We start from the raw sequence: 57,671 nt of genomic DNA on the forward strand, positions 1-57,671 counted from the left end.
AGAATTTCCAACTCAGTTGAATCATCATTTTCATCTTTTGGTTTTGATTCTTTTAATGATGTCAATAAGTGTATGTGTGAGTTGGATTTAATTTCGTCGAAAGCATGAATTAGTATATCCCAACCTACTGTTTTTATAATGTATTCTTCTAATTCATAAACACCTAACCTCCTAAATATGTATTCGGTAAATAAACAGAGTCCGCATAAATCTAATGGGTTGTCTTTATCTATTTGTTTACTTTTCTTAAAATAATCTCCAAAGTAAAACTGAAGATGATTCGTGATAATGTTTGCTCTTGTGTTGTGCATTATAGTGGTTCTTCTTTCTTAGTATGTTATATTTAGTTTATCATTACAGATAACGTTCGATGTATGGGAAGTGCAGTTTTGTGAGCTATGATTTTCCTGCGGAAAATCATAAGCAATCAAATAAGGACTTACCATTAGATTAAGCACTAAAATAAGTATTTTCTATACATATTGTTACCAACCGTTATTTAAATTTTAAAGGTCTTAGTTAAAGTTCTTAGTAAGAGTTGTGCAAGTTTTTGGTGGTCAGTTTTTTAAGTGTTTATATGTCAATCCACCATAAAGTTAGCGTATTGCTTTGGTCAGTCAGATTTTAGATTTCGTTTTTGTCAGATACCCATAAAACTCACGAAGTATTTTTAGGTTGGTTTACCAAAAAAAGTAAGGTTTTATTAAGTTGAATTTTGTAGCTTAATGCCAAGACACATCAACGCTGTAAGCACTGATGGATTTATTATAAAACTAATACTCTTTGTTATGGCTTTTCAAATCAAACAGATAATCTAAAACTGGAAACTCGAGTTAATTAATTAGTCATGCCTTTTTATTTTTTTTAAATGCTCCAACAACAACCGTGGATAATCTGTCTGTATAATGGCTGGTTGTAACGCAATAACACTATCAACAGGTAACGTATTACCTTCTGCCAATGCTACATCTTCATCCCATAACGTATTTATAAATACCAATTGTTTATTTGCTTTTGCTAATGCCATATTGGACTTATTAAAGCTTTCATCTGTAAAGTGTTGTAAAGACGATATGGTGTGGTTGCTATAAAACGTTATGTCCTGAGCATTTTTTGATAGAGGCAAAACAGCATAAGTTGAGTCAATGTCAGTCATTTTAAACACGTTTTGCTTTTTGCCTATAAATGAAATAACATCATCTGTCATATCAAATTTCACCAACAATTCATATAATTGATTATAATCCACAGCCTTTAAATCTAGGTTTAGAATGAGCTTACCTTTGGCTTCACTTAAGACCTCTTCGAGTTTTGGTATTTTTTGCCCCGTAATTGAATCATAATGCAACAAGTTAAACTCTAATAACTCAGGCCAGCTGTAATCACTTAAATTTCCATGACCAGTAGTTGTTCTATCAATATCTTCATCATGCATTAAAACGAGTACGTTATCTTTTGTTGTTCTCACATCTATCTCAACCATATCAACTCCTAAATGGATAGCTTCTTTTATAGACTTTATTGAATTTTCTGGTTGGTTCGCATGATATGACCTATGGGCACACACTAATATTTGATTTTTGGACTGTTTCTTAATGTATTCAATCGCATAATTAATCGGTTGTGTATTTTGATTATTTTCTTTAAACCTCTTATTGCATGATATGCTAAGGATAAAGAGGCCTGTTAAAAAGAACAACGTATTACTAACTATGCGATTGAAAAACATTTTAATCATCTTAATATATTAATTTACAACTACAGAATTTTCAAAATAATAATCTATACTTAATACTATTAGCGTCCAGTATGTTTAGCATTCTTAGAACGCATTGGCCAACCACCATCTGCCAAACCTGTTGCATTAGTAGCTAATGCATAAAGTATGGCTGTATCATTGTCTTGGTCGGCAGCTATATAAATTTTGCCATTACTACCTATAGCAGGCGAATTCCAGATTTTTACGCCTAATTTTGTTTCTTTCCATTTTCTATTTCCTTCAGGATCTACCACATAAAAGTAGCCCTCGTCATCACCAAGATAAATGTTGCCATCATTATCGATTGCAGGAGTAGACAGTATGTTTCCGTTTGTTGGATAAGACCACAATAAGCTACCACTTTGTGAAAATGCCATGAGTTCATTACCATGACCACCAACATATATCTTTCCATCGGGAGCAACGCATGGCCCTCCCTGGTTTACCTTATCTGTAAGGCCTACGCGCCATTGTTCTGTACCGTCGGGGTTATAAGCAATTAATACTCCTCCAAAAGAGGCATCTGTATTATTACCTTCACCAGCAAAATAAATGGTCCCATCAGGTGCTATTGCAGTAGCAGTAGCTGTCCAGGAACCAAACTCTGAGCTCCAATTTTCTGTCCCATCTGTATTAAAGGCATAGAAAAAATCGCCTGTCGAGCCTACATATATGCGTCCATCCGATCCAATTGCAGGAGTGCTATTAACGTCTCCTCCTGTATCAAAACGCCAAAGTTCATTACCACCTTCATCTACTGCGATAAGCTCGTCTGTTTGAGAACCTATATAAATTTCGCCATTCAACCCAAAAACAGGGCCACTATATTTAGCGTTATTACCGATATCTAATTGCATGGCTATATTACCTGCTGGTGTAAAACCGTAAAGATTATCATCATACGACCCTAAATAGATATTCCCATTAGAGTGGATAGCAGGTGCCGAGCGTACAATATCTCCTGTCTCATAACTCCAAAGTACTTGTCCATTATTGTCAATAGCAAAAACATTAGGTACCCCTTCTTTGGTACTCGTACCTATATAAACATTACCATTATCATCTACAGCTGGCGATGAATCTTCAACTTTCCCAGGTAAAGCAAATGTCCATGCTATGGGCGGGTTTTTCGTTTCTGTAGACGGTTCTAATACACTAATTATCTTAGAGAAATTATTCGTATTGGTATTACCATTATTATCAGTAACAGTAAGTGTTACCGAATACTCTCCTATAGTGTTAAATGTAAATGTTGGCGATGGTTCTGAAGCGGTTTCTCCATTACCAAAATTCCAGTTCCAGACTTCTATATCACCATTCAAATCAAAAGAGGCATCTGTAAATATAAGTGTAGTACCTAATTCTATTTCGGCTGTCTCTACAGAAAATGCTGCAACTGGTTTTGTGTCTACTAAATTGTTGTCATCAGAACAGGACCATACAGAGAAAAGACCTGCTATAAAGACATATAGTTTGTAAATAAATTTTGTTTTCATATCAATTTAAATTTTGACTGTTTAAATAATTTTTGACTTGTGTCGGGTAATCGGTTTGTATGATATCTGCTTCTAAATCGATAGCCTTTTTAATTTGCCCACTAGCATCGGTTGTTGGACTTTCATTGGAATTCACATAGGCATTTTTAAATATGAACCAACCTTTTTGCTTAGCTGTACTTACCAATTCATTATTAAATGATGCATTGGTATAGTGCACTATGTTGAGATTCTGAAATGCATTGTAATAAAAACTAAAATCTTCTTGATTTCTGATTATTGGCATTGCATACGCATTTGAGTCTACCTTAAATATGCCACTGATATCTGAATATTCGGATGAATAAAATATGACCTGATTTAACATGCCATATTGTTTTACCAATTGGTATACCTTACTATATGGCACTTTGTTATCAATATCTAAGTCGAGATAAATTTTACCGCGTGCTAGTGATAACACTTCTTTAAGTGATGGGATTTTTTGAGTTGTTAACGTACCATCTTCTTTAAATAAATTAAACTGTTGTAACGCTTCAAATGTCATCTTATCGATTTCGCCAATTCCATTAGTAGTCCTGTTAATGGTGGCATCATGCATTAGTACTAAGGCACCGTCTTGCGTTTGTCTTACATCTAGCTCAACCATTCTCAAACTTTGATTTATTGCATTTGAAATGGACAATAATGAGTTTTCCGGCGCGTCCTCGTGCTGTCCACGATGTGCACATATTAAAATTTTATTACTCAGTTCTGATAATGCTTCTATTAAAGTATTCCTGTTAATAATATTGCTTGTTAGCAATATTGGTAGTTCTTTTGAAAAAGAGCTTTTAGAATCGTCAATAGATACTGTAAGTGTAACAATATAGTCTCCAGGTTCTGTATAAGTATGGGATGGATTTTTTTGAGAAGATGTTTGACCATCTCCAAAATCCCAGCTATAGTTTACTATGGCATTATTAACAGTAACTGTATTATTAAATCTAACTATATCTCCAACCAATAAATCTTGTTCGCTGTCATTAGTATAAAATGAGGCTTTTACTAGTGTGTTATTATTTGGAATCGCATCATCACTTTTAGAGCAGCCTATAAGAAAGCATACCATTATGAATTGCGATAATAAGGCACTTATGCTAAAACGTGTTTTAATCATTTACCAGTTAGGATTTTGTTTAAGCTTCGGGTTCAATTGAATGTCTCCAAAAGGAATTGGGTATAAGTAATCCCTGCTTTCATCAAATGCCTTAACACGATCTGGAAAAGGTACTAAATTCCCACTGGTTCCGTTAGAAAGGGATATAATACCTCCTATTTCTACACTTTGCGGTGCTCCAGTTGATGTGGCACTCAGAAATATCTCTACATCCTCTATACTGTCTCCATTAATATCAAATGCACCTAGGCCAGAAAAATACATGCCTTTAAAATGTGCTTCTAATAATATCCCATTTCGCCATCTCATTAAATCGTCGTATCTAAACCCTTCAAGTACTAATTCTACTCTTCGTTCTCTTCTTATTTCCAGAATAACGCCCTGGTTTGAACCAACTACGTTAGGGTATGTGTTCGCCAAAATCGGATCTGGATTACTGTTTGCATTATTTAGGTTTAATGCAGGCATTCCTACTCTATTTCTTAGCAAAGAAACGGATGCATCTAGGTCTGTCTGAGTAAGTGTTCCCAGTTCTGCTTTAGCTTCGGCAAAGTTTAACAGCACTTCTGCATAACGCAAAATGGGGATATCCTGAAATCCTGCCTGGAAACCGTCCTGACTTTCATCGGCAACATACTTTGCTATCTGATAACCACTAATAGATGCTGAAAAATCCAGCAAAGCTTCTGTACTATTCCCAATCCTTGTATATCCGGGTGTCCTGATGGTTTGTGCCAAGCGTGGATCTCTATTTTTTGATTCTTGAACCAAATCGAAAAATTCATATCCGGCTTGCGAGGTAAATGGGGTACCATCTACCATTAAATAAGTGTCTACAATAGATTTTGTAAGCCCGATATCTTCTTGGGTTGGTGATGTAAAATAATAATTTATGTTATTAATTACGTTTAAATCCAAGCTGTAACGTCTGGCTAACATAACTTCATCTTCTATCGCTGCATCTGATGCAAATAAATCTCTGTAATCTGTTGATGTGTTTCCTGCTGTATAAATAACGTATGGGCTTTCGTCCATCACTCTTTTAGCTGCTTCTGCTGCTAAATTTAACAAACCATCAGCTCCAGGAAGTTTTAAGTTGGTGTGATACTTTCTAAACGTTCCCTCAAATAAGCAGATTCTGGACTTAAGCCCTAAAGCTATCCACCTGTTTACTCTATCTGAAGATTGATCAACATTAAGGTTTTCAATAGCTTTATCAATGTCCTTGAGTATTTTATCAACTACAAAAACTCTTGAATCTCTTGGCTTGAATAACAAATCGGTATCTGTGCTACCAATAACTTGATCGTACCAGGGTACGTCTCCAAACCTTTTTAATTTGTTATAATAAAACAGGGCTCTAAAAAAGTGTGCAACTCCACTATATTCTATACGTGCTGCTTCATCTGGGCATCTTTCAAAATTTTCAAAGAAAATATTAATCTTACGTAAATCGTCCCAGTCCCATCCACCGCTTCCGGCTTCAGAAGGCACAAGACGCATGCCTGTTTGCTCGTTAGGCATCCCATTAAAGAGCACATTATCTGATAGGTTGTCGCTTTCTATAACATCGCCAAAATTGGGCAAATCATTATAAAAGCTATTGGTAAATAATTCTAAATCTTCTGCTGTGTTAAATGAATTCTCAGGAGATAATTCAGATAACGGAAAACGTTCAAGAAAATCGTCATTACAACTTGTAATAACTAAACTCAGTACTAAAATTAATGCTATTTTTTTCATGATATTCTATAAATTGATATCGATACCAAATACGTATGTTTTTGTAAACGGATACGCATTACCATTGCCTAGTTGTTCTGGGTCTATGGTTCGGTCTGGGTTATTTTTATATATGGGTGAAAATGTGAACAGGTTCATACCTGTGCCATACAGCCTAACTTTGTCTAATCTTAATTTGTTTACTAACACTTGGGGAATTGTATAGCCAACAGTTAAGTTTTTAACTCTAAGATAGGCTGCATTTTGCAGGTATTTATTGGAATTTACGCCAAGCTGTGCACCTTCATAAGGCCCGCCTCTTTCGGCATATACAGCTAACCTAGGGAAATAGGCATTCGGGTTTTCTGGTGTCCAGGAGTTGTCAACTATACTCTTAGGATAAAAATTCTGGTATTGTCTTGCAAAAGGGCCCCAGAAAAATCCATTATCTGTTCCAGGATTCCAATCTCGTTTCATAATACCCTGGGCAAAAACACTTACATCAAACCCTTTATATTCTGCACCAAGCGTAATACCATAATTATATCTTGGGTTTGTGTTTCCTATTCTTTGTAAGTCACCTGGGTCTTCTACTGTTAAGTCGCCAGGGCTTATAACACCATCTCCATTTAAATCTGTAAATTTTATATCTCCGGCTACCGGATGATTAATCAAATAATTATTCACAATTCTTTCATTAACTAAAGTCTGATCGGCATGGCTCAAATATTCGTCATCGGATTGAAAAAAGCCTTCTACAGTATACCCCCATATTTCTCCAACTTCCTTACCAACATAGAACTGTTCTATATCACCATTTGGATTATCAAATATTGTAATATGAGTACGGCTGTCACCCAATACAAATGATGCATGGTACTTAAAATCTGAATTCCCTAATTTGAATTGATCCCGCCATGCAAGGGTTAATTCAAATCCTTTAGTTCGTAAATCTGCTGCATTCTCATCCGGTTCTGTTGCTCCGAACACCGACGGTAACTGTGTACCTTGCGTTAACATGTCTACAACATCTCTTTGAAACCAATCGAAAGTGACATTGAATCGGTTATTAAAAGCTCCTAAGTCTACCCCTAGGTTTAATGTTTTTGTACGCTCCCAGGTATAGTTTGATGATATGGGTTGAGGTGTTGTTAAATAATCGATTTGAGCGTCTTCTACGATATAATTACTTTGATCTATTGAAAATGTAGAAATATAATCATAAGCTCCTACATTTTGATTCCCCAGTTCGCCATAAGATCCTCTAAGTTTAAAGGTGTTGATTGGGAGATTGAGTTGCTTCCAAAAATCTTCTTTACTCAATATCCAACCTGCCGATGCCGATGGAAACATTCCTAACCTGTCTTCTTTGGGAAACCTTGAAGACAAATCGAAACGTCCGTTCATTTCAAACAAATACTTTTCAAACAAATCAAAAGACAACCTGTAAAAGCCCGCTCTAATAGCCCATTCTTCTTCGGTAGATGTTAGAAATATATTATCTCCGTTTGCTAGTCCAAATGAGTTTAAATTCTCGGATATATTCCCATTTCTGTTAGCTATATTCCTTTTAAAAGAATTCCATTCTTGATTAAAACCAATTAAAGTTGTAATATCTAAAAAGTCTATAGGTTTAATGTTATATGCAGCATAAGCATTTACAGCTTGATATAACGTTTTTCTTTCCAGTTCTTTATACGTTTGTGTATTTGTTTTATATAGTGCTACGCCCTCTCCATTTGGTTGGTTGGTAAACGGAGTCGATATGATACGAACCCACTCGCTCTGGTTACGCCATCTAAAACTATAATCTGCATTAACTTTTAAGCCTTTTAATATGTTTAACTGAACGGTAGAGGTATTAAATATCTCAAAGTCTTTTTCGACGCCTTTACTTTTACCATACAATAAATCTGCAAAGGTACCATCTGCTATATCTCTATTATTGGTATATGCACCACGAATTATAATTGAGCCATCCGGGTTTGTTGGCATGTATAATGGCGCAGCATGAAAAGTGTATTTCCTCCAGTCTTCGTTATTATCTGTACCATCTATAAACCTTGTATTTGTTGCCGGGTGTGTATATTTTTTGCTAAAAACATTAATACTATTACCTATTTCTACCCAATCTGCTGGTTTTATATTTACTCTGTTTCTTAAGGTGTAAACATCTAAATTATCCGGATTGATTTTGTATATACCCTTTCTTGTTAGATACCTGCCCGATAGATAGAATTTCATTTTCTCTGTGCCTCCAGAAAGGTTTAGGTTATGTTCTGATTGGGGTTGCTGGTTTTCAAAAATGGTATCCCACCAATCGGTATTTCCATAATGTACATACCGTTCGACTCCATTAACTGTTTTTATTAAAACACTTGGTAGGCTTGGATCTTGTTGTCTGGCCTCTAAATAGGCATAGTCTTCATTGGTATACCCCAGATAGGTACTCGTATTTTCCAGTAAGCTCAATTGGTCGCTTAGTCGTGCCCATTCTAAACCATCTGTAATAAAATTATCTGTTCTAATGGTAGGGGTACTCCATCCATAATTACTGGTATAATTAATCTTTACATCTCCCTCTCGGGCTTTTTTAGTTGTAATTAGGATAACACCGAATGAAGCTCTTGCTCCATATATTGAAGCGGAAGCTGCATCTTTTAAAACGGATATGGATGCTATATCTCTGGGATTTATTCTATTAAGGTTTCCTTGTACACCGTCTATGAGTATTAATGGGTTACCGCCATTAATGGATCCGATACCTCTAATATCAATATCTGCTTCGTTATTTATATCGCCATCACTAAGTGTAACATTTAAATTAGGAGAAATACCCTGTAATAGTTGCCCGGTATTGGATGCTATATTATTCTGAAAATCGTTTGGTTGAATAGTTGCTACTGCTCCTGTAACGTTTATTTTTTTTTGTGTGCCATAACCTATAACAACAATTTCATTAAGAGTAGCTCTATTCTCTTTTAGCTTAACTGCTACCGTAGTTTGTCCGTTAAGTGCTAATTCAAGTGTTGTAAACCCAACATAAGATATTACCAATACAGCGTCTGGGTTAGTTACTTGTATAGAAAACCGACCATCAAAATCTGCTTGTACACCATTAATGGTTCCTTTTACGCTAATATTTGCTCCGGGCAGCGGCTGCCCGTTTTGATCGGCAACTATACCCGAAATTTGTGTTTGTTGCTTCTTGTTATGTTCTCGATTAACTACAATGTTTTTTTGTTCTATTACTATAGTATTATCTTTTGATATTTCGTATTTAACATTGATGCCTGACAGGCTTTGCTCTAACAATTCTGATAAGGTTATAATACCTTTTTTTAATGCTACTTTAGGCGCATTGACAAATAAGCTTTCGGGATATAAAAACCGATACTTTGTTTGTTTCTTGATTATATTAAAAACCTCATATACAGAGACTTTTTTATCTTTATCGATTGAAACATTTTCCTGTGAAAAACTGTTTACCGAAGTAAAACTAAAAACGGTTGTGCATAGTAAGAAGATAAATATTCTCATAATATAAATCTGGAGCCGTTTCGGAATGAGAGAACGGACATTAATACATTTAATTTCCATAAATTTGTATGGTGTTGATTATATATAATTAATACTCAATTGAAGGAGCGAAGTTTACGACACCGCTAAATGTTTGACTTCGCTCTATTTTTTATTTTAAAATTATTATCCTGTCTTTTATTTCATAGCTTTTAATGATTTTGAATTTTTTAATTGTTTCCAGTATGTCGTCCATTTTTTGTGTTTTATCAAGAACACCAAAGAACTTAACATCTTCTAACGATTTGTCATTAAAGATAACTTCCACATCATACCATTTACATAGTATAGCCATTATCTCTTTTAATGATTTTCTTTCAAAGCTAAAAAAACCATCTTTCCATGATACTTCATTGTAAACATCTACTTCTTTTATCTGAAAATCTATAGTCTTAAGATTAAAACTTGATTGCTGATTGGGCTTTAAATTTTGTTTTTTGTTTTTGTAGTTCACTGCTACTTTTCCTTCTACTAATGTTGTATAAACACTAGTATCGTCTTTATAAGCTTTAATATTAAATTCGGTACCAATAACGTCAACTTCATGAGCGTTATGCAATACTTTAAATCTTGAACCTCCGTTGTCTGAACTTGGAGATACATCAAAATAAGCTTCGCCATAAACTAGATCTACCTGCCTGCCTTGTCCTCCTGTAAATGCTACCGGGTATTTTAACTGTGATTCTGAATTTAACCAAACCTGAGTACCATCAGACAATTTTATATTGAATTGACCACCTCTAGGTACTGTTAAATAATGGTATGCTCGTTTTTTTGGTGTTTTTTCTTCTGTATTATATATCAATTTCTCTCCATTACTACTGGCATTTGGTATTTGAAATGATTCTCCTTTATTTAAAGTCACCTGAATGCCATCTTCTAAAGTCAGTATTGCTTTATATGTTCCGGGTTCAATACTGCTGGTCTTTGTTATTACTGGAGTGCCACTTACATCACTATTAAAGAGGCTATCTCTAAAAAAATAAGTTGTTGTTATAATCCCAATAAGAACGGCTGCAACTGCATAACTTATCTTTTTACGTATGCTTTTAAGCTTAATCACTTGCTTTTCCTTAGCCATTTCTTTATTTAGCATGGCCTGGGTTTTACCTGTATTAAATTTTCTCATCCTATAATCCATGGCATAATTTAGCCTAAGGTAATCATGGAATAACACTTTGTTATTGTCATCCTCAATCCATTTTGTTAATTCTTCTACCTCTAAAGTAGTTGCTTGGTTTGTAAGGTATTTCGTGATAATATGTTCTATTTTTTTCGTCGCCATTCGCTTCATTATATTTATATATTACCATAACGTTATAATTTTATACAACCCTAATATAGAGGTGCTTTTTTTTATATTTTAGCACCAAGCCATACATAATACTATTCATGCTAACCCCATCTCTTAATAAAGTGCTCCATAAATTTGCTAACGATATCGTTTTAATACAGGCCTTGAAAAAAGGAGATTCTGACGCTTATACCTTTTTGGTGAACAGTTTCCACCAAAAACTTTGTATTTATGCTTATAACCTGACTAATAATTATGACTTAACCGAAGATATAGTTCAAAATGTTTTTATAAGCTTTTGGAAGAATAAACATAGATTAAAAGATGATTTTGTTATTAAAAGCTATTTATACAGATCTGTTTATAACGAATTTATAAACCAGTACCGAAAACAAAAACCAATATCCCCACTTGAACAGGAACATATTGAAGGTTTAAACGCCATCGTTGAAAATGAAGATGGGGAATCTTTAGAAATACTTATTAAGCTGGTTAAACAAGAAATTGAAAACCTGCCACCTAAATGCAAACAAACATTTATTTTAAGCAAGCAGGAAGGGCTTAGCAATATTGAAATTGCGGAGTACATGAACATTTCATTAAAATCTGTCGAGGCACATATAACGCAGGCTTTTAAATTAATACGAAAAAAAGTCGGGGAGAAAGCCCATTGTATTTTGTTTTTGTTGTTTGGTACTCCTAAAAACGTTTTAACGTTTTAACTAAAATTCGATTCTCGGTACAAATTTTACTCATTTCAGTCGTGAAATCCACTCGAATGGACAAATTCTTTTCATAATATGCTTAAATCAAAATAAAATATCATAATACAATTAGACCCGACAGGTTTTTTAAACCTGTCGGGTCTCTCAAAATACAAACATATTTTATGCCAAATAGTTTTGATTCAGCTATATCTAATAGGTTACATTTAGCCAAAAAGTTGTTTCGTCATTCTGAGGAGTCTCGCCCGGGGGCGGAACGACGTGAGAATCTGTTTATTCTTAACTTCGGTTCATACTTTGAACTCAAATTAAACAGATTGCCACAGTCTTAACCCGATCTCGATCCGATAGCTTATCGGGATCGGGACTCCTTCGCAATGACAAAACAACTTTTTAGACCTTCATTTTTAGCTTTAAAATAAGAAATAACAGTTTTCGATACGTCTCCTAAAGTCGACACTCGAACTAAAAATACTACTTAACAACCAGTTTTAAAGACTCTGTAAACTCCTGAGATTTTACTTGAAGCATATAAATACCTGCTGGCAATTTACCTAGGCTGTTGATAGTATGCTTATGATGTCCTTTATTAAATAATTGTTCTTTTTCTTCGTAAACCAATTGCCCTTTTAAATTAAATAATCTAAAACTGACAGCACTGTTTGCTTCCAGTCCAAAATCCAGATAAAGGGTTTCTTCCAATGGATTAGGGTATAGCTTTAAATCTTTAAAAATAGTATCATCTGTTAAGCCTTCTTCTATTGCTTCAGGCTGCACAGCAACTTTCGTACCTGCACTTTTATTTTGAATATTACTAAGGTGATGTCTTAATGCCGAACGAAGTGTCGTAAATTGAGCATCACCATGCATTTTCCATACTTTAGAAGTATTTCGTATAAAAATAGCAAGGTCGTAATCCAGACTTGTTTCACCGGTAAGCTCACCTATGTGGCTACTCAATGTGCCTAAATTAGAGTCCATACCAAAGAAAACCGGGGCGAACTTATAATTGCTGGTTCCTTCATCTACGCCTATACCTGTAAAATGATGTCCTAAAATAAAAGTAAATGTACCGTCTACACCCAAATCGTCGTATATTATGTAATCTAAATTGACACTTTTTCCAATTCCGGATATACTGGTAGGGCGCCGAACATACCATCTTAAATTCCCTTCATCATTTATAACTCCAATTTCATAAACCAAATAACCACTCAATGTAAATGAGTAAACAATAGCTGTATTTCCACTTGGCACTGGTGGAAAATCCTCTGGTGAAAAGTCTGCTGTTATTAAAAAACAATCTGCACCTGCTGTTTGTAGTTTTCCTCTGGCTGTTGTAAAAGGTACTGTTCGTCCTCCATCAACACTTATAATCCAGTCATTGGGATCGGTAATCCCTAATGCATTGGTTAAGTTGCTCTGGGCACAAACTGTAGCTAAAAAAGCTGTAAATACAAATGCTGTTAGCGTCAGGTTTCTTTTTATGTTTTGTTGTATCTTTTTCATGTTCTAATCGTTTAATTGGTTCCATATATCCGGACGGTCGGTTGTAATTACGGCATGTTTAAAAAATGGCTGTTGTAGTAACCATAAATGATCTCCCCTCCTGTCAGTTCCTGGGTCTTTAATATTCCAGCTGCTCCACCTGTTTACGGTTCCTTTACCACCTACAGGCTCTTCTGAGAAAATACCTGCTCTACGACCCGTCATGTCATAAATATATTCCATTACGTTACCGCTTGTTACAGTAGAACCATTAGAATCGGTAAAACTAAATTCTCCGGTTAGCATCACTGAGGTTTGGTTATCATAATCGTTAAAGAAATTGGTTTCATAGTACAGTACCGATTCGTTATGAGCAAACCAGTCGTCTAAAAACTTTTGGATTTTTTTGGGATCATACGCTTCACTACCCGCTACTTTCCATTGGTCATTCTTTGCTATTAAAGGTGCCCAAAGGACTTTATTAAACTTATCTTCACTAACAGGATTTGTACCAGTTGTTAAAGCTGCTTTTATATCTTCATAATTTGCATAGGTTTTTATGGCCAAATGCTTAAGATCGTCCGAATCTGTATTATTAATTGCAAACTTAAGGTTGTTATACAAGGACATATTTTTGCGTTCCTGAGTTTGCCAGTCGCAGAGCTGTGTACAGGAAGTGTCTTGCCCATGCGATTCTAAATTTTTCATATCGACACAAACAATTAAATTATTGGCTACAGCATAATCGACCAACTCATCAAAAAACATAATTTTTTCATTGCCAACCTCTTCACTCCTAGGCTTTTTAAGAGATAGTGTTTTTAAATGTGCTCGGGTACTATTAAAAATATAACCTGAAGAAGCATTTGTGTACCTAGTAAGTACAAAATCATGAAAACATGCTAAATCGGCTGGTACTCCAAAGGTACTTGCATTAGTTGGATCTGTATAGTTTGTTACCCCTATTGGCATAATATCGCTTTCTACCATTAGATACTTAGTCCCGGCTGCTGTTATGGCCCCAATTGTATTCTCCTGATTTGTATCCGGTTTTCCCCAAACACCCCGATGTGCCTGAACCTTAACGTCGATTGCACTTAAACTAGGGATAGATCTTACCGCATCAAGCTTAGCACAAACACCTGTCCTAGTTATATGACAACCATGATCAATTCTATACTCTTGTTGCTTGATAAAATCTTTTGGATACAACGTTCCTACTCCTGGAACAACCACTTTTTTAATATCAGAAAGTTTTACCTCACTTGGTAGCTTTAATTCAATTCTTACTTGAAAATGTCTATTCACAAAAAAACCAGTGCCATTAACATGATCATTAGCAAACTTGCTCATTTTTGAAAAATAGGTATAACCGGAAGTGCTTCTTTTGTCTCTTTTACAATAATAATCATACCATCCCTTATAAATGTATTCCTTCTCTTCTCCCACTGACTGTAATTCAGTTTCGGAACTCCCCTCGGCAGTGGCTCTATATAACAACAAGTCATTAAATGGCGTATTGCTACCAGTACATGGGTTGTCAATATATCCTCGTGAGGCAACAGCAAAAATTACTTCAGGATACATACTTAATTCGACCTTACCATTCCAGGACGCATTGGAACTCACAACCAGAATACCATGATTCCTGTTAGTAAGCGGTTCATAAGGACTTTCATAAAAGGCGCCATCTATATTTCTGGTATTAAGGCTTTTAAGTACTGTGTATGTAGGAGAGCTTTGTGCTAAACTGGCATTAAAGCATAGAACCCCAAGAAACAGGGTTAGTACATGTTTAATTATATAATTTTTCATAATATTTTTATTTTAGTTTTGCTTCTAATGCCGCTAAACGAGCCATAAGCATATCAATTTGCTTTTTCTGGTTAATGGTATGAAGGGTTAATTCTTCGATCGTTTTTACCATACGCTTAGTCATGTCTGAAACTTCAAAACCACTTTTTTCTACTACTTCTGCCGATGGCATAGTGTGTAAATGCCCCGTTTTTTTAATGTTATTTTCAACCTCTTCCAGACTGGGTAAGTTATAATCCTTATCAAAAACATAATCTGGCCAGTCTTCTAAATCTGCCAAGGCCAAGTCGCTGGTTACAATACCTTCTTCTACCCATAATAAAAAGTCTTTGTATTTATCATCGGTATGGTCATCAAAACCTTCATGTACCCCGTCATTTTCAGAGATGTAAACACGACCGTCAAAGTGCGCTATGGTACCGGGTATTGCTTCATCTGTACCTACTGTAAGAGCTTTGGGTATTTTTACGACCCCACCATTTTCAAGTATAAGATGTGATACAAATGCCGCATTTTGTGTACCTGGCGGATCTATTATTCTTCCTATACCTAGTCCATCAAGAATATCGGTATTATAAATTGACCATACTTCATCGCCATTTAATCTCAAAGAAGAAACTCCAATTGAAGTATTGGCATTAACAGTAAAAGATGAATATGTAGTCCCCTCTTCATCAATAAATTGAGCTTTTGCAGATAATGTGAAGCCTATTAACAATAAAACTAAAACGTAATGTGTTGTTTTTGTAATGTTTTGTTTTGTTTTCATGATTTTTAATATTTATTCGGGTTATTATTCTATTTAGTTATTTAAATATGTACATATACCCATAAAACGTTATGGCTTTTTTAAACCCTAACCTTTTTAATTTAACAAGTGTTTACTTAAGCTTTATTTCTAATGCCTCTAAGCGAGCCATAAGCATCTCAATTTGTTTCTCCTGATTGATTATTTGCTTCTCCTGATTAATGGTATAAAGGGTTAATTCTTCAATGGTTTTTACCATACGCTTGGTCATGTCTGATACTTCAAAACCATTTTTTTCCACAACTTCTGCCGATGGCATAGTGTGTAAATGGCCTGTTTTTTTTATGTTATTTTCTACTTCTTCCAGACTGGGTAAGTTGTAACCTTCTCCAAAAACATAATCTGGCCAGTCTTCTAAATCAGCAATAGCAAAATCGTTGCTTACTATACCTTCTTCTACCCAAAGTAGGTAATCTAGGTATCTATTATCGGTATGGTCATCAAAACCTTCATGGGTCCCGTCATTTTCAGAGATGTATACACGGCCGTCAAAGTGTGCTATGGTACCGGGTATTGCTTCATTTGTACCTACCGTAAGGCCTTCGGATATTTGTACGATCCCGTCATTGTCAATGAGTAATCTAACTTCACTCGCACCACGAACGTTAGTACCATAGTCTCCAATAAAAAATTCTCCGGAATTTTCGTCAGAGCCGTTTACTCCAATAAAGTAATTTTTTAATACCTGGCTATAATCAGTATTCATGCGTGTTAGCATTAATCCTGCTGAGCCATTATTGCGGTCTACTCGAATCACTCCATCCGAGCCACGAATATGTAATCCTCTTTCTGGGTGTAAATCGGTAAGGCCGATGCCAACTCTGCCACCATAAGATTTATGCATTCTAACAACATCCTGAAAACCAATATCAGTCTGGAGTCTAAAAACGAATGAAGAAGGGTCTCCTATTAGCTCCCAATATCCATGACCAGAAGCGGTATTATTATTTTGCATCCGTAACAAAGAATAATCATTGTCTCTATCATTGTCAATAGTAAAAATTTCTGAATTAGTAGCATTGGCATCAATAACCTGTGCTTTTACTGTTAATGTAAAACCTATTAGTAATAAAATTAGGGCGTAATTTTTTGACCTTGTTATTTTTTGTTTTGTTTCCATAATTTTTTAATGTTTATTCGGGTTAAACTTTACTTAATTGTTTAAATATGTACATATACCCGTAAAACGTTCTGTTTTTTTTAAACCCTAACCTTTTTAATGTTACCAAAATGCTAACATTTTTTATAGCTTAATATAAACCTGAAAACTAAAACGATATAACGTTTTAGTTTTCAGGTTTTCACACAAAATGAGTTTGTAATACTTTTTATGATATGAAGTGAATGACTTTGTAGATCTACTTTAAGCCTATGCTTCTGATTTTTCTTTAGGAAAACCCTAGCTCTTTTGCTATCTTCATTTACTTAGAAAAAGGGTTCAACTCTTACAAATTCAAGCCAGCTTGATTTGACGTGCAGGTTTTTTCTTTTATTCGTGAACCGTATAGATTCGGTGTGCACTAATTATATGTGTTTTGTACATACCGAATTGCACCCGATTTAGATGATATTATATGCTATTATCTGATGTGGTATAAAATTCAAAACCCTGTAAATCATAAATTTACAAGGTTTTTAATGAGTTTTGATACCCAATAAGTGGAGTCGGAGAGTATTGCACCTTCTGTATTTTAATAACTATTTTTATAATTCAATTCAAGTTTAATCCCTTTATTTATGGGCTTTTTTTATATTTGTTATGTTATTGAGATATATTAAACTATAATAAAATTATCCACGATATTATCCACTAAACTATCAACTGGTTATTATGGAGCATACTTTCTTTTTAAAAGAACCTAAGAGTGATAAAGATACATTGATTATGTTTTCATGTTATTTTAAACATGAGAGTAAACAATTTAAATATTCAACTGGAGAGAAAATAAAACCTTTACATTGGAATTTTGAAGAAAACAGACCTAAGCTAAAAGGTGCCATGAAAGATAAAAATTCCATGACTATCAAAAACCAATTGGGTAGGTATTCAGATGCATTTGAAAATATCGAAGCTGAATGTAAAAAAATGAATGAAGAGTTTACTTCATCAATTTTAAAAGATTCATTTAATAAGGTATTTAAAAAAAGTGCTGCAGGAAAAAATTTATTCTTTGATGCTTATAAAGAATTTATGACTGAAAAGCAAAAACGAAAAGAATGGAAGTCAGCAACGGTTAAAAGATATACTAATATAGAAAATCATTTAAAGGAGTTTGAGGTAAATAAAAAATATAAGTTGACTTTTAGTAAGATTAACGACAAGTTCTTAACTGAATTCACGGATTATTGCTATACAACATTAGACCATAATACAAATACGTATGCTAGAAACTTGGGGCTTTTTAAAACTTTCATGTATTGGACATTAAAAAAACGCTATACTTACAATGAATCTTTTAAGGACTTTGAGAAACCTGAAAGGGTGGTTACAGAAGAAATTGCTTTAACCTTGAACCAGGTTCAAACTATCTTTGAACATAAGACAAAAAGTAAAAGTTTGGAACGAATTAAAGACGTGTTTGTTTTTCAATGTTTAACGGGGTTGCGCTATGGTGAGCTTGCATTAATCAATGAACACAACGTTAAAAATAATGTTCTTTTCTTGAAAGAGGATAAGGATGTTACTAAAGATATTAGAGAGATTCCGCTTTTTGAAATTTCTAATTACATTCTAAAAAAATATGATTATAAACTTCCGTTAATCACTAATCAAAAGCAAAATGAGTTTATAAAAGACATATTTGAAGACGCTGGATTTAACGAGATCGTGGAATATACAAGGACTCAGAATAAAGAGAAAACCACGAAAGAAAAAGCATTTAAAGACCGTGTTTCAACTCATACAGCGCGTAGAACATTCATAACCATAATGAAGAAAAAAGGCATTGCAGATAAAACCATTATGAGCATGACAGGCCATAAGGACCTAAAAACATTCAACACTTATTATAAGGTTGATAATATTGCACGTAAAGATGCCATATCAGAAGCATTTGGTTCAATGGAATTACCAAAACTTAAAAAAGCTTGAAATAAATTATAAACTATGAACCATATTAATGTTAGTCATTTTATTTTCCCCTTAGCAATTGTGAATTTTGATTCTAAAAAAGGTGAGGGAAGTTATAAACGTTTTTTGGGAACAGGATTTTTAATAGGTAACGAGGGCTTTTTTTTAAGCGCAAAACATGTATTAAATGAAAATATTTTCAACGAATTAAATGAAAATGAATATGTCGTAGGGCTTTTTCATTCTCATAATCCAAATGCTTTTAAAGTATTAGAAGTTGAAGATTATTCTAACTCAAAAACAGATTTGATGATTGGGAAAATGCCTGATATTCCTCAAATTGAAGATAATATATTTAAAATTAATAAATATAGTAAAGCACATGGATGGGTTGATGTTCATTCTTATGGATTTCCTAATTCATTGGTTGATGTTATTCCAGAAAAGGGGCAATTCCTAAAAGGTTATATTTCAAGAATTACTGATGAAAATGAAAATATTGGCACTTTTGAAGAAGCTCCATCATCATATTTGTTAAGTTCTCCAATTCCAAGTGGAATGAGTGGAAGTCCACTTTTTGTTAGGAATAATGGTTTTGTTTTAGCGGGTATTTGCTTAGGTACAGTAGAAAGCACTACAACTTTATGGGAAAATAATTTTATCGAAGATGATGGAACTAAGATAAAAGAACAAAAAGATAGGGTTTTAGAAAATGGGATTGCTCTAATAATTGCTAATTATCTAGAATGGGAAATTAGTATTGCAAATGATAGATTGCTTAAAGATTTATTTTAGTTTATAAACTTAATGATTGCAGAAACAATGCAGCCCTATAAAAGAGTTGTCTATTAAGGAAAAAAAGGAATCAAAAAAAAAGCTTAGAGATCGGTTAATTAAACTCATTGATAAAGATGAATCAAAAAGATCTTATTGGTAAATTAAATAGACTTGAAGATGAAGCACGCCGTATGTTAGATACTATTGTTGTGCTGAAAGAAGAGCTATCTGGTGGTTCGGATAGCTCTAATTTAAAATCGCCTGTGTTCTTACAAAAACATAAAGAAGAACTTATTAAATCAAGTAAGAATAGAAGAGGTATTCCAGATAAATAATGAGGATAATTTATCAACTCATAATTTAATATTGGAATATTTATCCAATTGTTTACCTCCAGCAAAGCTTCTAAAAGCCTGAATCCCTGTAAATGATTCGTTAAATAGCACCTCAACAAAGAATGTATCTACCGAATAACACGCTAAATATTCGTCTTCTGTTATAAGCTTATCTATAAAAACACCTATTTTTCTGAGAGTATGAAGAGGGCCTCGCCAAAATCTAGTTTATTGAATTCATATACTGTCAGGTTGAATTATTTACTGTTTTTGTTCATTTTTAACAAAATTTCATTTCTTATTTGCCGAATTATTATTGAAAACTCTTCTTTAGAATACGAATATTTAAATTCTATGAGAGTTTCAAGTTGATTATCTAAATGCTGTAGTTCTGGATTCATAAACTATAAATTTATAACGTTAAAATATTTTATTTTTTCAACCAAGGGCTTAAAACTTCCTTTTCTAATTCATTAAGTATTATTAATTTTTCTTCATCAGTATAACTGTCCCTGTTTTCCATGTATGTTTTGATTTTATCTATGTAATTTTGGTTCTTAATACCCATTATTTAAAAATTTTATTATTGTTTATATTTCTATTGAAGTAAACCCTCTAAATGTATCGTCTATATCTTTCCTTAGGGATGCTTTTATTATTTGCTTTTCTTCATGAGTATAAAAGACTTTGTATTCTTTGTAAATTAATGTCTGTTTTAATAAGTGAGGTTTTGTCTTCATGATTATTTGATTTAGTAAATCTATAATTTTTTTACAGTAAATGTAATCATTACTATAATACAATACAAATTAAACTGTAATTATTTTTAATATTATTTAGTGTTACTATAATTTCACTATATTTGTGATAGTGTAAATAAAAGAATTATGAGTATTTTAAAATTAAAAGAGTTATTAAAGGAAAAAGGCATATCTGGTAAAGATTTATCTGAAAAAGTTGGTGTTACTCCAGCAAGTATCTCAAATATTGTTCAAGGAAATAGTTTTCCTAAACCTGAATTATTAAAACAAATAGCTAAAGCTTTAGAGGTTGATATCAGAGAACTGTTTATTCCGACTATACCAACGAATACTGAAACAATCTATGTAAATCGAAACGGTAGTTTTGTGCCAATTGGAGAAATAAAAAAGTGATATGAGTGTTTTTAAAAAAGATGATAAGCTCACTATAGATCTATTACAAGCAGAATTACTATCTACGATATTTAACCTTAAAACAGGAGATATATCATTTGAAAAAGCAGAATCAATTGCAAAACTTGCTGACGATCTAAATGCGAGTAACATAGAATTTATTGATAAAATTTCAACTCTAGACCCTAAATATCAATACCCAAACATCAATTATTTTCTAACGGATAATATAGATACTATTAAAGTTAAAATTAATCAGAATATAGAACACGTTAAAAAAATACGTGAGCTTATAAAAAAATGAGGTAGCAGAACGCATCGAACTACCTCAGGTATATGACATAATGTATTTAAATGGCTGCTGATGCAAATATAGCAATCATTTGTTCTTTGGATATTTTTTAGTAATGTTACCTTTTTTAACATAGAAATATTCAGGAGTCTCCCAAGTTTTAGGCTCATTTTCCCTTTCATTTTTATAACCTTCAAACTCCTTATCAAACTTTTCATTAAGCTTTCTTAATTCATTAACAGTTTCATTACTTTTTTTAGAAGCTTCTTCTTTAGCCTGTTCTGATTTTATAGTAACATGATTTACACGTCTTATCACTTGCATAGTTTGCTCTCCTACATTTGGATGTCCATATTTTTGAGATAGATAATGCTCCAAACTCATACCTCCCTGAGTATCGTTAATCATGGCATCTAAAATATGACTGTATTTTCGTTGTTGTTGTTTGTTGACAACATAGACCTTCTCACTATCTTCAAACTCTGCAACACGCTCTCCTGTTTTTGAGTTGTACAACCCAAATCCGCTCTCCTCATGTCGTGGACCATGTAAATCTAATGCCCCTTCTTTTAGTCCACGTCTGAAATTCTGACCACTTCCAATCGCTTGAAAAGCTTTGGTTTTAGCAATAGCAAATGCTCCAAACATAGTGGCAATGGCCGCCACTGCAATAGGTATTGCAAATGGCCCACCTATCTTTGTTGCAACTCTGAATATATTGGTTGCAGACGTAACTAAATTCCCTAACTGTATACCAGTTTGAATTAGAAACTCAGTCTTAGCAAATGCTGCTCTTTTCTTTTGAGCCTTTTTAAGTTCTTCCTCTTCTTTTGCTTTTTGGGCTTTGAGTGATTCTAAATCTTTTTGTCTATTATCGTAGTTATTGGCATAACCATCTTCGTAAAGTTGCTTTTCTCGCTCTACTTCTTCTTCGATTTTGTCAATGCTCTCTTGTGTGGCTTCAACTTTTTTCTTTCTCTCTTCAACTTCTAATGTTGCAATTTCCTTAAGAGAACTATAAACCGAATCAATAGCACCACCTAAAGCTTCTGCAAACTCATTCAATAATGCTCCACTTAAACCAAATAATTTACCAATACCTTTAGCAAAACCTTCTGTAGATGAAAACAGACCGCTTATTTTTGAGCCAAGATCACTATCCTCGGTTTTATTACTTACTCCTTCAATTTCGGTTTGCACTTCTTTTAAAGCTTCAACCGTTTTCAAAATCTCCTTCGCTGTCTTATCTCCTAATCCTTCTCGTAATTTTTCACCCAAGACTATTGCTTCTTCTTTCGATTTAGCGTTTTTAATAGCTTCTAAAGTGTTTTTTACTAATAATTGTTGCTCAGCATCAAGATCTTTCTCAAGACGCTGTAGTTTAGCTTCTAATCCCGCTTCTTGGATTTTTAACAACTGCAACTGTTTAAGCTTTTCGTTATCGATTAAATCTTTGGCATTGGCTTGATATATTTTTAAAATGGATTCTGCTATTTCTTGATCTTTATCAATTTTTTCTAAGTCAGTATCCTTATCAAATTCCTTTAATTCGTCTTTTTCAGCTCCAACTGTTGTGTTGATACTAATTTGTAAGTCGTATTTTTCAAATTCATCGTCAGTTTGTGCAATCTGTTTTTGAAGTTCTTCACGGATATTTTTCCATTTCTCCTGAATATTTTGACGTTCTATGACAGCGGATGCATCATACACACTTGCAACTGCGCCTAGCGCTTTGAATTTTACTTTTTCACGTTCAGCATCATATTTCGCATCAATTTCGTTGAGTTGCTTTCTTAATTCCTCGTAAGCTATCCCGTTTTCTTTATTGTAAAGCTTGTTAAACTCAGCTTGAATTTTGATTTTTTCAGATTCACTAGCTTTCAATGCAGTAATACGCTCTTCAAAAGCCTTTTTTTCTTCCTCAAGTCTTTGAGTTACTAAAGTTTTATCTTTTTCCCTGTCATTGTCGATGAGGTTAGTCTGTATCTGCTCTTGCATTTTAACTAATTCCCGCAGCAATGAGGAAACTTTCTTTGAAGTTTTATCTGAAGAATCTCCCAGGATATTATATTGTTTACCTAAATCTGCAAATTTTGATTCTAGATCACTTGCAGAACCCAACGTGGTATTAATTACACCGTTTTGTTCTCTAAGGTTTGATAGACCACTTTGAATGAATTGCGAATATTTCGAAATAGCATTTTTGAATTCCCTTTCATCTGGCAAACCAATAATTGATAATATTTCTTCCTGAGATATTTCATTTTGATTGATCGTTTCAATACCGAATAATTCCCAGAATGAATTTGAAGCATTGTCAGAGTATTTCGTAACCTCATCGAAAAACCCTAAACCCTCTCCCTGCTCAAGTCTCAAAATATCCTGTCTTAAACTTTTAGTTTTCTCCAGAGCAATTTGATAAGTAGCTTCAGCTTGTGCTTTTAAGCTTAAATATTGAATGTACTTATCTCCGTTATTTATTAGCCTATTTTCTAATTCTTCATAACTTTTAGCAGATCCTAAAGTATCTCCAAAGGCGTCATTAAAATCTTTGACAGCCTTTTCTTTTTGATTGAAAGACAAACCTCCATCTTTAACTTTTTTATTTAATAGAGTTAATTGAGCGATTTGGTCACCATAAATTTCATTAGCTTTTTCATTAACCTCCTTCATGCGTTCACTCTCATCGCTAGTAATACCAATGAATTTTGCAACATCTTTCCAATACACCACTAGAGCAGCTACAAGTCCAACAATAAGACCAATGCCTAATAATTTAAGCGCAGCACCTAAGCGTAAAGTTGATTTTGCACTTGCATCTGTGGCTTTAGCATATAGACCCTGCACAACAGCTAATGCTTTATTAGAGGCAGTTCCTTTTTTAGCGACTTCAGCTTGTATTGCCTGTAAACCGTTTAATAATGCCAATGCACCGTTAAGCTTCACTAATGTTTTTTGTAAATCTTCGCTTCCAGCACCAAATAAAGCCTGCGCCCCCTCTGCTACAGCAAACACCCCTATAACACCGTTAACTGCACTAATTAGATTATCTAAACCTTGAGTAGATGAAGATGCCTTTTTTAGCTGAGCATTTGTATCTTCTAAGGCAGTAGTGTATTCGATAGCTTTTTCTTTTAATTCATTCCATCTAGCACTTCCTCGCTCTCCTTCTAATTCTAATTTTACAAGCTCGTCTTTTACTTTTCTCAAATCAGTAGCTAAAGACACGTTTTCTGTACGCACTTCTTTTAATTGGAGTTTGTAATCTTCAAGAGCTACTTTCTCTTCATTTAAAGCTTTCTTTGCCGCTTCGCGTTCACTTATTAAATTAGCTTGATCTTGCCCTGGAGCTGTTGATTTTATCCTCTTGTCGGAATCTTTAATAAAATCCTCGGTACTTTTTATATTCAGCTGCGTTTCTTTTATCTTTTCCTTAATGTCATCTAAGGATCCTACAACTCCAATCGAAGCCTGCTTCATTTTATCTTCAAAGAAATCAACCAGTACGTTAAGTGTGCCAAAATCGTCCTCTACGTTGGTTAATTTTGATATAAGACTGTCTATATCATCAACAGATAAATTTAAGCTCTCTATAGATCCCATGTCTTTTGAAAGCGATTTAATAAGGCTGTCAAAGTCTTTCAACTCCTTACTATCAAAAGCATCTTTATTATTCTTGGAAAGATTCTGAAATTTTTTATCTAATTCGACTATAACTTTACCCTCTGCAGCTACTTGGCTAATTTGAGTTTTAACCGCTTTATTGATTTTATCGTAATCTTTTACGGTGTTGTTGGCATAGTCTTGCATAGCCTTTTCCCCTTTGGCTATATCTTGGGTATGTTTTTCCCAAAGTATAGAATGGTCTTTAAACTGACTATCGACTTTACTTAAATCTAAGGCTACTTTAAAAAGGACTTCATCACTGGCCATGGCATAATGGTTTTAAATTAATAAAATATTTGCCATGTTGTTGAGCCTGACTGAAGCTCCTGTAGTATGTTAATTTAATGAATGATTTTACCAATCATCATCATTAGAACCTTTGAGCATATCGCTCAGAGTTTTATTGATTGATTTTTCAATAGCTTCTTTATAGGGTTGAGCAGATAACCATTTTCTAGGTTTTCCATTCTTTTTAAAAAAGTGTGCTGGTGTTATATTAAAACCTTTATTACTAATCACTTCGTTTTTTGTAAGACCTAGTAACCCAAACTCATAATTAACTCCAAATTCTGATATAAATAGAGTTTTTACTCTAGCTCTATTGTCTTTAAAATCAATTTCTATCTCAGGTACTATTATCATTTCTTCTGACCAGGTACCCATATTTTTCCAGCTATACTTTATTCTATCTCGGTATTGAAACTTAAGATATTTGTTTTCGATTTCTGATATGATGCAATTTCCAATATCAGCACAATTCTTAATTATGTATTCTTTGGCAATAGTAAAAGTTAAATCTGCTTTCTTATTGGTTACAATGAAAGCTGAGGTAAATCCGTCTTTGGTAATCTCAAATTTATCTTGAGTATAAGCCAGTATAGGGAAAAGTATAATTATTAAGTATTTCATATTTTAAATTTAACTATTTAGATTTGAATCTATTCCTCTAATTTTCTTTCCTTGATAATCAGTGTAACCTTTTGCATTTTTGACTGTGTTGGAGGCGTTGTAACATGCATATTCTGATTCGCTTTTCCATCAATTTGTTCGAGAATAATTTGCAAAGCCTTTATGCTATCGGTGCCACGCTTTGACATAGCCCATTGCTTTAATTTAATGGCCAGTTGCATTTCTGTTGGCAGTTTAAGTTTCACATTACCATTCTTGTAAACCCTAATCACATCCTTTTTTTCTATCAAAATTTCCCCATCTGCTTCTAAAAGCTCAATTAACTGTCTTTTTATAGATGGTTTTCTACCTCCTTTAATTGTGTCTTCTGGTCTTTTGTCGAAGCCGTTCGTGTTTTTCTTATCTCCAAAATTCTCTATCATTCCGAGTGTTTTTTGAGTGGTTTAGTAAATTTATTTAAAATCATCTAGTTATTTTATATTTTGATTAATCATTTGCTTTTTACTAGTGAAAAAATCTTTAATTTCCCAAAAAAGAAAACTATGTATTCTTTTAATTAAAATCCTTCATCATCATGGTTAAATTCGTTGGAGATGCTCTTTTCCTGCAGCTGATTTGTTATTTTTTTGTAATGTCCTTTTTTTATTCTCTCGATACTTCCTATTAATAAGCCGTATTCAATTATTCTATCTCCAGTTTGAATGCTATAGCCATTTTTAACTACTACTGCTAATAAGTCTTTCCGAGTAAACTCTTTCTGTATTTTTTTAATAAATAAATCGTGTGAAAACATATTTTTAAATTTTATTGGGTTAAATATTGTTATAGTCTTTTAACAACTATAATTAGTTTCTTCTTGGTAATTTTCCTGATTCCCACGAATCTGGTTCTGGTGTTTTATCAAATCTAGCTTTTGATTCTTTTGTATTTGCTCCCCATTGAATTACATAACCTTTAAATCGTGGCATGAGTTCATTAGCATCAAAAGTCATCTTTCCTTGAGCAACTTCAAGTTCCATTTTTGCGTTAAAAGATTCAATCAGTTTTTTGCTATCTGGAATTTGGTTTTTGTTTTGCATCCAAAGCACATTTAGTTCAGATTGTTTTTCTTTTTTTAAAATATCAATAGCGCGCGGGCTTTTATCACTATCTTTTTTATTGTCATCTTCTTTTTTACTATCACTATCATTTTCATTATCGGCTTTTTTGGGTAAGTCTTGGTTCGCAATTAACCCATTGGGTTCTTTGGGTTTTTTAGGTCTGCCACCTTTACTTCCATTTATGCGATTTCTTTCGCATATTATGCCATATTTTGAGTCATCCCTAACAAACTGATTTTTAAAAGGTATGAATATGGCTTTCATAAGGCCGCTTAACTTTAGATCCCTACCTTTGTGGTAATCTCTCATTGCGTCAATCAATTCTCCTTTTTGTTCTAGTGATAGTTCGTCTAATACATCGAGACTATCTAAATGGATTATAAATGATTTTTTATCCTGTGTCATTAAAATTTATTGTTAAATTCATTAAACCAATTATAGAAATCCTGAAACGTTCTAACAATGATATAAACACCTCCAGCTCGCTCAATTTTCTTCTGATAGTCCTTTTGTGCTTTGCTTTGGCGATTGTCATTTGTAGACTTACACTTGATCTCTATCTTAATGGACCTCCCCATTATTGTAGAAGAGATATCTGCCGTTCCAACCTGACCGCTCCCTTTTATCCAGGTTACACTTCCTACAGTTCGTTGACGTCCAATAACATCTGTAACCGTTTTACGGTTATCTAATTGCTTGCCCATAGAGTTGATTCTTTCAGCTTGAAAACCGTTTAGTTCTATCAAATCTATTATACATTTTGTTAATCCGTTAGAAGTTCTATCTGAATACTTTGGTTTTGGAATTGCGTATTCTGGTACCGTTGGATGATCGGCTTTGAGTTTCTCAAGTCTTAACTCAATTAATTTCTTTATGGCCATGTTACTCACTGTCAAAAAGATTTAATTGGTTATTGCTAGGAAGTAAATTCGAATTATTCCAGTTCTTGGGATTAGAGAATAGATATTGTAAGTTGAAACTAGCACATATAATTGGCTGTTCAAGCACATCTACATAAGGACTATCTGAGATATGATTCCTTAACTGATTGACTTTTTCTGTATATTTGCTCTGTTCTTCTCCAAAAGAATTAAAGCTATTATTTGAATTTTTCATTTAGTAGCTTTTTATCTTTTATACTTGAGTGATTTTACTTCTTTTAAAGAATTATCTAGATCAGTTCTCTTAATAAAAACTCTACGACCAATTTTAAAAGCTTTGATATAACCTTTCTTAATATAATTGTGAACTGAAAGCTCAGAAACATCTAATTCTTCAGCTACTTCTTTTATAGATAATTTTAAGTTTTGGCTATTTGAAAAGCCTTCTTTGATAATAGCTTTCATCTCACTTATGTCATTAGTGAGCTTTTGATATTCTTCTACAGAAACATAATGAAGTACAACACTTTCTATTTTTACTTGATTACCCATTGTTCGCCTCCTTTCTTTGGTTAGCGATTTTATTAACGTAATCTTCCGCGAATAAATATCCTTTTGTATGTTTCGGATTTATTGGTAATAATTTGTTTTCCTTTACAAGTCTTTGAATTGTTCTTTGTGAGTAATTTAAGAGGTCAGCAACCTCTTTTGTATTTAAATAGCTCATGATTTTCTAGGCATAAAGCCATGATTTATATTATAGAAAAGATGAAATGCTATTGTTGAACCGCAAATGGCTCCAGTAAAACTGATTTTTTGAGTTTCAGTATACTCCTGTGTAGAATGTCGTTTAATTTGAACTTCGACAGAGTTCCTATTTCGCTATTATTGAGACGCGATATCTCCTCTTAAGTTTTTACAAAGTTAAAAAAATAATTCATTTATCGTTTATGTGATAGCATTTAAAGGACATAATTATTAACTCCTTTTTTTTAGTTCAATTAACAAACAGAAATAAAGGCCTAAATGCTATTGAAAAAGTAGATATGACTTATACTGTAAATGAAAAGCAAAACGAAGTTTATGAGCTTGCATTAAAGATTACAGAAAATCTGAACACAGCTTTTGATAATGGGTACCTGGATAAATCAGATTTTTACTCTATGCAAAATGGATTAAAGTTAGCTAAATTACCGCGATCAGATGGTAATAAATCAATGCCTAATATCAGCCTTATTTCAAGAATTCGAAAAGACGGAGGAGTGTCCTCAATGTATTAATTTTTTTCTTTTTTTATGTGGTTTGAGAGCCGTTGAAATTGACATGTCAACGGCTCTCTTTTTTAATTCAAAATTATTTTAATCATATAAATAGTTGTTGGAAACCTAAAGATATTTATTTTTATGATATGTAATCAATTTTATACAATACTTGTATGAAACTATTTAATGAAAAAGATAAACGTTATAATAACCATATAGATAACTATCATGAGTAAACATGAAAAGTAACAGAGAGTTGCTAGGAGTGAAGGTGTCTTTTAGATAATTACTGAAGTTAGAAGTTTTAAAACAGGTGTAAGTTTAGATAAGTATTCAATAATAAATTGTAAAAATGAATTCAGGAGAACTTGAACTATATTTCAAAAGTGATAAATCGACTTGGTTTACAATTGATGAAAATGGTAATAAAAGATGGGATAATGATAAAGTTGAAGAATTTTGGCAAAGAATAAGGGAACATAAGTCTAGCGATAAAAATTTATATTTTACTGAATTTGTATTCCCTGAGTTTGAACATGAAGCTCGTTTAAATAATGGTGCGTTTCATTATGGTAATTTTTGGAGTGGAAAAAAATCTTTTAATACTTATGTGTCGTTTAGCAAGGCTAAATTTTTAGGGAAAGCAAACTTTCATAATGTAGAATTTTCTGAAGATGTCTTTTTTGGTGATGCGGAATTTTATGAAGAAGCACGTTTTGAGAAGTCGATATTTCTTAATTCATTATCCTTTGGAGACTCTGTTTTTCATAAACAAGTTAAATTTAACTTAGCTCAATTTCACAAACAAACTCTTTTTGGTAATTGTGATTTTTTATCAAAAACCTTTTTTATAAAAGCTAATTTCAAATCAAGCGTAACATTTGTAGACACTAAATTTATTGCTTTTGTAGATTTTGTTCAATCTACTTTTTCAGGAGACGTTTTTTTCTATAGGACACTTTTTTCTCACTTATCGAATTTTTCAATGGTTAAATTTGATAGAGAAACAACTTTTCGTGAAGTTGAATTTAGATCTAAAGTGTTTTTGTCAAAAGTGATTTTCAATTCAGACACTTTGTTTTCAGACATCAAGATTAATAAAGATTCTACATTAGTTATTCGAGAATGCATCTTAAACAACAATGTTGTATTTAGAAGATGTAACATGAAGAATTTTGTTTTTCATTTGAGTGATATTAGCAATACTTCTTTTTTGAGTTGTAATTGGAATGTGGACGTAAGAATTACATTAAAGGATGAGGAATATTTGTTAAATAAAGAGATTTTTGAATTTCCAAGCCAAGAAAGGTTTAAGGCACTGGAGAATACTTATAGACTTCTTAAAAGGAACTTTGATTCTAATAAAAATTGGGAGCTTTCTGGGTATGCGTATGTAAGCGAAATGGAAATGAGAAAGAAAAGACTTTTAGTAGAAAAAAAATACTATCAATGGTTTGTTTATTGTTTTTATGATTTTTTTGGTGGTTACACTCAGGATTTTAAACGCCCTATTGTTAGTTTAATTGGGCTTATTGGTTTGTTCTCGGTAGTTTATTATTTTATCGATTATAATGTCTTAAAAGCTATTCAAAGAGGGATCAAAGGTGCATTGCCTTATATTTATATAGATACCGAAAATCCATTTACTGGATACTGGCTTATAGCCAGAAATATTGAGTTTTTATTAGGTGGTATATTTTTAACATTCTTTATTCTAGCATTACGAAAACGTTTCAAACAATAATATAAGTTTATAAATAAAAATATGAATAGAATAATATTAATTGGAAATGGTTTTGACTTAGCCCATGGTATGTCCACTCGTTATAATGATTTTATAAAAGATTATTGGAAAAAACATGCGAAAACATCAAAAACACAAATCCAAGTGTGCGATTTGAAAATGAAGAAATCGCAATTGATAGATCTCCAGGGAGCTTCTTATTAAAAGGAGAATCCTTTGGTGACTTAAAAAATAGTCTTATAGGTTCTACTAGTGAAGGAATTAAAATATTGGTTTTATTATTTATAAATAGTGATATAATATCCTTTGTTTGACTTAATTTGTATTTTTTCTTTTCTTAAAAGATCGCTTACCATCTCTGCGTCTTCACTAGCATACATGTACTTAGTTCCTATTTTAAAAAAGGCCACTAGATCAGCTCTCTTAAACTCTTCAGGGTTGTAGAATGATATGCTAAACCTATCCTCTTGCAGAAATCTTCTCCTTTTAAGTTTAATGGGATAACTTGTTTTTCCATAAGCTCTATATTTCAATTTGTTTTAGAGAGATTATATAATATATTTTATTATAGTCATAATTTAATTAATGATAAAAAAACTGTACTAAAAATGAGTTACGAATTATTAAACTTCGTTGTTTTATATGGAGCTGCACCCATAGCTACCATTAATATTATGATAGGCATAATGTCTTTCCAGTCGAAGTATAAACAAAATGATATGATTATTAGATTAATCACAGGTAAAATCACTTGTCTTTTAAATATAACCTTAAAAAAAGGAAAACTAGGAAGGCCTGGAGGATTGTCATGTGTCATATAGCTAATTAATACATAACCAACAGCAAATAAAATAATAGTAAAATTCATATGAAAAATTTTAATAAAAATATCAAAAATAATATTAACACCAATAACTGTAGTTACGGTATAACAAGACAAAACACTCTTAAATATAATTTGCTATCGGCATAATCACGATAAAGCCAAAGAGACTATAAAGTGTATGTGCGATTACTGCAATGACACAAATAACGAAAACCTGTAGCTATCGTGCTACGCAAAATAAGACCAAAAAGATGAAAACAGTTGTAATCCGAACCCCATTATTAAAAGCACTAACCCCCATTCTTGTTTGGAAGTTACTGGAGCAAAACCGCTAACTCTCATTTCACCAGGATTATAAAACATCATTATAACACCAATGATATCCATAAGGAGACCTAAGACTGATAAAAATTGGTAAGAAATAAGAAAATCGCACATAATTAAAATTTTAACAAAGATGGAAGAAGCAAGCATTTAGAAGTAGTAAAAACAATTTTTGGAATAGTAAAATTGGGAATTGAAATAATAATAATCCTGTGGTTATAACTTTTTTTTTTGAATCCCATCTACTCCACAAAAATAAAACAATGAAAACTAAAATCAAAAACCCAATAATAATTGAAGATCCAGAAAAATCAATTGGACCAGATGAAGGTACTCTGTGAGATTGAATCATGTACATGATTTATTTATATGTATGTATGGAAAACAACTAATTAGTTACAAGGAAAAACCTGTAGAATATCTACCCTTAATTATTACTGTATGATTTGGTAGTAAATCAATCTAAATTATCAACTCATTTATCAACTAAAAAAACAAACCCAGTAATATCAATGCATACTGGGTTTATTTGTGGAGTCGGAGAGAATCGAACTCTCGTCCAAACAAGTAATCAAAGAGCTTTCTACACGTTTATTCTTTTCTTGGTTTTTCGATTATAAGCTGGTTAAAGACAACCCACTTATAACTTATCTTTTTAGTTTCAAAAGGGCATCAAAGCACTACCCAATCTATATTGACATTTACGATGTCTCAAAATAGAACGCCGTCAATCAAGGCTTTCTGGAGACATAAAGCTTGTACACCTTGTGTACCTAGGCCAATCTTACTATAATTCAGATTATGCAGCTAAAGCGTAGTTATTCTCGCCGTTTAAAAGTTGATCTAGCCTTTAACGTGTTTCAATATCATTACACGACGTGCTTACCGTTCAATTAATCTCGCTGTCAAAACCAGTCGACCCCGTATTAATTTGCCATTCATCGGAATTATATCGATAAATGAGCGTTCCCTTTCAGGTCAGGCTTTCCGCTATATTTTTTGCAAAAAAGCAAAAGGATATCACTTCAATTCTTAACCTAGGCAGTAAAGGTATTAAAAAGTTTGTATAACCATGCAATTCCTCTTATTTTCGTGCAAAAATAATTTCAGTATTCAGTCTGCAATTTACAGTAGCTGTTATTAATATTTATGGTATAGAAAAACAACTAAATAAACAAACAAATGAATATCAAGTTTGCTATTATAAAAGAACGCAAAAACCCACCAGATAGGCGTGTGGTGTTTTCTCCATTAAAGTTAATCGAAGCACAAAGCGAATTTTCTGAAGCGACTTTTAAAGTAGAATCTAGTGATATTCGTGTGTTTTCTGATGCGCAATATATGGAGGAAAGCATTGAAGTTGTAAATAATGTAGACGACTGTGATGTGATGATTGGTGTAAAAGAAGTGCCAGTAGAAAATTTAATTCCAAACAAAAAATATTTTTTCTTTTCTCATACCATAAAAAAGCAATCCTATAATAGAAAGCTTTTAAAAGCTGTTTTAGAAAAGAATATAGAATTATACGATCATGAAACCATTGTGGGAAGTCATGGATTCCGTTTAATAGGTTTTGGTTATTATGCAGGATTGGTAGGGGCTTATAATGGTTTTAGAGCTTTAGGAATAAGAGATGGAGGCTTTAATTTACCAAAAGTAGAAAGTCTTGCAGATTTGAATGCAGTAAAAGCAGCACTAGATAAAATACAATTACCAAATATTAAGATATTATTATCTGGCACAGGAAAAGTAGCACGCGGGGCAAAAGAGATTCTGGATCATTTAAAAATAAAACAAGTTAGTGATGCTTTGTATTTAACGTCTAAATTTACCGAACCCGTTTATTGCTTAGTAGATGTTATGGAATATAGCAAACGTAAAGATGGTAAGGTAGGGAATACGGATGAATTTTATAAAGATGCAACGGGTTACGAAAGTAACTTTATGCCTTATGCTAAAGAAACCGATTTTTTTATAGCAGGTCATTTTTATGGAACAGGAGCTCCTTATTTGTTTACAAGGGAGGATGCTAAATCTCCAGATTTTAATATAAATTTGGTGGCAGATATTAGTTGCGACGTAGATGGTCCAGTGGCTTCTACATTAAGAGCCTCAACCATTGAAAGCCCTTTATATGGTTACGATCCGCAATCTGAAAGCGAAGTTGCTTTTAATGCAAAAAATGCGATTACAGTTATGGCAGTCGATAATTTACCGTGCGAACTTCCAAAAGATGCCAGTGAAGGGTTTGGTGAACAATTTCTTGAACATGTTATTCCAGCATTTTTTAATAATGATGCAGATGGTATTTTAGAGCGTGCCAGAATAACAAAAAACGGAAAACTAACAGAACGATTCTCTTTTTTACAAGATTATGTAGACGGTAAAGAGTAATTATGTAGATGTTAAAGAGTAGATTTTGAATTATTAATAAAAATATATGAAGACAAAGACAGCGTTAATAACAGGGGCTGCTTCGGGACTAGGATATGAATTGGCTTTTTTACTAATAAAAGATGGTTACAATCTGGTTTTAGTTGATATTGATGCATCCAGGCTAAAAGAAGTAAAGAAACTTTTTAATGAAAAGTTTAAAAGTGAGGTTAATTTATTGGTTAAAGATCTAAGCCAGCCAGACATTGCACAAGATATTTATAATGAAGTTAAGCGCTTACCCAAAATAGATGTCTTAGTAAATAATGCGGGTTTTGGATTATTTGGCACCTTTGCAAATACAGATTGGAAACGCGAATCTGATATGCTTCATCTTCATATTTTAACAACAACACATTTAACAAAATTAATTTTACCAGCAATGATTTCTAGAAAATCTGGTAAGATTTTAAATATTTCATCGTTAGCTGCATTTCAGCCAGGACCATTAATGTCTCTGTATTATGCCTCAAAATCGTATATTTTATCTTTTTCTGAGGCCATAGCCAATGAGCTAAAAGGCACAGGAGTAACCGTTACAGCCTTGTGCCCAGGACCAACAAAAACGTTGTTTCAGGAAACAGTTTCCAACGATTGTTCGGAAAACAAAATTAGCTTTAACATGGCATGTCCAGTTGATGTTGCATTGTATGGTTATAATGCTATGAAAAAAGGGAAAACAATTGCAATTCCTGGTGCTTTTAATAAAATTTTATCCTCAATACCTCGTTTTATTCCTAGAAATATGACAACAAGAATTGTTAGAAATATTCAAGAAAAGAATAGAGAAACCTAATATGTGTTATGGATTTTAAGGCTTATGTAATACTTTAAACATCCAAAACCCAATACTTAAAAAAACTCCGAATAGAAAAGTAAACAGCCAAGCTTCTAAGTGTAGATTTGGATGCAAAATAATATTGAAAATATCGTTAAATAAGTTAGAAGGGGTTTGAATAATTTCCCAGGAATTATAACGTAAAAAGCGTCCTAAATAAACACCAAATCCGCTAAGAAAAAGTATCAATACAATAATAACAAAGGTTGTTTTTTTATTTTTTAAATATTGATTTAATAATGTTTCCATATCTAACAGAGATAATGAAAACAGTAACAACCCATTTAACGCAAACGAGCAAACAACAAGCACATCTAGCCATAATAAATGACTCGAACTTATTTTTAAATGCAGTAAATCTGTAATAATATAAGGAGCATTAGGTAAAAAAAGTAGCCACACGCTAAACCATACTGCAAAGCCTATTTTATTAAGTTTTGGGATACTTACTAAATAGGTTGTAACGGTATAAGGGATAATGGCTAAAAACAAATTCCAAACTAAAAATAAGTAGAAAAAAGAGTGCGTTAATTTTATTCTAACCATAAGTAATACAATACTTAAAGTGATTGAAATACTTAATAGAAAAAAGATTTTATATCGGCGGAATATGAGTGTTTTTATGGTATTCATGCTTTATTTTTTTTAATGCTTGATGTCGTTAAAGTGTATTCAATAATTAAAACAGTAATAATTCCTAAGGTATAAGCTATGAGGTCTGAAATTTGAAATGTACTTCCAAAAATAAGTTTGAGTAAGTTATTGTTGTTTAATCCTAATATCTCTAAAATGTTTATTAGTTGTAATAACTCAATGATATAAGAAAATATTAGAACAGGAATAGCAAGGCTAATAGGGTTTATATTAATAAAACTTTTACCAAAACAATAAAGGAGTATAACCACTAAATAATCACCAAGTGTGTAGCGTATAAAGCCGTATTTTAAATAAGTAGCTATTAAAATTTCAATTGCGAATATGATTAAAGCAATTATTAAATATGTTTTGTTGAATTGTAATTTCATTTTATGTCTATTTTTTCACCTAAAAATTTGGGTTGTATATTAAAAAGTATATCGATTGATGCTTTTGTTCTGGCTATATATTCTCTTAATTTGGTTTTTATGCCGCTCCGACCTTTTACATCTTTTGCATTAAAACCAACAGCATTAATTTTAAAGTTTTCAGCTAGATATATAGCGCGTTCATTGTGGAATTTTTGAGATATAATCGTTATGGAATTCAATCCAAAGATTTCTTTTGCTCTTACTACAGAATCTAATGTTCTAAACCCAGCATAATCTAGAAATATTTTATTTTCAGGAATACCTTTTTTTATTAGATCGTTTTTAAAATCTGTAGGTTCATCGTAACGTTTATTCCCGTTATCGCCACTAATTAAAATAAACTCTATTTTTCTTGATTTGTAAAGTTGATAAGCAGCTTCCAATCTGTATTTATAATATAAATTTATAGATCCGTTTGATAGTAGTTTACTTGTTCCCAAAACAAGACCAACTTTATTTTTTGGAATATGCGATATATTGTTATAAACGCCATCTTTTGCTTGATGTGATATCCAAATATTTATAATAATTGTATAAATGATTAGTAATATAATTAAGAGAGTAATTCTTTTTAAATATTTCATATTAATTGTTTTATTTTTAATTGTCTTTTACTATCCAAACCCAGGATTGCATTGTTGTAAAGAATGCTGAAACAAAAAAGCTTATAGCAAACGTTAACTCGAACACCCCATATAGACATAAACAAAAACTTACTATAGTATAAAAAGGAAAGTACTTTTTAAAAACGGTTTCATTTCTTAATCCATCACTTTTAAACCAAAAGAAAGGCATCACTGTAAATAGAATGGTGATAGTGCAACAAATTGAAATTGGGATGATAGATAGAAAAATAAATGGAATCATACCACTTTGAAAATTTTCAGAAATTATAATGATCCAAAATATGCAAGTTGCTAAAACAGTAGATTTTAAAATAACAGAAGGCATGTTCATTAATCTTTATTTAATTTTAAATTATCGTATTGTATTTCTTGCCATTTTTTACTTTTTAACTCAATGAGATAGGTCTTGTGTTTTTTTTCAATTAAAGATTTTTTTCCCTCTGTTAAGTTGTTTTCATCTGCATAGTTTTTAAGAATAAAGGTGTTATTATTTGATAAATTTAATAGATAATTAAAATCCATGGATTGTGCATAATTAAGGTTATAATAGGTGATGTAATTATCCCAATTAATGGTACTTGAAATAATTAAAATAGTAAAGGCAGTTAAAGTATTTACTCTAAATAAATACCAAAAGTTTTTTATTTGTTTTACTTTAATTGAAGTAGTAAGTAAACCTATAATTGTTAGTAATAAGTAAATTAAAACGCCTATTCGCTTATATGTGAAACCAAAATAATAGATGTATTGACAATCTTTTATTACTATGTTTATTATTAGCATTAGATTGAGTGTTATCCATGCATATGTTACAATTCTGAGGTTTTTATTGTCTTTATAAAAGTTTAAATTCCCTCTAAAAAAATATAGGATAATTATAATAGCAATAATTATAGAAGCAATTAAGGTATTAATACCATTATGAACTTGATTTGAAATAGCAGAAGCTCTAAAATCATTGGTTGAAATTAAATAAGTAATATCTGTAATGAGAAAAAAGACAATAAGTATATTTAAAAGTAAAATTAAAGTGAAACCTAATTGGTTTTCTTTTCTAAGACGATCAACAACAAGGTCTCCTTTTACCTTTAATGAATTTCCTGTATTTAAATCGTAAATAGTAGCCGAATCAATTTGTATTGGTTTAGAAATATTACTTAATAAATAATAACCAAGAAAAGAGACCAACAACCATTGAATATTAATAAAACTAAAATCAATTTTAGTAATTAATTCGTTAAACATGGGGTTGCCTTTTTTATATAAGCTTATAAAAATTATAACCGTTATTAAAGGAATGCCTATTATTTTTATTAAATGGAGGTAATCAGTTTTTTGTTTAGGTTGAACGTTTTTGCCTTTCTCGATACTATTAAACTTTCGATGAAAAAATGCTGCTATAGATGTATATAATCCGTTTAGCCAATTTACATACAAAGATGAATTTTGCTCAGATACATTTCCTATTAATGTTAAAAAAGCTACTAGATATGCAATTATTGATAGATTAGATTTATATATAAATACTGAGGTAGCAGTTATTACAAATACAACGCTAAATATGATATTGCTTTTTTTCTTAAATAAATTCTTATTATAAATTATAAGTATAACAATTGTTAGCAAACAAAATAAGCTTAGGTTTAGACCAATACTATATTGATAAAAAAGTGTGCTGAACAAAAAAGCTCCGATTAATAAAGGTATATTTTTCATTTTATATTAAATTATGAATTACTATTAGGTAGTACAGAAATGCAATAGGAATGTTAAGTAGTAATATCCCCATAGATTTTACTGTCTCTATTTTTGTTTTTTTTAGGAATAGTGTAAACAACAGAATTAATAAGACCAAAGAATTAATTATTAAGGCTAATCCAACATAATAATAACCGATGATTGTCACTGAGTTTAAGCCTCTATTTATTGCTTGTAATACAAATAGAATGGTTCCAATGCCGAATGATATTAATGCGATTTTACATGAAATTTTAAATCTGTTCATTTAAACTTTTATTAATGTGTTAATTTGTGATTTAGAGAAAATGGCTTGCCTAAAATCTTGTATAGAAATCATTAACAATTTTTTGAAATCAAAGTGATGAAATGAATTAGCTTTTTTCCCAATACAGTATGATTTATAGTAATATTTACAATAATCTGGTAGAATAATTGTTCCTAAAATGATCGCGCTATAGAGGTATGGACTTCTTTTCCCATTTCCAAAACATAAATATTGTAAAGCAATTTCGTCTTCAACTTTGGTTCCATAGCCAGTTAAAGTATGATAAGCATCATGCCTTTCAACTTTAGGAATTAATTCGAAGTTGTTTTTATCTAAGAATAGCCCAAGTTGTTTTCCAAAAGAATCTTCAGGATAGACCAGTAATTGTTCTTTATATATACCCCATGGTTCACGGTTCTTGAAAAGGTTTGTGTAAATCTCTTTAGATTTTTCAAATAACCATTCAATAAGTTTTTTTCTTAAGTTCATCTTGTAAAGTACTTTGTATTTCAAAGTAAAGGATTAAAAAAATAGTTATTTTTTGTTAATTAATTTTTCGAGTGCGTCAATATGTTTTTTAAATTCAATGTCACCCAATTTGGTTGTGCTATAACGTGTATTTGGTTTTCTTCCTATAAATTGTTTTTCAACATTAATATATTCAGCTTTTTCAAGAGCTTTTGTATGGCTTGCTAAATTACCATCAGTAGCTCCTAATAATTCTTTCAGCATATTAAAATCGGCATATTCATTCACGATTAAAATAGACATAATGCCTAATCTTATTCTGTGATCAAATACTTTATTTATGTTGGTTATTATACTCATAGTTGTCATTCCTGTACAGGCAGGAATCTTATAGTTTTAATATGTGTTTTTTCGTTACACGATAAGCAATGTATAAGATTAGTGTAATGTTCAAAATTATCCAAAGATAATAAGAGAAATATGCGATCTTTTCAACAGTGTTCATACTTTCTAAACTAAAATACTCTCCTTTAGAGCCATCATAAAAATCTTCATAATTTAAAAGGGTAAATCCAATAATGATCCATAGAAAATAATCAATTATAATAAATAATATTTGTTTAAGGAGCTTCATTTACTATAAACTAACTAGTCATTATTTAGTATCATACTTAAAATGCATCCATGTACCATAAATTATGTGCATCACTCCAAAGCCTAAAACCCAAAGCCAAAAGCCATAACCAGGAAATAAAGCAGCAATTAAGCCTAAAATAATTTCAATATAACCTAAATAACGAATATCACCAATGCTATATTTTGATGCATTAATTAAAGCCAGCCCATAAAAAATAAGCATTAATCCTCCTGTTTGTCCATATTTTCCATTACTTAAAATAATTAATATATATAAGCCTCCAGCAAGTAAAGGAATTAAAAAGTTTATAACTAATCTTTTTGAAGTAGCATCCCACATTTTAGCATTGTTTTTTTTAGCTTTTCTAGTGGTTAGCACTATTCCAGTAATTATACTAAAAAAAGCAATAAGACATAAATCTAAAAGCACTAGTCTATATATTTTACCATCAAGTATTAATGTACCACTACTATATTCTGAAACTAACCAATAGGCAATTGCAGCTCCAATTAGCGCATAAATACCTGCTAATATTCCTGATAAACCGCTAAGTGATATAAACCGAGAAGATTTATTCATTAAATCTTTAATCTCGCTTATGTCTTTTAAATAATCTTTTGAATCCATATAAAAGTACTTTGAAATACAAAGTAAATAAATTATTTTCAATCAAGCATCATAAATTTTTGTTAAGTTTGAATATTGTAATCGAATTCATTTAAATCTGTTTGAATATTGAAACCTGTAGACGAATATTTTTTCAATCAAAAAGAGCCTTATCAATCTATCATGCTTTATGTAAGAAGTGTTATTTTAAATACACTTCCTGGAGTAGAGGAGAAGTATAGTTACAAGATTCCTTTTTATAATATTGGTAAAAAACCGATGATCTATTTAAATATTTTAAAGGGTAAAGATTATGTTGATGTTGCTTTTGTACAAGGTGTTTTGTTAGAAAACCAGTTTCCTGTTTTAAGGAACGATAATAAACGTAAACAAGTTCGATCCATTCAACTAAAAACCATTGAAGATTTAGATCATGAAAACTTCATTGAGTTATTACATGAAGCCTCAAGCTTATTAAGTAAAAGTAAAAAGGCTTGGTTTATTTAGTAATAAATTAATAGTGAAAAAGTTACAGTAGTGGCGAATTCAATATTATAGCTGAACTATCCTGCTCCCTGGCGGAACCTTTATAATACTACTAAAGCTGTGTATTTAAATTCTAAAAATACCACCTAAAGAAATAACACGTTGTAAATAAAAGAAATGCTGTGAAGCACTTTCTGCGGAATTACTAGTCGTTCTTATATCTGGCATATTAATATAACCACCTCTTAAATCTAATTCTATGAAAAAGTGCTTAAAAAATGTAAAGTTTAAACCAGCATTAAACGATACACCATAACCGGCTATATGAAACTCGTCATACCTTTCTTTTTGAAGCAGTGTTGTATTCGTTTTTGGATACAAAACACCAGCACCAACACCTTCGGTAATGTTAAGTTGAAACTTGTCGGTATTTTGAATATTAAATATTGAAGAAATGTCGTCAAATCTCGAAAATTCTGCATAAACATAATTTAAACCATTTGTATGTTCAAAGCGCAAGAAGTCCTCCGATACAAAAAAGTTTTCATTATTATAATCCCCATTGAATAAACTTCCTGTTTCAGAATCTGGTAAATTAATATAGCCGTTAAGAGTTCTGGTTCTATTGTTTTTCATTACATACTTCATATGATCTACAGCAACCGAAATAATGTATTTATCCGAGATAAAATAACCAACTTTTATATTGGTTTGAGGAATTGTAATTCTCGTTGGGTTAATATAATCTATATGCCAACCTTTGGGTTTATCTCCAGCTGAAACATCTTTTATGGTGAAATCATAATCGATTCCTTTAAATCTTATATCAGATTTTGAATAAGACTCCCTATTGCCTCCCCAACTAACAAAAAATTTACCTTTGTTAGATGCTGTATATTTTAGAGTATTATCTGTATTGTTTTTTTGAGCGAAACTGTTCAGTGATAAAGAAGTACTTATAATAAAAATTATTATAAGCTTAATTGACTTAATGTTCATTAATGCTTTTTGATTGATTTATAGGGAACCTTTTGACGAAATAAAAGTGTATTCCTTAAAAAGGTTTTTGATTTTTTTGATTGATTGTATGATTGTAAAAAAACTAGAGGGGTTGAACAGTTTTTCTAATGGCAACTAAATTGGTAAGTAGTTTTTCTAAATTATCTAAGTGTAACATATTAGCACCATCACTTTTTGCATTTGCAGGATCGAAATGAGTTTCAATAAATAAACCATCTACATTATTAACTATCCCAGCTCTGGCAATGGTTTCAATCATGTCTGGTCTGCCACCTGTTACACCAGCACTTTGGTTAGGTTGTTGTAAAGAATGCGTTACGTCTAAAACAGTTGGAGCATATTGACGCATAGTAGGAATACCACGAAAATCAACAATCATATCTTGATAGCCAAACATGGTGCCTCTATCTGTTATCCATGCTTTATCACTACCAGCATCCTTAACTTTTTGTACGGCATGTTTCATAGCTTCAGGACTCATAAATTGTCCTTTTTTCAAGTTGACCACTTTTCCCGTTTTTGCAGCAGCAACCACCAAATCTGTTTGACGGACTAAGAAAGCAGGAATTTGTAATACATCAACATATTGTGCGGCTAATGTAGCGTCAGAGATTTCATGAATATCTGTAACTGTTGGAACATCAAAAGTGTCTGAGACTTTCTTTAGAATTTTTAAAGCTTTCTCATCACCAATTCCTGTAAAACTATCAATTCTACTACGATTTGCTTTTTTAAAACTGCCTTTAAAAATATAAGGGATTTCTAGTTTGTTAGTAATTGTAATTACCTTTTCGGCAATACGAAGCGCCATGTCTTCACCTTCAATAGCACATGGGCCACAAAGCAGGAAAAAATTATTCGAAGTTGTATGTTTTATCTTTGGAATATCTTGAAGCGTCATAAGTTTTTTGTTTCAAAAAATTATGGGGCAAAGATACTATTAATGCTGAATTAAAAAACGGATCTTTTAAATTGAAGTAAAAACATTTTTAAGAGTTTCTCTTAGAATATAGAAGAAAGTATATATACTATTTTTAATTTATTAAAAACGAGAAATCTATAACAGATAGTGCGATCTTTTTTTGTTTTATAAAATAGTGAGTTCTTAAAAAAATATTAATATATAATTTATCCGTTATTTATAGTTACCTTTGCACGCTTAAAATAAGGCACTATTATGGCTAATATTAAAAACATTGCAATTATTGCACACGTAGATCACGGTAAAACTACTTTGGTTGATAAGATCATGTATCACTGTCAGTTATTTCGTGAAAACGAAAATACAGGTGATTTAATTCTTGATAATAATGATTTGGAACGTGAAAGAGGTATTACAATTACTTCTAAAAATGTTTCTGTTATTTATAAAGACACTAAAATTAATATTATAGATACACCTGGTCACGCCGATTTTGGAGGTGAAGTAGAGCGTGTTTTAAATATGGCTGATGGTGTTGTATTACTAGTTGATGCTTTTGAAGGCCCTATGCCACAAACGCGTTTTGTATTACAAAAAGCAATTGATTTAGGCTTAAAACCTTGTGTGGTTGTAAATAAAGTTGATAAAGAAAACTGTACGCCCGATGAAGTACATGAAAAAGTATTCGATTTAATGTTCGAATTAGGTGCAGAAGAATGGCAATTAGATTTTCCTACTGTTTATGGTTCGGCAAAGAATAATTGGATGAGTGACGATTGGAAAAATGAAACTGATAATATAGAGCCATTATTAGATATGGTTATTGAGCATGTTCCAACGCCTGTTTTTGAAGAAGGAACAACACAAATGTTAATTACATCTTTAGATTTCTCTTCTTTTACTGGTCGTATTGCGATTGGTAGAGTTCAAAGAGGAAACATTGTAGAAGGGCAGCAAATTGCTTTAGTAAAAAGAGATGGCACTGTTACAAAAAGTAGAGTTAAAGAAGTCTTTATTTTTGAAGGTTTAGGACGTAAGAAAGTAGAAAGCGTGCAAACTGGAGATATATGTGCACTGGTTGGTGTTGAAGGTTTTGAGATTGGAGATACCGTTTCTGATTTAGAAAAACCTGAAGGGTTAAAATCTATTGCAATAGACGAACCTACAATGAGTATGTTATTTACAATTAACGATTCGCCTTTCTTTGGGAAAGATGGAAAGTATGTAACATCTAGACATATTAAAGATCGTTTAGAAAAAGAATTAGAAAAAAACTTAGCACTTCGCTTAGGAGAAACAGGCAGTGCAGATAAATTTATGGTTTTTGGGCGTGGTGTATTACACTTATCGGTTTTAATAGAAACCATGCGTCGTGAAGGATACGAACTTCAAATTGGACAACCACAGGTAATCATTAAAGAAATTGATGGTGTGAAATGTGAACCTATTGAAGAATTAACTATTGACCTTCCAGAGACTGTATCTGGTAGAGCTGTAGAATTTGTAACATTACGTAAGGGTGAAATGCTAAGTATGGAAGCTAAAGGCGACCGTATGGTTTGTGAGTTTCTAATTCCTTCTCGTGGTATTATTGGTTTACGTAACCAATTATTAACAGCAACAGCTGGAGAAGCAATTATGGCACACCGTTTTAAAGAATACCAACCTTTAAAAGGTGATATTCCAGGACGTATTTCGGGATCTTTAGTATCTATGGAAAACGGAACAGCAATCCCTTATTCTATTGATAAATTGCAAGACCGAGGAAAGTTTTTTGTAGAACCAGGAGAAAGCATTTATGAAGGTCAGGTTATTGGTGAAAACTCACGTCAAGACGATATGAATATAAACATTACAAAAGCTAAAAAGCAAAGTAATGTACGTTCTTCTGGAGCAGATGATAAAGCGAAAATTGTACCTGCAATTAAATTTTCTTTAGAAGAAGCTTTAGAATATATTCAAAAAGATGAGTATGTTGAGGTTACACCTAATTTCTTAAGATTACGTAAAATCTTTTTATCGGAAGTAGATAGAAAACGTAACAAATCAATATAAAATGGAATTCTTAGGAATTTCGAGTGTCGAATGGGTTGGATATGCTGCTATGGCAACTGTTCTAATATCATTCTTAATGAAATCGGTTAATAAATTACGAATAGTAAACTCCCTTGGATGTTTACTATTTGTGTTTTATGGCATTTTGTTAGATCCGCTCTCAAAGCCTATTATAATAACAAACACAGCGATACTTTGCATAAATTTATATTATTTATGGCAAAGTAAATCATAAGCTATTTATATTTTGATAATGATTAGATAATGAATAATTTCTTATGATTATAGCTAGGTAAGAGAGAAAAGTTAAATGATTTTGTATATTTGATTACTTTACAAAAGCATAAAAGAATAATATGTTTTTTTAGTGTTTACAGATATGTATTCAATTTAAAGTACTTTTTATAAAAAACTTACACTTAATTGAAAAAATTAATTGATTATATAAATAGTAAAGTTTTAGTTAGAGTTACTTCGTTACAAACGGCTTCAGTATTAACCAGAATAATAGCAGGAATATTAACATCAAAGGCTATAGCCGTTTTTATAGGACCTGTAGGATTAGCGTTAATTGGAAATTTGCAAAATTTTGTTAGTTCTTTTCAAAGAATTGCTATACTTGGTTTTTATAAAGGAGCTGTAAAATATATTTCAGAATTTAAAGACGATGTTATAGGGCTTAGTAAAACGATATCAACTATATTTTATGTCGCTTTTATATCAACCATTTTAGTATCCTTTTTATGTTATTTTAATGCAGAATTAATAAATGACCTCATTTTTCCTGTTTATAATAACTACGCCTATGTTATTCAAATATTCGCTATAGTACTCCCTTTTTATGCTTTAAACATGCTTTCATTTTCTATAATGAATGGCTTTTCTAAGTATAAAATATTAATTATTATTAATATAATAGGACAGATATTAAGTGTTTCTATTGCTTTACTTTTAATTTATCAAAATAAGATTGATGGTGCTCTAATATCTGTAGTCATCGCAGAAGCGTTAATATTTTTAATCACTTTAGTAGGTATTATTAACAGACGTAATTTGGTATCGCTAATAAGAGTTGATAGGGTAAGCTATAGTTTTTTAAAAAAAATGAGCCCTTACTCATTAATGGCTCTTTTCTCTGTTGTTTTTATGCCGTTAGTTGCTATAGCAATTAGGTCGTATATTATAGATAATATTGGTTATAAAGATGCTGGTTTTTGGGAAGCTATGACAAGAATATCTAAGTATTATTTAATGCTGGTTACTTCGTTAATAGCGTTATATATTTTACCTCGATTTTCTGAGATTGATGATGCTAAAGAATTTAAAAAAGAGGTGTTTAGTTTTTATAAAACAGTGATTCCTATTTTGGCTATTGGTTTGTTTATTATATACTTATTTAAACCATTTATAATATATACGGTTTTTTCCAGCGAGTTTGAACCCGTTGAAGATTTGTTTTTATGGCAGTTGCTAGGCGATTTTATTAAAATTTTGTCTATTGTTATAGCATACCAGTTTTTAGCAAAAAAGATGTTTTGGCATTATATTTTAACGGAGGCCTTTTTAACAATAACATTATATACTACGAGTATTTATTTTATTGACTTATTTGAAGGTGTTAAAGGAGCTGTTGTTGGACATTTTGTGAGCTATGTTATGTATTATGGTATCATTTTACTCATATTCGGAAGTTCGCTTTTTGGCGTGGAGAATAGTGAGAAAAATGATAAAATAGAATAATATAAAAAACAAATTCTAAAATAAAATATGTAATAGGATAAATTATTTATTTTTATAAAAAATGTAATTGATGTATTTTCTTTATTTTGACCCAGGATTAGGAGCTATGATAGTACAAGCAATAGTTGCGGCTATAGCGGGCTTTTTATTATTTTCTAAAAATTTGATTTATAAAGCCAAAATGTTTTTTGGTTTAGTAAAAGAGGATGATTTGTTTGATGATATTAACATCAAAGATACAGATATAGAAAATAAAGACGATGGAGACGAATAAACAATCTCACGACTCTTCTTTTAGAGACCCATCAGGGTATGTTTTTTTAGATAAAACTCTAGTCAAACGTTGTATTAATCCTATTTATTTTAAACAATATTTTGCCTTGAAAAATCAAGGCTTTTTTGATAAATTATTTAAAACAGGATTACTTATTAAACACGAAGAATTATCGGCAAACGAATCTTGTGTCGTTATTCAACCAGAGCAGATTCCATTTATAACATATCCATATGAATGGAGTTTTAACCAATATAAAGCGGCTGCTTTGTTAACACTCAAACTTCAAAAGTATTGTTTGGAAAATAATTTCTCGCTTAAAGATGCTTCTGCATTTAATGTTACTTTTTATAAAGGGCATGCCGTTTTTATTGATACGTTGTCTTTTGATTTTTATGAAGAGAATACCCCTTGGAGAGGATATAAGCAATTTATAACTCATTTTTTTGGACCTTTGATTTTGGCGCATTACCATGGAACACAAATGCTTAAATTAATGAGTAATTTTATAGATGGTATTCCTATCAAAATGGTATCTTCAATGTTGCCTTTTAAAACAAAAATAAATCCCTTTTTATATTCAAATATTCATTTGTTAGCAAAATTTGAAGATAAGCATAATGAAGATTATAAGGGAGAAACGAAAACGTCTTCACTTTCATTAAAAGGGCAGCTAAATATTATTGAAAGCTTATACAATAATATTAAAAAACTGACTTTAAAAGAGGAATCAGAATGGGGGAGTTATTATAATAAAACAAATTATTCTGATGATGCTTTTAAGTTTAAATCTAATCTAATAAATAGTTGGGTGTTAAAGTTAAAAATCAAAACTCTTATTGATATAGGAGGAAACGATGGAACTTTTGTTAGATTTATAGATTCTAAAATAGAGCAAGCCTTAGTTTGTGATATTGATAATAATGCTGTTGATTTCAATTATACAAAAATTAAAACGAATAAGGAGACTCATATTTTACCTTTTGTTTTAGATGTTTTAAGCCCTTCACCTTCGGTAGGTTTTAATAATAAAGAACGTTTTTCTTTTTTAAAGCGTATAAAAGAATTTACACCAGATGTAACACTGGCTTTGGCAGTGATTCATCATATGTCATTATCTGGAAATATTACTTTTGATATGTCTGCTAAATTTTTTGCTTCATTTTCAAAATATCTTATTATTGAGTTTCCTAAAAGAAGCGACTCGTGGGTTGAACGGTTATTAAAAACTAAAGGAGAATTTAAAGAGCATTTTAGTTTTTATAATTTGGAGAGTTTTGAAAATACTTATATCAGGTATTTTGATATAATTGAAAAACAATCTATAGATAATTCTGAAAGAATAATGTTTTTGTTTAAAGTTAAAGATGTTTAATAAGTTAAGAAATATAGTAATTAGGTTTGTTGGAAGTAAAAAGGACTACCCTGTTGTTTCAGCTATTGCATGTGGGTTGTACCCATTAATTTATAATTATAATAAGAATTTTGCGTTAATAAATTCCTGGGAGCACCTATTTTTTAATATGCTACTTTTTTTATTTATTCCTGTAATTTTATTTAAATCAGGACTTTATATTGTTAATCGTTATGGTATCTTTATTAAATTTATAAAATATTTTGTTCCTGTTTTAAATTTTGTTTGTGCTGCATTCTTAATGGTTATTGCTGCATATGGGTTTAAAATAAAAATTCTTTTGCTGGCTGCTTTCCTTGGTTTAATTTTAGGAGTATTACTCCGAAAATATATCAAAATAATAATAGTCTATCAATTTTTATTGGCAGCAATAGTTACAATTTTTCTAATAAACTATCTAGTTCACCATGCTATTAATCCATATAAATGGATGGAACAACCAGATAATATTGAAAACGTTGTCTTTAAAAAAACACCCAATATTTATTTTATACAACCAGATGGGTATGCTAATTTTTCAGAATTAAATAAAAGCTGCTATAAATTTGATAATAGTAAGTTCAATAATTATCTTCAAAAAAGTAAGTTTAAAATATATCCTAATTTTAGGAGTAATTATTATTCTACTCTAAGCTCTAATAGTTCTTTGTTTGCAATGAAGCACCATTACCATAATTTCCCCACTTCGGAGGTAAAAGAGCTTTACAATGCAAGAGATATTATTGTAGGTAATAATCCTGTAATTAAAATTTTAAAAGAAAATGATTATAGAACGCATTTATTATTAAATAAATCATACTTACTTATTAATAGACCTAAAATATCTTACGATTTTAGTAACATTAATAATAATGAGCTTTCCTTTTTTTCTAATGGTTTTAATGTTTCTAGAGACATTGATATTGAATTTAAATCTATATTTTCAAAATCTAAAAAGTCTAATAATTTTTATTTTTTGGAGCAATTATCTCCCAGTCATATTACCAATATAAAATCGCCAGGTAATATTGCAGAGATTGAACGAACAAAGTACTTAAAGCGTTTAGAGGAAACAAATTTATGGTTGAAAGGAATTATTGATTTTATTTTAATTAATGATAAGAATTCTCTAATTATTATTGCTGCCGATCATGGTGGTTTTGTAGGAATGAATAGCACTTACGAGAGCCGAGATCTGCAAAGCGATAGAGATATTATTTATTCAATATTTACTTCTCAACTAGCTATAAAATGGCCAGATACAGCTCCAGATTATGATGATAAAATAAAAACATCAGTAAATTTATTTCGTGTGCTATTTTCATATTTAAGCCAAGATGAATCTTACTTAAAACATTTAGAAGATGATAAAAGTTTTATTCAAATTGAAAGAGGGGCACCTTTCGGGGTATATGAGTATATTAACGAAAAAGGAGACATTGTTTTTAACCAAAAAGAACTTCCCTAGGCTCTGCATTGGGGGTTTCCGTGAAAACAGGAATCTAAATACAGAATTTTGCTTTTTGACCTTTTTAGGTCAAAACCTGTGCTCAACTTGATTGGGTATGAAACCAACGAAATATGGCTATGACTATGCGAGAATAGTTGGTTTTAAGAAATTTTTTATTAAATATATTAATGAGTAAGTTATATTATTAATTGGCTACTTTTTTACAGTCCATCATTATAGATGTGTAAGGCACTCGAAAATATGTTTCGTCTATAGTGGCGTTTACTTGCGAGAAGAATTTTTGTGCTAATTTTTCATACTCAGGTTGTTTTCGAACATATTTTCCCCTATCTGATTTCAATAAAAATTGAGAAATAAAATTTTGATTAGCAATATAGCACCCGTCAAAGGTGATTAAACATCCCGATGGTTTTAAAGCTTGTTCAGCAATTTTAAAAAGTTTTGTAGCGTTACTATCATCTAGGTGATGTATAACACCAGTAGCAATTACTTTATCGAAAGTGCCGATATCAGGAACTATAAATTCATCCATATTTGCACAAATAAACTGACCTCTTTCTCCATAATTTTGCTTAGCTGCTTCAATGTAGTTAGGATCTATGTCGAAACCATAATAATCTACTTTAGGCATATAATCAAGAATATTACCTGGTCCGCATCCAATATCAAGGATTTTTTCACCTTCTATCGGTTGTACATTGTTTTCAACAAAAAGCCGACGTGCTCTGTCTCCTCCAACTAAACGTTGGTAAGTCCAGTAAATAAATGGATTTTTAAGAAAAAAGTTTGAAAAAGATAGATTACTCATGATTTTAAATAAGATCCTACAATGTGATATTAATGTAGTCGTTTTTATTACAGTGAATATAGGGTATTTATTAATATTTCAAAATTTATTTTTGTTTCTATTTCTTTAGAGCCTGTTTAAGATTTTGTGATTAGAATTTTTATAGGCTATTTTTCCTGCAGTATAAGGCAAAATTTTTAAACATAGCCCAGTTACGGTTCAAAATTTTAACGAAATAATGCGTAAAAAGAGGCATAAAAAAATAATTAACGAAATTTTAAACAGACTCTTAGTATTTCAAAAAAAGGTTTGTTATAAACCCTAAGTCTCAAATTTGTCTTTTATTCTTTATATTCGCCATGATACTTTTTCAAAAAGTGTATTGGCCAATTAATTTATATATAATCATTTAGAATGCTTAATAAAATTAATAAGATCTTCGAGAATAAAGAGCTTTATTTGATTCTTTTAATAGTGATCTTAGCACAATTAATTTTATCCTTTCAAGGATTTGATGTCTGTGATGAAGGGTTCTCTTTAACTTTTTACCAACAAATATATAATAACCCATCATCAGTAGAGTACAATTTTGTGTATTGGTTGTCGGGAGTTTTTGGAGGTTTATGGTATCAAGTTTACCCAGAAGGAGGCATTTTATGGTTCAGAATTCTAACAATCATTTTTAATATAGCAACATTTACTATATCATACAAAATACTCAAGCACCATATTGGTAAAAACCACGCTTTAATAGGCTTATCAATGGTTCTTTTTGTTAATGATTTTGGTTATTTAGTATTTTATCATAACCATTTAACTCAATTTTTAGCAGTACTTAGTATTTACTTTTTATTTAAAGGGTTGAAAAACGTTAACTATTTATTTTTAATTATTTCAGGATTTCTGCTTGGGATAAATGTTTTCTCTAGACTTCCTAATGTGACACTTTTTATTTTTATACTAGCAATTCCTTATTTTGGATATCTAAAAGGATATAGCTACAAAAAATCAATAAAACCTATGTTAAATTTTATTGTAGGTATCGTTATCGGTTTTATAGCTATTTTTTGTTTATTAAATTATTTAGGTCAAGTTGATATAATGAAAAATGCTTTATTATCTCTAGTTCATTTAGGTGAAGCTGAAGATAGTGGACATAATATAAAGAGATTATTTTTGGTAGATATTTCTAATTATAAGATCATACTAACTTTATTTAGTCAACTCCTCATTATTTACATAATTCTAATGACTATTTTAAATTATGTAAAAACCAATAAATTTATAAAAGGAGTTATCTATACATTTGGGTTTTTAGTATTAGTGTTGTTAGTTAAAAAAGGCAATGTTCATTTTTTATACACATTAGGTTTTATTGGAACAATAGGTGTACTTTTAATAAAAACAACAACTCGATCTACTAAAGTACTAGCCTTTTTGTCTATCTTAATGATGGTGTTTTTACCATTAGGAAGCGGTGGTGGTATTAAAAGTAGCGGTTATATGTGTATTTGGTTAGCAGTACCATTCTTTTTTTATTTTTTATCACAAATTAAAAATGTTTCGTTTATTTTAGAAACTACTAAAGTTACTATAACAAAAGGTGTTTCAAAAAGGGTGATTAAAAACATGTCTATAATTTTAGTATTAGCATATTTTGCTTCAAAAACATATAGCGTGTCTCAAGAGGCTTATTTTGATAAGGGGAATAGATTTGATAAAACACATATTATTAAAAACAAATATGTTAATGGAATATTTACAACGGAAGAGCGAGCCAAAATAATAAACGATCTATTACTTAATATAGAAAACTATGTTGAACCAGAGGATTATTTATTTGCTTATGATAATATTCCAATGATACACTTTTTAACAGAAACTAAACCATATTTGTATAACCCTTGGGTTTGGATATATGATAGTGCTTCTTTTAAAAGAAAAATTAATAAAGCGGAAGAAGAGATTGAGGTTTTACCAATTGTAGTTCAACAAAAATTCGAAACTATTTTTGAGTTTTCTAAACCAATGGTGGATTATTTAGATGAAACTAAGAATGATAGTAATAGTTATAGTCAAAAAAGAACAATTATAATGAATAATTTCCTGAAAAGGAATGACTATAGAGTGGTATGGAGTAATGCCTATTTTAATATTTATAGAACCAATAAAAGGTAATAATAATTCCTTGTATTTATGTTAAATCCAGCTAACTAAATAATAAGATCAATAATGGAAGAAAAGAAAGATATTTCTGTTGTAATTCCCATTTATAATGAACAAGACAACATTTTCGAACTTTATAACCGTTTGGTTTTATCCATAGCAGACTTTACAACAAAATATGAGCTGATCTTTGTTAATGATGGAAGCTTAGATAATTCTTTTGTTGAATTACTCAAGCTTTCAGAAAATGATAAAAACATATTCTATATTAATTTGAGTAGAAATTTTGGGCATCAAATAGCAGTATCTGCTGGATTAGAATTTTGTAGAGGGGAATGTATTGTAATAATTGATGGGGATTTACAGGATCCTCCTGAGTTAATACCACAATTATATAAGAAATATCAAGATGGATTCGACGTGGTTTATGCGAAACGAGAACAAAGAAAAGGAGAAACATTATTGAAAAAGTTTACCTCAAAACTTTTTTATAGAATTTTAAAGAAATTAACGTCTTTTGATATTCCTTTAGACACTGGAGATTTTAGACTTTTGGATCAAAAGGTTGTAAGTGCAATTAATAAAATGCCAGAGCGTAATAAATTTTTAAGAGGGCAAATCGCGTGGTTAGGTTTTAAACAAACATATGTGTTATTTAATAGAGATGAAAGAAGGTTTGGGAAATCTGGATATACATATAGTAAAATGTTTCAATTAGCTATTGATGCAATCACAAGTTTTTCAGACAAACCTTTGTCGTTAGTGAGCAAACTTGGTTTTATAATTTCAATCTTCTCTTTTGTCATTATTTTATATACAATTTTTGCGCATTTTGTATTAAAAGAAACCGTTACAGGGTGGTCATCATTAATTATTAGTTCCATGTTTATTGGAGGGATTCAATTGTTCTCTATAGGGATTATAGGAGAATATATTAGCCGTATAAATAATAATGTTAAAGACAGACCCCTATATGTTATTGATAAAACGAATATTAAGCAAGAAGTTCAATGATCATAAATGTTATAAAATTTCACAATTATTTATACAGTTAAAACATACCATCCTGATAGTAAACAAGAATGGAATGAATTTGTAGCTAACTCAAAAAATGCTACATTTTTATTTCATAGAGATTTCATGGAATATCATTCAGATAGATTTGAAGATTATTCATTATTGATCTATAAAAAGAATAAGCTAAAGGCTCTTTTGCCTGCTAATATAGAGGGAGATAAGGTCTATTCTCATCAAGGACTAACTTATGGAGGGTTGGTCTTACCTAAGGATCTTAAGTTTGATGTAGTATTAGAAATTTTCAAAGAATTATTAAAACATTTTAATAAGAATAATATTAAAGCTTTGTATTTAAAACAAATACCTCCAATTTATAATGCATTCCCAAGTGATGAAATGCAATACTTGATGTTCATTCTTAAAGCAGAATTAACCAAAAGAGATACCTTATCTGTTATTGATTTAAAGAATAAGTTAAAGATTTCTAGTAACAGGTTAGAAGGTTTTAAAAGAGGAAAAAAGCATCATTTAGTAATTAAAGAGGAAGGTGATTTTGAATTGTTTTGGGATGCCATTTTAATTAGAAATCTTGAAAAAAAACATAATGCTAAACCAGTTCATAGTTTAGAAGAAATAACACTTTTAAAAGAGCGTTTTCCTAATAATATAAGACAATTTAATGTTTATAAAGAGCATCAAATTGTAGCGGGAACCACCGTTTTTGAATCTAAATATGTTGCACATTCTCAATATATTTCGGGTAATGAGAACAAAAATTTATTAGGAAGCTTAGATTTTTTACATGTACATTTAATAAATGAAGTATTTAAAAATAAAGTGTATTTTGATTTTGGTACTTCAAATGAAAATAATGGCTTGCAAATAAATAAAGGCTTACAGTTCTGGAAAGAAGGTTTTGGGGCTAGAACGATAACTCAAGATTTTTATAAAATAGACACTTCCAACTATGTGGCATTAAACAAGGTCTTCATATGATTAAGTTTTTAGATTTACAAAAAGTAAATGCTCGTTTTCAAAATAAATTTCAAGAAAAATTTAAATCTTTTCTGGATACAGGTCATTATATCTTAGGGGACCAAGTGTCTAGCTTCGAAAATAATTTTGCTAAGTATTGTGGTGCAAAATATTGTGTTGGAGTTAGTAATGGATTAGATGCTCTAATTTTGATCTTTAAAGCCTATTTAAAACTAGGAGTATTACAACATAATGATGAGGTTATAGTACCTGCAAACACTTTTATAGCAAGCATTATAGCTATTGAAGAGGTCGGACTAAAACCTGTTTTGGTTGAGCCAGATTTAAAGACGTATAACATTTCAATTATAGAAATTGAAAAGCATATTACAAAAAAAACCAAAGTTATTTTAGCAGTGCATTTATATGGTATGTTAGCCGATATGGAGTGCATTAATACAATTGCAAAACAGAAAAACTTATTAGTTATTGAAGATGCGGCACAAGCTCACGGAGCTATCAATATAGATGGTGGTAAGGCTGGTAATTTAAGTGATGTAGCTGCTTTTAGCTTTTATCCTAGTAAGAATTTAGGGGCTTTAGGTGATGCTGGTGCAGTAGTTTCTAATGATGCGCTTTTAATAAATATGATTAAAAAACTTCGTAATTATGGAGGAACATTTAAATACACATACAACACGATTGGTACCAATAATAGATTAGATGAAATTCAAGCCACTTTTTTAAATATAAAATTGGAATTACTGGATGATGATAATGAAAAACGGCGCAACATAGCAAAATCGTACCTTTTAGGGATAACAAATAAAAAGATAAAACTTCCTTATTATAATTTATCAGAGAATCATGTTTTTTATGCTTTTGTTGTTCTAGTTGAAAATAGACAAGAATTTATAGATTACTTAAGCGAAAAACACATTGAAACTTTAATTCATTATCCAATTCCTCCACATAAACAAGAAGCATTTGCTCATTTAAAAATAACGTCTTTACCAATCACTGAAACTATTCACAATAAAATAGTAAGTCTTCCTATAAGTCCGGTAATGCTAAAAGAAGATGTAGAAGAAGTTATAAGGAGCATCAACCAATATTAATAAAATCTACATACTTTAGGTGGTAAATTTTAAAGAAATAATAAAAAATAATTTGTTATTAAAAATAACATCTTTAAATGCTGTAGTAATTACAGTAAGGTTAATTATTTCTTTAATTATTCAAAGAATATTAGCTGTTACTGTTGGGGAAATAGGAATTGCTAAAATAGGTCAACTCCGAAATTTATTGCAAATAATAACGAGTTCCTCATCTCTAGGTACGTTTAATGGTGTAGTAAAATATGTTTCAGAGTTTAAAGACCATAATCAAAAGCTTACCGACTTATTTACAACTACATTCATATTTGTTTTTATAGGGGCAATTATTACATCTTCATTTGTTTTTTTTAATGCTTTATGGATTACCAATGAGTTGTTTGGGAGTTTAGATTATGTAAATGTTATAAAATGTCTCGCTTTACTTCCCTTAGTTATAGGTGTGAATAGAGTTTTTCATGGTATTATAAACGGTTTGTCAGAATATAAAAAATATGCAAAAATTGATTTATTAAGCTATATTTTATCTATAACATTACTTTTAATATGTCTTTATTATTTCGAATTAGAAGGTGTGCTGTTTTCAATAGTTATAACGCCAATAATTCAGTTGGGTGTTATCATTTATGTTTTTGGAACAATTTTAAAAAAGCATATAAAAATTAAAAATTTAGCCTTTAAAATTCCTTTTGCTAAAGAATTATTAGCTTTTATGTTAATGTCTTTTGTATCGACTGTATTGTTAAATTATATAGAGCTAGATATAAGAACCATGATCACCAATAAGATCAACATTAATGAAGCGGGGTATTGGACAGCAATGGGCTTTATCTCTAAAAACTATATGGTATTTTCCTCAGGATTATTTACTCTTTACGTAATACCAAAATTTGCACGAATTTATGAATATCATCTTTTTAAGAAAGAAGTTCTCAATATATATAAAACGATACTCCCTTTATTTGGATTAGGGATGCTGTTGGTTTATTTGTTTAGAAACTTAATTATTGATCTAGTTTACCCCAATTTTACAGGATTAGAACCATTGTTTAGGTGGCAATTGTTAGGGGACTTTGTTAGATTAGCAACGTTGGTTATATCCCATCAGTTTTTAGCAAAAAAAATGATAAAGAGTTTTGTGATAACAGAATTAATCTCACTGGGTTTATTTTATTTTTTATCAAAAACACTAGTGGATTTATATGGCGCAGAAGGTGTGGTTATGGCACATTTATATAGGTATATAATATACTTTGGAATTGTCGTATTTGTTGTTTGGAGTAATTTTTCAGGTCAAAAACAAAATAAGTAAAACACTTAGTTACTTAACCTTATCAGCCCATTTCGAAATATATTTATTTGCTATTTTTATATAGTTATGTTCT

Annotated in this window: 58 protein-coding genes, 1 other RNA gene and 1 pseudogene (2 of these 60 cut by a window edge); 23 read left to right on the plus strand and 37 right to left on the minus strand. The window is 31.1% G+C overall.

All coding sequences use genetic code 11. From position 1 onward, the window contains the following. Window positions 1-311, minus strand: partial view of an ankyrin repeat domain-containing protein gene (locus tag Q4Q40_RS04845; RefSeq protein WP_303300599.1) — the start only. 1,147 nt of this gene lie to the left of the window's left edge; only the first 311 of its 1,458 coding nucleotides appear in the window; it begins with the start codon at window positions 309-311; its stop codon lies beyond the left edge, outside the window. A 399-nt stretch (window positions 312-710) separates the two neighbouring features. On the opposite strand from Q4Q40_RS04845, the pseudogene Q4Q40_RS24190 reads away from it, so the two are divergent. After that, window positions 711-818: pseudogene (locus tag Q4Q40_RS24190) on the plus strand (IS982 family transposase); the annotation flags it as partial. A gap of 23 nt (window positions 819-841) precedes the next feature. On the opposite strand, the gene Q4Q40_RS04850 reads toward Q4Q40_RS24190, so the two are convergent. From Q4Q40_RS04850 to Q4Q40_RS04875, 6 genes are all read right to left on the minus strand, one after another. Then, window positions 842-1,567, minus strand: coding sequence for a glycerophosphodiester phosphodiesterase family protein (locus tag Q4Q40_RS04850; protein WP_303300600.1), 726 nt, complete (start codon window positions 1,565-1,567; stop codon window positions 842-844). A 230-nt stretch (window positions 1,568-1,797) separates the two neighbouring features. Then, window positions 1,798-3,255: an outer membrane protein assembly factor BamB family protein gene (locus Q4Q40_RS04855; protein ID WP_303300601.1), complete on the minus strand. Its 1,458-nt coding sequence runs from the start codon at window positions 3,253-3,255 to the stop codon at window positions 1,798-1,800. A gap of 1 nt (window position 3,256) precedes the next feature. Then, window positions 3,257-4,414: a glycerophosphodiester phosphodiesterase family protein gene (locus Q4Q40_RS04860; RefSeq protein WP_303300603.1), complete on the minus strand. Its 1,158-nt coding sequence runs from the start codon at window positions 4,412-4,414 to the stop codon at window positions 3,257-3,259. Continuing rightward, window positions 4,415-6,157: a RagB/SusD family nutrient uptake outer membrane protein gene (locus tag Q4Q40_RS04865; RefSeq protein ID WP_303300604.1), complete on the minus strand. Its 1,743-nt coding sequence runs from the start codon at window positions 6,155-6,157 to the stop codon at window positions 4,415-4,417. Between the two features lie 6 nt (window positions 6,158-6,163). Next, the gene (locus Q4Q40_RS04870; RefSeq protein WP_303300605.1) at window positions 6,164-9,676 is read right to left on the minus strand and encodes a SusC/RagA family TonB-linked outer membrane protein; all 3,513 of its coding nucleotides are present in this window, start codon (window positions 9,674-9,676) and stop codon (window positions 6,164-6,166) included. A gap of 151 nt (window positions 9,677-9,827) precedes the next feature. Beyond that, the gene (locus Q4Q40_RS04875) at window positions 9,828-11,000 is read right to left on the minus strand and encodes a FecR family protein (RefSeq protein WP_303300606.1); all 1,173 of its coding nucleotides are present in this window, start codon (window positions 10,998-11,000) and stop codon (window positions 9,828-9,830) included. Window positions 11,001-11,107: 107 nt separating this feature from the next. Between Q4Q40_RS04875 and Q4Q40_RS04880 the strand changes: the two genes are divergently transcribed. Further along, window positions 11,108-11,731 carry an RNA polymerase sigma factor gene (locus Q4Q40_RS04880; RefSeq protein WP_303300607.1) on the plus strand — a complete coding sequence of 208 codons (624 nt, stop codon included), beginning with the start codon at window positions 11,108-11,110 and terminating at the stop codon, window positions 11,729-11,731. Window positions 11,732-12,208: 477 nt separating this feature from the next. Here Q4Q40_RS04880 and Q4Q40_RS04885 read toward each other — a convergent pair whose 3' ends face one another. From Q4Q40_RS04885 to Q4Q40_RS04900, 4 genes are all read right to left on the minus strand, one after another. Next, window positions 12,209-13,243 carry a T9SS type A sorting domain-containing protein gene (locus Q4Q40_RS04885; protein WP_303300608.1) on the minus strand — a complete coding sequence of 345 codons (1,035 nt, stop codon included), beginning with the start codon at window positions 13,241-13,243 and terminating at the stop codon, window positions 12,209-12,211. 3 nt (window positions 13,244-13,246) lie between these two features. Beyond that, window positions 13,247-15,037 (minus strand): PI-PLC domain-containing protein, encoded by a 1,791-nt coding sequence (locus Q4Q40_RS04890; protein WP_303300609.1) that lies wholly within the window; start codon window positions 15,035-15,037, stop codon window positions 13,247-13,249. A gap of 7 nt (window positions 15,038-15,044) precedes the next feature. Then, window positions 15,045-15,806 (minus strand): hypothetical protein, encoded by a 762-nt coding sequence (locus Q4Q40_RS04895; protein WP_303300610.1) that lies wholly within the window; start codon window positions 15,804-15,806, stop codon window positions 15,045-15,047. Window positions 15,807-15,918: 112 nt separating this feature from the next. Beyond that, window positions 15,919-16,965 (minus strand): hypothetical protein, encoded by a 1,047-nt coding sequence (locus Q4Q40_RS04900; protein ID WP_303300611.1) that lies wholly within the window; start codon window positions 16,963-16,965, stop codon window positions 15,919-15,921. Between the two features lie 879 nt (window positions 16,966-17,844). Here Q4Q40_RS04900 and Q4Q40_RS04905 point away from each other — a divergent pair. The 3 genes from Q4Q40_RS04905 to Q4Q40_RS04915 all read left to right on the plus strand — a co-directional run bounded on the left by Q4Q40_RS04905 (window position 17,845) and on the right by Q4Q40_RS04915 (window position 20,027). Beyond that, a complete protein-coding gene (locus Q4Q40_RS04905; protein ID WP_303300612.1) occupies window positions 17,845-18,936 on the plus strand; it encodes a tyrosine-type recombinase/integrase in 1,092 nt (363 codons plus the stop codon). Between the two features lie 15 nt (window positions 18,937-18,951). Then, window positions 18,952-19,710, plus strand: a complete 759-nt coding sequence (locus Q4Q40_RS04910) for a S1 family peptidase (protein ID WP_303300613.1) — start codon at window positions 18,952-18,954, stop codon at window positions 19,708-19,710. A 116-nt stretch (window positions 19,711-19,826) separates the two neighbouring features. Next, window positions 19,827-20,027, plus strand: coding sequence for a hypothetical protein (locus tag Q4Q40_RS04915; RefSeq protein ID WP_303300614.1), 201 nt, complete (start codon window positions 19,827-19,829; stop codon window positions 20,025-20,027). Window positions 20,028-20,617: 590 nt separating this feature from the next. On the opposite strand, the gene Q4Q40_RS04920 is transcribed toward Q4Q40_RS04915, so the two are convergent. After that, window positions 20,618-20,767 carry a hypothetical protein gene (locus Q4Q40_RS04920; RefSeq protein WP_303300615.1) on the minus strand — a complete coding sequence of 50 codons (150 nt, stop codon included), beginning with the start codon at window positions 20,765-20,767 and terminating at the stop codon, window positions 20,618-20,620. Window positions 20,768-20,914: 147 nt separating this feature from the next. Between Q4Q40_RS04920 and Q4Q40_RS04925 the strand changes: the two genes are divergently transcribed. Continuing rightward, window positions 20,915-21,181: a helix-turn-helix domain-containing protein gene (locus tag Q4Q40_RS04925; protein WP_303300616.1), complete on the plus strand. Its 267-nt coding sequence runs from the start codon at window positions 20,915-20,917 to the stop codon at window positions 21,179-21,181. Between the two features lies 1 nt (window position 21,182). Then, window positions 21,183-21,485: a hypothetical protein gene (locus Q4Q40_RS04930; RefSeq protein ID WP_303300617.1), complete on the plus strand. Its 303-nt coding sequence runs from the start codon at window positions 21,183-21,185 to the stop codon at window positions 21,483-21,485. A 75-nt stretch (window positions 21,486-21,560) separates the two neighbouring features. Here Q4Q40_RS04930 and Q4Q40_RS04935 read toward each other — a convergent pair whose 3' ends face one another. The 9 genes from Q4Q40_RS04935 to Q4Q40_RS24040 form a co-directional block, all read right to left on the minus strand. Next, window positions 21,561-25,406 (minus strand): coiled-coil domain-containing protein, encoded by a 3,846-nt coding sequence (locus Q4Q40_RS04935; RefSeq protein ID WP_303300618.1) that lies wholly within the window; start codon window positions 25,404-25,406, stop codon window positions 21,561-21,563. Window positions 25,407-25,493: 87 nt separating this feature from the next. Beyond that, on the minus strand, window positions 25,494-26,048 hold the full coding sequence (locus Q4Q40_RS04940) for a hypothetical protein (protein WP_303300619.1): 555 nt from the start codon (window positions 26,046-26,048) through the stop codon (window positions 25,494-25,496). Between the two features lie 29 nt (window positions 26,049-26,077). Then, entirely contained in the window at window positions 26,078-26,470 is a 393-nt protein-coding gene (locus Q4Q40_RS04945; RefSeq protein ID WP_303300620.1) for a hypothetical protein, read from the minus strand. 134 nt (window positions 26,471-26,604) lie between these two features. After that, entirely contained in the window at window positions 26,605-26,841 is a 237-nt protein-coding gene (locus Q4Q40_RS04950; RefSeq protein WP_303300621.1) for a hypothetical protein, read from the minus strand. Window positions 26,842-26,893: 52 nt separating this feature from the next. Then, window positions 26,894-27,553 carry a DUF6291 domain-containing protein gene (locus tag Q4Q40_RS04955; RefSeq protein WP_303300622.1) on the minus strand — a complete coding sequence of 220 codons (660 nt, stop codon included), beginning with the start codon at window positions 27,551-27,553 and terminating at the stop codon, window positions 26,894-26,896. Next, window positions 27,553-28,029: a hypothetical protein gene (locus tag Q4Q40_RS04960; RefSeq protein WP_303300623.1), complete on the minus strand. Its 477-nt coding sequence runs from the start codon at window positions 28,027-28,029 to the stop codon at window positions 27,553-27,555. The genes Q4Q40_RS04955 and Q4Q40_RS04960 overlap by 1 nt, the downstream gene beginning before the upstream one ends. Window position 28,030: 1 nt before the next feature. Further along, complete coding sequence (locus tag Q4Q40_RS04965; RefSeq protein WP_303300624.1) at window positions 28,031-28,264, minus strand: hypothetical protein; 234 nt, start codon at window positions 28,262-28,264, stop codon at window positions 28,031-28,033. Window positions 28,265-28,275: 11 nt separating this feature from the next. Beyond that, window positions 28,276-28,581, minus strand: coding sequence for a helix-turn-helix domain-containing protein (locus Q4Q40_RS04970; RefSeq protein ID WP_303300626.1), 306 nt, complete (start codon window positions 28,579-28,581; stop codon window positions 28,276-28,278). Continuing rightward, complete coding sequence (locus tag Q4Q40_RS24040; protein WP_367892777.1) at window positions 28,574-28,756, minus strand: helix-turn-helix domain-containing protein; 183 nt, start codon at window positions 28,754-28,756, stop codon at window positions 28,574-28,576. Before Q4Q40_RS24040 ends, Q4Q40_RS04970 begins: the two co-directional genes overlap by 8 nt. 319 nt (window positions 28,757-29,075) lie before the next feature. Between Q4Q40_RS24040 and Q4Q40_RS04975 the strand changes: the two genes are divergently transcribed. The 3 genes from Q4Q40_RS04975 to Q4Q40_RS04985 all read left to right on the plus strand — a co-directional run bounded on the left by Q4Q40_RS04975 (window position 29,076) and on the right by Q4Q40_RS04985 (window position 31,349). Further along, window positions 29,076-29,309, plus strand: a complete 234-nt coding sequence (locus tag Q4Q40_RS04975) for a hypothetical protein (protein WP_303300627.1) — start codon at window positions 29,076-29,078, stop codon at window positions 29,307-29,309. 334 nt (window positions 29,310-29,643) lie between these two features. Next, window positions 29,644-31,035: a pentapeptide repeat-containing protein gene (locus tag Q4Q40_RS04980; RefSeq protein ID WP_303300628.1), complete on the plus strand. Its 1,392-nt coding sequence runs from the start codon at window positions 29,644-29,646 to the stop codon at window positions 31,033-31,035. 104 nt (window positions 31,036-31,139) lie between these two features. Further along, window positions 31,140-31,349 carry a hypothetical protein gene (locus Q4Q40_RS04985; protein ID WP_303300715.1) on the plus strand — a complete coding sequence of 70 codons (210 nt, stop codon included), beginning with the start codon at window positions 31,140-31,142 and terminating at the stop codon, window positions 31,347-31,349. A 299-nt stretch (window positions 31,350-31,648) separates the two neighbouring features. Here the strand turns inward: Q4Q40_RS04985 and Q4Q40_RS04990 are convergent, their stop codons facing one another. The 3 genes from Q4Q40_RS04990 to ssrA form a co-directional block, all read right to left on the minus strand. Further along, window positions 31,649-31,903, minus strand: coding sequence for a hypothetical protein (locus tag Q4Q40_RS04990; protein WP_303300629.1), 255 nt, complete (start codon window positions 31,901-31,903; stop codon window positions 31,649-31,651). A 186-nt stretch (window positions 31,904-32,089) separates the two neighbouring features. Beyond that, window positions 32,090-32,299 (minus strand): hypothetical protein, encoded by a 210-nt coding sequence (locus Q4Q40_RS04995; protein WP_303300630.1) that lies wholly within the window; start codon window positions 32,297-32,299, stop codon window positions 32,090-32,092. A gap of 415 nt (window positions 32,300-32,714) precedes the next feature. Further along, window positions 32,715-33,108: a transfer-messenger RNA gene (gene ssrA, locus Q4Q40_RS05000) on the minus strand. A gap of 265 nt (window positions 33,109-33,373) precedes the next feature. On the opposite strand from ssrA, the gene Q4Q40_RS05005 reads away from it, so the two are divergent. Then, on the plus strand, window positions 33,374-34,579 hold the full coding sequence (locus Q4Q40_RS05005) for an NAD(P)-dependent oxidoreductase (protein WP_303300713.1): 1,206 nt from the start codon (window positions 33,374-33,376) through the stop codon (window positions 34,577-34,579). Window positions 34,580-34,625: 46 nt separating this feature from the next. Continuing rightward, window positions 34,626-35,414 (plus strand): SDR family NAD(P)-dependent oxidoreductase, encoded by a 789-nt coding sequence (locus Q4Q40_RS05010; protein ID WP_303300631.1) that lies wholly within the window; start codon window positions 34,626-34,628, stop codon window positions 35,412-35,414. Window positions 35,415-35,429: 15 nt separating this feature from the next. Here the strand turns inward: Q4Q40_RS05010 and Q4Q40_RS05015 are convergent, their stop codons facing one another. The 9 genes from Q4Q40_RS05015 to Q4Q40_RS05055 form a co-directional block, all read right to left on the minus strand. Beyond that, window positions 35,430-36,089, minus strand: coding sequence for a DUF1361 domain-containing protein (locus tag Q4Q40_RS05015; RefSeq protein ID WP_303300632.1), 660 nt, complete (start codon window positions 36,087-36,089; stop codon window positions 35,430-35,432). Continuing rightward, window positions 36,086-36,481: a ribosomal maturation YjgA family protein gene (locus tag Q4Q40_RS05020; RefSeq protein WP_303300633.1), complete on the minus strand. Its 396-nt coding sequence runs from the start codon at window positions 36,479-36,481 to the stop codon at window positions 36,086-36,088. The genes Q4Q40_RS05015 and Q4Q40_RS05020 overlap by 4 nt, the downstream gene beginning before the upstream one ends. Next, a complete protein-coding gene (locus tag Q4Q40_RS05025) occupies window positions 36,478-37,107 on the minus strand; it encodes a SanA/YdcF family protein (protein ID WP_303300634.1) in 630 nt (209 codons plus the stop codon). Before Q4Q40_RS05025 ends, Q4Q40_RS05020 begins: the two co-directional genes overlap by 4 nt. A gap of 16 nt (window positions 37,108-37,123) precedes the next feature. Beyond that, on the minus strand, window positions 37,124-37,480 hold the full coding sequence (locus Q4Q40_RS05030; RefSeq protein WP_303300635.1) for a hypothetical protein: 357 nt from the start codon (window positions 37,478-37,480) through the stop codon (window positions 37,124-37,126). Continuing rightward, window positions 37,480-38,865, minus strand: a complete 1,386-nt coding sequence (locus Q4Q40_RS05035) for a DUF4153 domain-containing protein (protein ID WP_303300636.1) — start codon at window positions 38,863-38,865, stop codon at window positions 37,480-37,482. Before Q4Q40_RS05035 ends, Q4Q40_RS05030 begins: the two co-directional genes overlap by 1 nt. Window position 38,866: 1 nt before the next feature. After that, on the minus strand, window positions 38,867-39,154 hold the full coding sequence (locus Q4Q40_RS05040; RefSeq protein WP_303300637.1) for a hypothetical protein: 288 nt from the start codon (window positions 39,152-39,154) through the stop codon (window positions 38,867-38,869). Next, on the minus strand, window positions 39,155-39,643 hold the full coding sequence (locus Q4Q40_RS05045) for a Coq4 family protein (protein ID WP_303300638.1): 489 nt from the start codon (window positions 39,641-39,643) through the stop codon (window positions 39,155-39,157). Window positions 39,644-39,688: 45 nt separating this feature from the next. After that, window positions 39,689-39,982 carry a winged helix-turn-helix domain-containing protein gene (locus tag Q4Q40_RS05050; protein ID WP_303300639.1) on the minus strand — a complete coding sequence of 98 codons (294 nt, stop codon included), beginning with the start codon at window positions 39,980-39,982 and terminating at the stop codon, window positions 39,689-39,691. Between the two features lie 295 nt (window positions 39,983-40,277). Then, window positions 40,278-40,886, minus strand: a complete 609-nt coding sequence (locus Q4Q40_RS05055) for a hypothetical protein (protein WP_303300640.1) — start codon at window positions 40,884-40,886, stop codon at window positions 40,278-40,280. A gap of 108 nt (window positions 40,887-40,994) precedes the next feature. Between Q4Q40_RS05055 and Q4Q40_RS05060 the strand changes: the two genes are divergently transcribed. Beyond that, a complete protein-coding gene (locus Q4Q40_RS05060; RefSeq protein WP_303300641.1) occupies window positions 40,995-41,372 on the plus strand; it encodes a DUF1801 domain-containing protein in 378 nt (125 codons plus the stop codon). A gap of 105 nt (window positions 41,373-41,477) precedes the next feature. Here Q4Q40_RS05060 and Q4Q40_RS05065 read toward each other — a convergent pair whose 3' ends face one another. Together Q4Q40_RS05065 and kdsA are read right to left on the minus strand one after the other, a co-directional pair. Then, entirely contained in the window at window positions 41,478-42,350 is an 873-nt protein-coding gene (locus Q4Q40_RS05065) for a hypothetical protein (RefSeq protein WP_303300642.1), read from the minus strand. Between the two features lie 103 nt (window positions 42,351-42,453). Beyond that, window positions 42,454-43,272, minus strand: a complete 819-nt coding sequence (kdsA, locus tag Q4Q40_RS05070) for a 3-deoxy-8-phosphooctulonate synthase (RefSeq protein WP_303300643.1) — start codon at window positions 43,270-43,272, stop codon at window positions 42,454-42,456. Window positions 43,273-43,548: 276 nt separating this feature from the next. On the opposite strand from kdsA, the gene typA reads away from it, so the two are divergent. The 5 genes from typA (at window position 43,549) to Q4Q40_RS05100 (ending at window position 50,223) form a co-directional block, all read left to right on the plus strand. After that, window positions 43,549-45,348 carry a translational GTPase TypA gene (typA, locus tag Q4Q40_RS05075; RefSeq protein WP_303300644.1) on the plus strand — a complete coding sequence of 600 codons (1,800 nt, stop codon included), beginning with the start codon at window positions 43,549-43,551 and terminating at the stop codon, window positions 45,346-45,348. A gap of 423 nt (window positions 45,349-45,771) precedes the next feature. Then, a complete protein-coding gene (locus tag Q4Q40_RS05085) occupies window positions 45,772-47,088 on the plus strand; it encodes an O-antigen translocase (RefSeq protein ID WP_303300646.1) in 1,317 nt (438 codons plus the stop codon). A gap of 70 nt (window positions 47,089-47,158) precedes the next feature. Then, window positions 47,159-47,362: a hypothetical protein gene (locus Q4Q40_RS05090; RefSeq protein ID WP_303300714.1), complete on the plus strand. Its 204-nt coding sequence runs from the start codon at window positions 47,159-47,161 to the stop codon at window positions 47,360-47,362. Beyond that, window positions 47,349-48,737 (plus strand): class I SAM-dependent methyltransferase, encoded by a 1,389-nt coding sequence (locus tag Q4Q40_RS05095; protein WP_303300647.1) that lies wholly within the window; start codon window positions 47,349-47,351, stop codon window positions 48,735-48,737. Before Q4Q40_RS05090 ends, Q4Q40_RS05095 begins: the two co-directional genes overlap by 14 nt. Beyond that, window positions 48,730-50,223 carry an O-fucosyltransferase family protein gene (locus Q4Q40_RS05100; protein ID WP_303300648.1) on the plus strand — a complete coding sequence of 498 codons (1,494 nt, stop codon included), beginning with the start codon at window positions 48,730-48,732 and terminating at the stop codon, window positions 50,221-50,223. The genes Q4Q40_RS05095 and Q4Q40_RS05100 overlap by 8 nt, the downstream gene beginning before the upstream one ends. A 187-nt stretch (window positions 50,224-50,410) precedes the next feature. Here the strand turns inward: Q4Q40_RS05100 and Q4Q40_RS05105 are convergent, their stop codons facing one another. Next, on the minus strand, window positions 50,411-51,034 hold the full coding sequence (locus tag Q4Q40_RS05105) for a class I SAM-dependent methyltransferase (protein WP_303300649.1): 624 nt from the start codon (window positions 51,032-51,034) through the stop codon (window positions 50,411-50,413). 393 nt (window positions 51,035-51,427) lie between these two features. Here Q4Q40_RS05105 and Q4Q40_RS05110 point away from each other — a divergent pair, with 393 nt between their 5' ends. The 5 genes from Q4Q40_RS05110 (at window position 51,428) to Q4Q40_RS05130 (ending at window position 57,598) form a co-directional block, all read left to right on the plus strand. Next, window positions 51,428-53,191 carry a glycosyltransferase family protein gene (locus Q4Q40_RS05110; protein ID WP_303300650.1) on the plus strand — a complete coding sequence of 588 codons (1,764 nt, stop codon included), beginning with the start codon at window positions 51,428-51,430 and terminating at the stop codon, window positions 53,189-53,191. A 54-nt stretch (window positions 53,192-53,245) separates the two neighbouring features. Further along, entirely contained in the window at window positions 53,246-54,193 is a 948-nt protein-coding gene (locus Q4Q40_RS05115; RefSeq protein ID WP_303300651.1) for a glycosyltransferase family 2 protein, read from the plus strand. Window positions 54,194-54,319: 126 nt separating this feature from the next. Beyond that, a complete protein-coding gene (locus tag Q4Q40_RS05120; protein WP_303300652.1) occupies window positions 54,320-55,192 on the plus strand; it encodes a GNAT family N-acetyltransferase in 873 nt (290 codons plus the stop codon). After that, window positions 55,189-56,289 (plus strand): DegT/DnrJ/EryC1/StrS family aminotransferase, encoded by a 1,101-nt coding sequence (locus tag Q4Q40_RS05125; protein WP_303300653.1) that lies wholly within the window; start codon window positions 55,189-55,191, stop codon window positions 56,287-56,289. Before Q4Q40_RS05120 ends, Q4Q40_RS05125 begins: the two co-directional genes overlap by 4 nt. A 52-nt stretch (window positions 56,290-56,341) precedes the next feature. Beyond that, complete coding sequence (locus tag Q4Q40_RS05130; RefSeq protein WP_303300654.1) at window positions 56,342-57,598, plus strand: O-antigen translocase; 1,257 nt, start codon at window positions 56,342-56,344, stop codon at window positions 57,596-57,598. Window positions 57,599-57,607: 9 nt separating this feature from the next. Here the strand turns inward: Q4Q40_RS05130 and Q4Q40_RS05135 are convergent, their stop codons facing one another. Further along, window positions 57,608-57,671 carry the 3' portion of a glycosyltransferase gene (locus Q4Q40_RS05135; protein ID WP_303300655.1) on the minus strand. It continues 1,085 nt past the right edge of the window, so only the last 64 of its 1,149 coding nucleotides appear in the window; its start codon lies beyond the right edge, outside the window — the gene reads right to left on this strand; the stop codon is at window positions 57,608-57,610.

The organism is Flavivirga jejuensis (assembly GCF_030540765.1).
Classification (GTDB): domain Bacteria; phylum Bacteroidota; class Bacteroidia; order Flavobacteriales; family Flavobacteriaceae; genus Flavivirga; species Flavivirga jejuensis.

What these genes read in the sequence shown, in the direction of transcription:
- Q4Q40_RS04855 (WP_303300601.1), bottom strand. Translation starts at nt 3,255, where the DNA reads ATGAAAACAAAATTTATTTACAAACTATATGTCTTTATAGCAGGTCTT.
- Q4Q40_RS04860 (WP_303300603.1), bottom strand. Translation starts at nt 4,414, where the DNA reads ATGATTAAAACACGTTTTAGCATAAGTGCCTTATTATCGCAATTCATA.
- Q4Q40_RS04865 (WP_303300604.1), bottom strand. Translation starts at nt 6,157, where the DNA reads ATGAAAAAAATAGCATTAATTTTAGTACTGAGTTTAGTTATTACAAGT.
- Q4Q40_RS04870 (WP_303300605.1), bottom strand. Translation starts at nt 9,676, where the DNA reads ATGAGAATATTTATCTTCTTACTATGCACAACCGTTTTTAGTTTTACT.
- Q4Q40_RS04875 (WP_303300606.1), bottom strand. Translation starts at nt 11,000, where the DNA reads ATGGCGACGAAAAAAATAGAACATATTATCACGAAATACCTTACAAAC.
- Q4Q40_RS04880 (WP_303300607.1), top strand. Translation starts at nt 11,108, where the DNA reads ATGCTAACCCCATCTCTTAATAAAGTGCTCCATAAATTTGCTAACGAT.
- Q4Q40_RS04885 (WP_303300608.1), bottom strand. Translation starts at nt 13,243, where the DNA reads ATGAAAAAGATACAACAAAACATAAAAAGAAACCTGACGCTAACAGCA.
- Q4Q40_RS04890 (WP_303300609.1), bottom strand. Translation starts at nt 15,037, where the DNA reads ATGAAAAATTATATAATTAAACATGTACTAACCCTGTTTCTTGGGGTT.
- Q4Q40_RS04895 (WP_303300610.1), bottom strand. Translation starts at nt 15,806, where the DNA reads ATGAAAACAAAACAAAACATTACAAAAACAACACATTACGTTTTAGTT.
- Q4Q40_RS04900 (WP_303300611.1), bottom strand. Translation starts at nt 16,965, where the DNA reads ATGGAAACAAAACAAAAAATAACAAGGTCAAAAAATTACGCCCTAATT.
- Q4Q40_RS04905 (WP_303300612.1), top strand. Translation starts at nt 17,845, where the DNA reads ATGAAAGATAAAAATTCCATGACTATCAAAAACCAATTGGGTAGGTAT.
- Q4Q40_RS04910 (WP_303300613.1), top strand. Translation starts at nt 18,952, where the DNA reads ATGAACCATATTAATGTTAGTCATTTTATTTTCCCCTTAGCAATTGTG.
- Q4Q40_RS04915 (WP_303300614.1), top strand. Translation starts at nt 19,827, where the DNA reads ATGAATCAAAAAGATCTTATTGGTAAATTAAATAGACTTGAAGATGAA.
- Q4Q40_RS04920 (WP_303300615.1), bottom strand. Translation starts at nt 20,767, where the DNA reads ATGAAGACAAAACCTCACTTATTAAAACAGACATTAATTTACAAAGAA.
- Q4Q40_RS04925 (WP_303300616.1), top strand. Translation starts at nt 20,915, where the DNA reads ATGAGTATTTTAAAATTAAAAGAGTTATTAAAGGAAAAAGGCATATCT.
- Q4Q40_RS04930 (WP_303300617.1), top strand. Translation starts at nt 21,183, where the DNA reads ATGAGTGTTTTTAAAAAAGATGATAAGCTCACTATAGATCTATTACAA.
- Q4Q40_RS04935 (WP_303300618.1), bottom strand. Translation starts at nt 25,406, where the DNA reads ATGGCCAGTGATGAAGTCCTTTTTAAAGTAGCCTTAGATTTAAGTAAA.
- Q4Q40_RS04940 (WP_303300619.1), bottom strand. Translation starts at nt 26,048, where the DNA reads ATGAAATACTTAATAATTATACTTTTCCCTATACTGGCTTATACTCAA.
- Q4Q40_RS04945 (WP_303300620.1), bottom strand. Translation starts at nt 26,470, where the DNA reads ATGATAGAGAATTTTGGAGATAAGAAAAACACGAACGGCTTCGACAAA.
- Q4Q40_RS04950 (WP_303300621.1), bottom strand. Translation starts at nt 26,841, where the DNA reads ATGTTTTCACACGATTTATTTATTAAAAAAATACAGAAAGAGTTTACT.
- Q4Q40_RS04955 (WP_303300622.1), bottom strand. Translation starts at nt 27,553, where the DNA reads ATGACACAGGATAAAAAATCATTTATAATCCATTTAGATAGTCTCGAT.
- Q4Q40_RS04960 (WP_303300623.1), bottom strand. Translation starts at nt 28,029, where the DNA reads ATGGCCATAAAGAAATTAATTGAGTTAAGACTTGAGAAACTCAAAGCC.
- Q4Q40_RS04965 (WP_303300624.1), bottom strand. Translation starts at nt 28,264, where the DNA reads ATGAAAAATTCAAATAATAGCTTTAATTCTTTTGGAGAAGAACAGAGC.
- Q4Q40_RS04970 (WP_303300626.1), bottom strand. Translation starts at nt 28,581, where the DNA reads ATGGGTAATCAAGTAAAAATAGAAAGTGTTGTACTTCATTATGTTTCT.
- Q4Q40_RS24040 (WP_367892777.1), bottom strand. Translation starts at nt 28,756, where the DNA reads ATGAGCTATTTAAATACAAAAGAGGTTGCTGACCTCTTAAATTACTCA.
- Q4Q40_RS04975 (WP_303300627.1), top strand. Translation starts at nt 29,076, where the DNA reads ATGACTTATACTGTAAATGAAAAGCAAAACGAAGTTTATGAGCTTGCA.
- Q4Q40_RS04980 (WP_303300628.1), top strand. Translation starts at nt 29,644, where the DNA reads ATGAATTCAGGAGAACTTGAACTATATTTCAAAAGTGATAAATCGACT.
- Q4Q40_RS04990 (WP_303300629.1), bottom strand. Translation starts at nt 31,903, where the DNA reads ATGAATTTTACTATTATTTTATTTGCTGTTGGTTATGTATTAATTAGC.
- Q4Q40_RS04995 (WP_303300630.1), bottom strand. Translation starts at nt 32,299, where the DNA reads ATGTGCGATTTTCTTATTTCTTACCAATTTTTATCAGTCTTAGGTCTC.
- Q4Q40_RS05010 (WP_303300631.1), top strand. Translation starts at nt 34,626, where the DNA reads ATGAAGACAAAGACAGCGTTAATAACAGGGGCTGCTTCGGGACTAGGA.
- Q4Q40_RS05015 (WP_303300632.1), bottom strand. Translation starts at nt 36,089, where the DNA reads ATGAATACCATAAAAACACTCATATTCCGCCGATATAAAATCTTTTTT.
- Q4Q40_RS05020 (WP_303300633.1), bottom strand. Translation starts at nt 36,481, where the DNA reads ATGAAATTACAATTCAACAAAACATATTTAATAATTGCTTTAATCATA.
- Q4Q40_RS05025 (WP_303300634.1), bottom strand. Translation starts at nt 37,107, where the DNA reads ATGAAATATTTAAAAAGAATTACTCTCTTAATTATATTACTAATCATT.
- Q4Q40_RS05030 (WP_303300635.1), bottom strand. Translation starts at nt 37,480, where the DNA reads ATGAACATGCCTTCTGTTATTTTAAAATCTACTGTTTTAGCAACTTGC.
- Q4Q40_RS05035 (WP_303300636.1), bottom strand. Translation starts at nt 38,865, where the DNA reads ATGAAAAATATACCTTTATTAATCGGAGCTTTTTTGTTCAGCACACTT.
- Q4Q40_RS05040 (WP_303300637.1), bottom strand. Translation starts at nt 39,154, where the DNA reads ATGAACAGATTTAAAATTTCATGTAAAATCGCATTAATATCATTCGGC.
- Q4Q40_RS05045 (WP_303300638.1), bottom strand. Translation starts at nt 39,643, where the DNA reads ATGAACTTAAGAAAAAAACTTATTGAATGGTTATTTGAAAAATCTAAA.
- Q4Q40_RS05050 (WP_303300639.1), bottom strand. Translation starts at nt 39,982, where the DNA reads ATGAGTATAATAACCAACATAAATAAAGTATTTGATCACAGAATAAGA.
- Q4Q40_RS05055 (WP_303300640.1), bottom strand. Translation starts at nt 40,886, where the DNA reads ATGGATTCAAAAGATTATTTAAAAGACATAAGCGAGATTAAAGATTTA.
- Q4Q40_RS05065 (WP_303300642.1), bottom strand. Translation starts at nt 42,350, where the DNA reads ATGAACATTAAGTCAATTAAGCTTATAATAATTTTTATTATAAGTACT.
- kdsA (WP_303300643.1), bottom strand. Translation starts at nt 43,272, where the DNA reads ATGACGCTTCAAGATATTCCAAAGATAAAACATACAACTTCGAATAAT.
- typA (WP_303300644.1), top strand. Translation starts at nt 43,549, where the DNA reads ATGGCTAATATTAAAAACATTGCAATTATTGCACACGTAGATCACGGT.
- Q4Q40_RS05090 (WP_303300714.1), top strand. Translation starts at nt 47,159, where the DNA reads ATGTATTTTCTTTATTTTGACCCAGGATTAGGAGCTATGATAGTACAA.
- Q4Q40_RS05095 (WP_303300647.1), top strand. Translation starts at nt 47,349, where the DNA reads ATGGAGACGAATAAACAATCTCACGACTCTTCTTTTAGAGACCCATCA.
- Q4Q40_RS05100 (WP_303300648.1), top strand. Translation starts at nt 48,730, where the DNA reads ATGTTTAATAAGTTAAGAAATATAGTAATTAGGTTTGTTGGAAGTAAA.
- Q4Q40_RS05105 (WP_303300649.1), bottom strand. Translation starts at nt 51,034, where the DNA reads ATGAGTAATCTATCTTTTTCAAACTTTTTTCTTAAAAATCCATTTATT.
- Q4Q40_RS05110 (WP_303300650.1), top strand. Translation starts at nt 51,428, where the DNA reads ATGCTTAATAAAATTAATAAGATCTTCGAGAATAAAGAGCTTTATTTG.
- Q4Q40_RS05115 (WP_303300651.1), top strand. Translation starts at nt 53,246, where the DNA reads ATGGAAGAAAAGAAAGATATTTCTGTTGTAATTCCCATTTATAATGAA.
- Q4Q40_RS05120 (WP_303300652.1), top strand. Translation starts at nt 54,320, where the DNA reads ATGGAATATCATTCAGATAGATTTGAAGATTATTCATTATTGATCTAT.
- Q4Q40_RS05125 (WP_303300653.1), top strand. Translation starts at nt 55,189, where the DNA reads ATGATTAAGTTTTTAGATTTACAAAAAGTAAATGCTCGTTTTCAAAAT.